48 protein-coding genes, 1 tRNA gene and 4 pseudogenes (1 of these 53 running past the window's edge) are annotated in these 57303 nt (G+C 67.1%); 20 read left to right on the plus strand and 33 right to left on the minus strand.

From position 1 onward, the window contains the following. Positions 1-76 (plus strand): annotated as a pseudogene (locus N4G47_RS14775) (copper resistance protein B) (it extends 904 nt beyond the left edge of the window). An 81-nt stretch (positions 77-157) separates the two neighbouring features. Next, entirely contained in the window at positions 158-670 is a 513-nt protein-coding gene (locus tag N4G47_RS14780) for an N-acetyltransferase family protein (protein WP_475288106.1), read from the plus strand. Positions 671-784: 114 nt separating this feature from the next. On the opposite strand, the gene N4G47_RS14785 is transcribed toward N4G47_RS14780, so the two are convergent. Then, positions 785-1153, minus strand: coding sequence for a TFIIB-type zinc ribbon-containing protein (locus N4G47_RS14785; RefSeq protein ID WP_475288107.1), 369 nt, complete (start codon positions 1151-1153; stop codon positions 785-787). Between the two features lie 150 nt (positions 1154-1303). Here N4G47_RS14785 and N4G47_RS14790 point away from each other — a divergent pair. Together N4G47_RS14790 and N4G47_RS14795 are read left to right on the plus strand one after the other, a co-directional pair. Then, positions 1304-2061, plus strand: a pseudogene (locus N4G47_RS14790) (CPBP family glutamic-type intramembrane protease). Between the two features lie 91 nt (positions 2062-2152). Next, positions 2153-2575, plus strand: a complete 423-nt coding sequence (locus N4G47_RS14795) for a response regulator (RefSeq protein ID WP_057496965.1) — start codon at positions 2153-2155, stop codon at positions 2573-2575. 37 nt (positions 2576-2612) lie between these two features. Here the strand turns inward: N4G47_RS14795 and N4G47_RS14800 are convergent, their stop codons facing one another. Together N4G47_RS14800 and N4G47_RS14805 are read right to left on the minus strand one after the other, a co-directional pair. Further along, positions 2613-3551, minus strand: coding sequence for an alpha/beta hydrolase (locus tag N4G47_RS14800; RefSeq protein ID WP_475288110.1), 939 nt, complete (start codon positions 3549-3551; stop codon positions 2613-2615). Between the two features lie 86 nt (positions 3552-3637). Further along, complete coding sequence (locus N4G47_RS14805; RefSeq protein ID WP_475288113.1) at positions 3638-4489, minus strand: alpha/beta hydrolase; 852 nt, start codon at positions 4487-4489, stop codon at positions 3638-3640. Between the two features lie 732 nt (positions 4490-5221). Here N4G47_RS14805 and N4G47_RS14810 point away from each other — a divergent pair. The 3 genes from N4G47_RS14810 (at position 5222) to N4G47_RS14820 (ending at position 6387) form a co-directional block, all read left to right on the plus strand. Then, the gene (locus N4G47_RS14810; protein WP_475288115.1) at positions 5222-5578 is read left to right on the plus strand and encodes a hypothetical protein; all 357 of its coding nucleotides are present in this window, start codon (positions 5222-5224) and stop codon (positions 5576-5578) included. Between the two features lie 120 nt (positions 5579-5698). After that, the gene (locus N4G47_RS14815; protein ID WP_475288117.1) at positions 5699-6040 is read left to right on the plus strand and encodes a type II toxin-antitoxin system RelE/ParE family toxin; all 342 of its coding nucleotides are present in this window, start codon (positions 5699-5701) and stop codon (positions 6038-6040) included. Beyond that, complete coding sequence (locus N4G47_RS14820) at positions 6037-6387, plus strand: helix-turn-helix domain-containing protein (protein WP_286069546.1); 351 nt, start codon at positions 6037-6039, stop codon at positions 6385-6387. The genes N4G47_RS14815 and N4G47_RS14820 overlap by 4 nt, the downstream gene beginning before the upstream one ends. Before the next feature lie 104 nt (positions 6388-6491). Here N4G47_RS14820 and N4G47_RS14825 read toward each other — a convergent pair. Beyond that, a tRNA-Lys gene (locus N4G47_RS14825) sits at positions 6492-6567 on the minus strand. 168 nt (positions 6568-6735) lie between these two features. Here N4G47_RS14825 and N4G47_RS14830 point away from each other — a divergent pair. Next, entirely contained in the window at positions 6736-7731 is a 996-nt protein-coding gene (locus N4G47_RS14830) for a DUF2268 domain-containing putative Zn-dependent protease (RefSeq protein WP_475288122.1), read from the plus strand. Positions 7732-7795: 64 nt separating this feature from the next. On the opposite strand, the gene queC is transcribed toward N4G47_RS14830, so the two are convergent. The 18 genes and pseudogenes from queC to aspS form a co-directional block, all read right to left on the minus strand. Beyond that, positions 7796-8461, minus strand: coding sequence for a 7-cyano-7-deazaguanine synthase QueC (gene queC / locus N4G47_RS14835; protein ID WP_475288126.1), 666 nt, complete (start codon positions 8459-8461; stop codon positions 7796-7798). Positions 8462-8539: 78 nt separating this feature from the next. Next, entirely contained in the window at positions 8540-9241 is a 702-nt protein-coding gene (gene queE, locus N4G47_RS14840) for a 7-carboxy-7-deazaguanine synthase QueE (protein WP_271262346.1), read from the minus strand. A 206-nt stretch (positions 9242-9447) separates the two neighbouring features. Then, positions 9448-10266: a tol-pal system protein YbgF gene (gene ybgF, locus N4G47_RS14845; RefSeq protein WP_107231783.1), complete on the minus strand. Its 819-nt coding sequence runs from the start codon at positions 10264-10266 to the stop codon at positions 9448-9450. A 3-nt stretch (positions 10267-10269) separates the two neighbouring features. After that, positions 10270-10788, minus strand: a complete 519-nt coding sequence (pal, locus tag N4G47_RS14850) for a peptidoglycan-associated lipoprotein Pal (RefSeq protein ID WP_006386160.1) — start codon at positions 10786-10788, stop codon at positions 10270-10272. A gap of 64 nt (positions 10789-10852) precedes the next feature. Continuing rightward, positions 10853-12172 carry a Tol-Pal system beta propeller repeat protein TolB gene (tolB, locus tag N4G47_RS14855; protein ID WP_475288129.1) on the minus strand — a complete coding sequence of 440 codons (1320 nt, stop codon included), beginning with the start codon at positions 12170-12172 and terminating at the stop codon, positions 10853-10855. Positions 12173-12361: 189 nt separating this feature from the next. After that, positions 12362-13414 (minus strand): cell envelope integrity protein TolA, encoded by a 1053-nt coding sequence (gene tolA / locus N4G47_RS14860; RefSeq protein WP_475288132.1) that lies wholly within the window; start codon positions 13412-13414, stop codon positions 12362-12364. Next, positions 13404-13832 carry a protein TolR gene (tolR, locus tag N4G47_RS14865; protein WP_006438804.1) on the minus strand — a complete coding sequence of 143 codons (429 nt, stop codon included), beginning with the start codon at positions 13830-13832 and terminating at the stop codon, positions 13404-13406. The genes tolA and tolR overlap by 11 nt, the downstream gene beginning before the upstream one ends. Positions 13833-13856: 24 nt before the next feature. Next, positions 13857-14636: a protein TolQ gene (gene tolQ / locus N4G47_RS14870; protein ID WP_006438802.1), complete on the minus strand. Its 780-nt coding sequence runs from the start codon at positions 14634-14636 to the stop codon at positions 13857-13859. Between the two features lie 10 nt (positions 14637-14646). Then, positions 14647-15078: a tol-pal system-associated acyl-CoA thioesterase gene (ybgC, locus tag N4G47_RS14875; protein WP_475288136.1), complete on the minus strand. Its 432-nt coding sequence runs from the start codon at positions 15076-15078 to the stop codon at positions 14647-14649. Then, positions 15068-16107, minus strand: a pseudogene (gene ruvB, locus N4G47_RS14880) (Holliday junction branch migration DNA helicase RuvB). Before ruvB ends, ybgC begins: the two are co-directional and overlap by 11 nt. A 126-nt stretch (positions 16108-16233) precedes the next feature. Beyond that, positions 16234-18153 (minus strand): potassium transporter Kup, encoded by a 1920-nt coding sequence (locus N4G47_RS14885; protein ID WP_107231779.1) that lies wholly within the window; start codon positions 18151-18153, stop codon positions 16234-16236. 49 nt (positions 18154-18202) lie between these two features. Beyond that, the gene (gene ruvA, locus N4G47_RS14890; protein ID WP_010481591.1) at positions 18203-18796 is read right to left on the minus strand and encodes a Holliday junction branch migration protein RuvA; all 594 of its coding nucleotides are present in this window, start codon (positions 18794-18796) and stop codon (positions 18203-18205) included. 13 nt (positions 18797-18809) lie between these two features. Then, positions 18810-19331 carry a crossover junction endodeoxyribonuclease RuvC gene (gene ruvC, locus N4G47_RS14895; protein ID WP_249843124.1) on the minus strand — a complete coding sequence of 174 codons (522 nt, stop codon included), beginning with the start codon at positions 19329-19331 and terminating at the stop codon, positions 18810-18812. 105 nt (positions 19332-19436) lie between these two features. Further along, positions 19437-20168: a YebC/PmpR family DNA-binding transcriptional regulator gene (locus N4G47_RS14900; RefSeq protein WP_475288140.1), complete on the minus strand. Its 732-nt coding sequence runs from the start codon at positions 20166-20168 to the stop codon at positions 19437-19439. A 139-nt stretch (positions 20169-20307) separates the two neighbouring features. Further along, positions 20308-20925 carry an esterase/lipase family protein gene (locus tag N4G47_RS14905; RefSeq protein WP_475289953.1) on the minus strand — a complete coding sequence of 206 codons (618 nt, stop codon included), beginning with the start codon at positions 20923-20925 and terminating at the stop codon, positions 20308-20310. A gap of 89 nt (positions 20926-21014) precedes the next feature. Further along, positions 21015-21536: an N-acetyltransferase family protein gene (locus tag N4G47_RS14910; protein ID WP_475288142.1), complete on the minus strand. Its 522-nt coding sequence runs from the start codon at positions 21534-21536 to the stop codon at positions 21015-21017. A gap of 31 nt (positions 21537-21567) precedes the next feature. Next, complete coding sequence (locus N4G47_RS14915; protein WP_475288145.1) at positions 21568-21891, minus strand: DNA primase; 324 nt, start codon at positions 21889-21891, stop codon at positions 21568-21570. A 16-nt stretch (positions 21892-21907) separates the two neighbouring features. Next, positions 21908-23659 (minus strand): aspartate--tRNA ligase, encoded by a 1752-nt coding sequence (gene aspS / locus N4G47_RS14920; protein ID WP_475288148.1) that lies wholly within the window; start codon positions 23657-23659, stop codon positions 21908-21910. Positions 23660-23816: 157 nt separating this feature from the next. Between aspS and N4G47_RS14925 the strand changes: the two genes are divergently transcribed. Further along, the gene (locus N4G47_RS14925) at positions 23817-24560 is read left to right on the plus strand and encodes a DUF3011 domain-containing protein (protein WP_475288151.1); all 744 of its coding nucleotides are present in this window, start codon (positions 23817-23819) and stop codon (positions 24558-24560) included. 134 nt (positions 24561-24694) lie between these two features. Here the strand turns inward: N4G47_RS14925 and N4G47_RS14930 are convergent, their stop codons facing one another. The 3 genes from N4G47_RS14930 to blaL2 form a co-directional block, all read right to left on the minus strand. Beyond that, complete coding sequence (locus N4G47_RS14930; RefSeq protein ID WP_475288154.1) at positions 24695-25336, minus strand: hypothetical protein; 642 nt, start codon at positions 25334-25336, stop codon at positions 24695-24697. A gap of 53 nt (positions 25337-25389) precedes the next feature. Continuing rightward, the gene (locus N4G47_RS14935; RefSeq protein WP_475288158.1) at positions 25390-26604 is read right to left on the minus strand and encodes a cation:proton antiporter; all 1215 of its coding nucleotides are present in this window, start codon (positions 26602-26604) and stop codon (positions 25390-25392) included. A gap of 85 nt (positions 26605-26689) precedes the next feature. Beyond that, positions 26690-27601, minus strand: coding sequence for a L2 family extended-spectrum class A beta-lactamase (gene blaL2 / locus N4G47_RS14940; protein WP_475288161.1), 912 nt, complete (start codon positions 27599-27601; stop codon positions 26690-26692). A gap of 175 nt (positions 27602-27776) precedes the next feature. Between blaL2 and ampR the strand changes: the two genes are divergently transcribed. Then, a complete protein-coding gene (gene ampR / locus N4G47_RS14945; protein WP_475288165.1) occupies positions 27777-28643 on the plus strand; it encodes a LysR family transcriptional regulator AmpR in 867 nt (288 codons plus the stop codon). Positions 28644-28698: 55 nt separating this feature from the next. On the opposite strand, the gene N4G47_RS14950 is transcribed toward ampR, so the two are convergent. Then, positions 28699-30564: an ABC-F family ATP-binding cassette domain-containing protein gene (locus N4G47_RS14950; protein ID WP_475288167.1), complete on the minus strand. Its 1866-nt coding sequence runs from the start codon at positions 30562-30564 to the stop codon at positions 28699-28701. A gap of 335 nt (positions 30565-30899) precedes the next feature. On the opposite strand from N4G47_RS14950, the gene N4G47_RS14955 reads away from it, so the two are divergent. Both N4G47_RS14955 and ybaL read left to right on the plus strand, forming a co-directional pair. Beyond that, positions 30900-33287, plus strand: a complete 2388-nt coding sequence (locus N4G47_RS14955) for a TonB-dependent receptor plug domain-containing protein (protein ID WP_475288170.1) — start codon at positions 30900-30902, stop codon at positions 33285-33287. Positions 33288-33524: 237 nt separating this feature from the next. After that, positions 33525-35222, plus strand: coding sequence for a YbaL family putative K(+) efflux transporter (ybaL, locus tag N4G47_RS14960; RefSeq protein ID WP_475288172.1), 1698 nt, complete (start codon positions 33525-33527; stop codon positions 35220-35222). Between the two features lie 644 nt (positions 35223-35866). On the opposite strand, the gene N4G47_RS14965 is transcribed toward ybaL, so the two are convergent. Further along, on the minus strand, positions 35867-37153 hold the full coding sequence (locus N4G47_RS14965) for an O-acetylhomoserine aminocarboxypropyltransferase/cysteine synthase family protein (protein ID WP_475288175.1): 1287 nt from the start codon (positions 37151-37153) through the stop codon (positions 35867-35869). A 180-nt stretch (positions 37154-37333) separates the two neighbouring features. On the opposite strand from N4G47_RS14965, the gene N4G47_RS14970 reads away from it, so the two are divergent. The 3 genes from N4G47_RS14970 to N4G47_RS14980 all read left to right on the plus strand — a co-directional run bounded on the left by N4G47_RS14970 (position 37334) and on the right by N4G47_RS14980 (position 40304). Further along, positions 37334-38071 (plus strand): winged helix-turn-helix domain-containing protein, encoded by a 738-nt coding sequence (locus tag N4G47_RS14970; RefSeq protein ID WP_475288177.1) that lies wholly within the window; start codon positions 37334-37336, stop codon positions 38069-38071. After that, the gene (locus N4G47_RS14975) at positions 38068-39363 is read left to right on the plus strand and encodes an ATP-binding protein (protein ID WP_475288179.1); all 1296 of its coding nucleotides are present in this window, start codon (positions 38068-38070) and stop codon (positions 39361-39363) included. The genes N4G47_RS14970 and N4G47_RS14975 overlap by 4 nt, the downstream gene beginning before the upstream one ends. A gap of 140 nt (positions 39364-39503) precedes the next feature. Further along, the gene (locus tag N4G47_RS14980; protein ID WP_475288181.1) at positions 39504-40304 is read left to right on the plus strand and encodes a MipA/OmpV family protein; all 801 of its coding nucleotides are present in this window, start codon (positions 39504-39506) and stop codon (positions 40302-40304) included. Between the two features lie 72 nt (positions 40305-40376). Here N4G47_RS14980 and clpB read toward each other — a convergent pair whose 3' ends face one another. After that, positions 40377-42962 (minus strand): ATP-dependent chaperone ClpB, encoded by a 2586-nt coding sequence (clpB, locus tag N4G47_RS14985; protein ID WP_475288183.1) that lies wholly within the window; start codon positions 42960-42962, stop codon positions 40377-40379. Between the two features lie 181 nt (positions 42963-43143). After that, the gene (locus tag N4G47_RS14990; protein WP_475288185.1) at positions 43144-43965 is read right to left on the minus strand and encodes a DUF3014 domain-containing protein; all 822 of its coding nucleotides are present in this window, start codon (positions 43963-43965) and stop codon (positions 43144-43146) included. Between the two features lie 162 nt (positions 43966-44127). Here N4G47_RS14990 and N4G47_RS14995 point away from each other — a divergent pair, with 162 nt between their 5' ends. Continuing rightward, positions 44128-44838 carry a glutathione S-transferase gene (locus tag N4G47_RS14995; RefSeq protein WP_475288187.1) on the plus strand — a complete coding sequence of 237 codons (711 nt, stop codon included), beginning with the start codon at positions 44128-44130 and terminating at the stop codon, positions 44836-44838. 120 nt (positions 44839-44958) lie between these two features. Here the strand turns inward: N4G47_RS14995 and N4G47_RS15000 are convergent, their stop codons facing one another. From N4G47_RS15000 to N4G47_RS15015, 4 genes are all read right to left on the minus strand, one after another. Then, positions 44959-46563: a SulP family inorganic anion transporter gene (locus N4G47_RS15000; protein ID WP_475288189.1), complete on the minus strand. Its 1605-nt coding sequence runs from the start codon at positions 46561-46563 to the stop codon at positions 44959-44961. Between the two features lie 729 nt (positions 46564-47292). Further along, entirely contained in the window at positions 47293-49011 is a 1719-nt protein-coding gene (locus N4G47_RS15005) for a thiamine pyrophosphate-dependent enzyme (RefSeq protein WP_475288192.1), read from the minus strand. A gap of 109 nt (positions 49012-49120) precedes the next feature. Next, positions 49121-49978, minus strand: coding sequence for an XAC2610-related protein (locus N4G47_RS15010; protein ID WP_475288196.1), 858 nt, complete (start codon positions 49976-49978; stop codon positions 49121-49123). A 36-nt stretch (positions 49979-50014) separates the two neighbouring features. Continuing rightward, positions 50015-50497, minus strand: coding sequence for a DUF3574 domain-containing protein (locus tag N4G47_RS15015; protein ID WP_475288197.1), 483 nt, complete (start codon positions 50495-50497; stop codon positions 50015-50017). 214 nt (positions 50498-50711) lie between these two features. On the opposite strand from N4G47_RS15015, the gene N4G47_RS15020 reads away from it, so the two are divergent. The 4 genes and pseudogenes from N4G47_RS15020 to otsA all read left to right on the plus strand — a co-directional run bounded on the left by N4G47_RS15020 (position 50712) and on the right by otsA (position 57254). Next, on the plus strand, positions 50712-53147 hold the full coding sequence (locus N4G47_RS15020) for a TonB-dependent receptor plug domain-containing protein (RefSeq protein ID WP_475288199.1): 2436 nt from the start codon (positions 50712-50714) through the stop codon (positions 53145-53147). Positions 53148-53330: 183 nt separating this feature from the next. Further along, on the plus strand, positions 53331-54071 hold the full coding sequence (gene otsB, locus N4G47_RS15025; protein ID WP_475289954.1) for a trehalose-phosphatase: 741 nt from the start codon (positions 53331-53333) through the stop codon (positions 54069-54071). Positions 54072-54112: 41 nt separating this feature from the next. Then, positions 54113-55893, plus strand: a pseudogene (locus N4G47_RS15030) (glycoside hydrolase family 15 protein). After that, positions 55890-57254: an alpha,alpha-trehalose-phosphate synthase (UDP-forming) gene (gene otsA / locus N4G47_RS15035; RefSeq protein WP_107231752.1), complete on the plus strand. Its 1365-nt coding sequence runs from the start codon at positions 55890-55892 to the stop codon at positions 57252-57254. The pseudogene N4G47_RS15030 and the gene otsA overlap by 4 nt, the downstream one beginning before the upstream one ends. The last annotated feature ends 49 nt before the right edge of the window (positions 57255-57303 follow it).

Raw genomic sequence — 57303 nt, forward strand, 5'->3', positions numbered from 1 at the left:
CGGCGACACCGCCGACTATGCCGGTGACCACGCCCGTGACACGCGCTGGGTGGCCGGCGTGCGGATGTGGTTCTGAGCAGCGGATCGTGAGCAACCGCCAGCCCCGGCAAACGCCGGGGCCGGCTACACTGCGCCTCGTTCCATTGCAGGCCCCGCCATGTCGCTGCAGATCCGCCGCGCCACCCTTGCCGACGTCGACGCACTGTCGGCCATTGCCATTACCACCTACAACGAAACCTGGGGCGACTCGTATCCGCCGCAGGAACTGCAGGATTTCCTGCAGGCGCACTACAGCCGCGAACCGCAGCGCGCCGAGCTGTCCGACCCGCGCAGTGCGATCTGGCTGCTGTTGGACGGCGACAACGTGGTCGGCTACCTGGCCGCCGGTGCCAACACCCTGCCGCATGCCGAGGCGCGCGAAGGCGATATCGAACTGAAGCGGTTCTACATCCTGGCCACACACCAGAGCGGCGGCCACGGCGCGCGCATGATGCAGGCGTTCATGGACTGGTTGGACCAGCCGCAGCGCCGCACCCTGTGGGTGGGCGTATGGGAAGAGAACTTCGGTGCGCAGCGCTTCTACGCGCGCTACGGCTGCAGCAAGGTAGGCGAGTACGACTTCATCGTCGGCGACACCCACGACCGTGAGTTCATACTGCGCCGCCCGTAACCGCGCCGTAGAGTCGAGCTTGCTCGACTGCTCTCCAGCCGTTGTAGAGTCGAGCCATGCTCGACTGCCTGTTACCAACAGTCGAGCAAGCTCGACTCTACAAAAGCGACGCGCCTAGAAATCAAACAGCTCCGACAGGAAGCTGTCCTTCTTCTTTTTCTTGTACCCATGGCCGTACTGCTGGCCACGGTTGTCCTCGTAGCGCTGTCCCAGGTGACGGGTATCGCGATGCATCACCGGCGGCGGCGCAGCGGCCGGCTGTGCCTGCACAGGGGCGGGCGGCGGCGGCGCAGCGGCCGGCTGTGCCTGCACAGGGGCGGGCGGCGGCACCGCAGCACCGGTGCCGGCACCCGCGCGTTCGATGATCTTGTCCAGCTCGCCACGGTCCAGCCACACGCCACGGCAGCCGGGGCAATAATCGATCTCGATGCCATGGCGCTCGGCCATCTGCAGGGTCTGGGTCTTGCACACGGGGCACAGCATGGGCATGGCTCCTGAAGGTCTGGCAACGACTCTACCTGCCCACGGATGACTGTGCGGCAACACATGACCGATGGCACAGGGACTTCCGGCGCGTGCCAGCGTCCCCGGCCGCCTTCCACACTGCACGCTGGTTCCGCAGGGAGTGCGTGCATGACCGTCCTGTCCCGCCTGCCCACCGCCGCGCGCCTGCTGCTGGTGCTGCTCGGCGTCGGCCTGGGCCTGAATCTGCGCGATGTCGCTGCGGCCGCAGGCGCGCCGATTCCCGCCTTGCCCATGCCCTACGGCGGCAGCCTGCTGGACAACGCACTGGCCGTGCTGCTGGCGCTGCTGCTGGCCGCACTGCTGCGCCCCCGTGGGATGGGCCTGATGGCCAGCCTGGGGCTGCGCGGAAACGGCTGGCGCGGCCCGATGTGGGTGCTGCTGGCCAGCCTGCCCTGCTGGCTGGGCCTGGCGGTGCTGGGCACGCCCAACACCGCACTGACCACCCTGGATGCAACGATGCTCGCCGTGCTGTTCCCGCTGGCCGAGGAAGTGCTGTTCCGCGGCCTCGGCTTCGTGCTGCTGGTGAAGCTCATGCGTGGCCCGTGGCCGCTGCTGGCGCTGCCGCAGGCGCTGCTGTTCGGCTGGGTGCACTGGCTGGGCTTCGGCGGCTTCGACGGCGGCGGTACCGCGCTGTTCGTCGGCGCGGTGATCGCGCTGGGGGATTCATCTTCGCCTGGCTCGACCACCTGGACGGCGACACCCTGTGGTGCGGCCTGGTGCTGCACGTATCGATGAACCTAGCGTGGAATGTATTCAGCCTCGATAACGCCGTCGCGCTCGGTTGGCAGGCCACCAGCCTGCGTATCGGCACTGCCCTGCTGGCAGTGGCGGTGCTGGCCTGGCAGGTACGCCAGCGCCCGCTGTAACGCCCACTTAGCCTGGCGTGCACGCCGGGCTCACCCCGGCTTGCGCATACTTGCGCGCCTTTTCATTGCTGCTTTCCGGAGCTGTAGCGTCATGTTGCTGTCCAAGCGCCACGTTGAACCCCGCGTCCTGCTGATCGAGGACGCCGAGGAAACCCGCGAGCTGAGCCGTCTTGCGCTGGAAAGCCAGGCCTGCCACGTGGTGGGCGTGAGCTCGGCCGAAGCGGCACTGGGCCTGCTGGCCGCCGGTGAGCGTTTCGACCTGCTGTTCACCGACGTCAATCTGGGCGCGATCAGTGGCATTGAAGCTGCCAACCAGGTGCGCGGGCTGTACCCGCACCTGCCGATCCTGGTGACCTCGGGCATGGACCAGCACCAGGTGCTGCCGCAGCTGCGCGATGGCATCCATTTCCTGCCCAAGCCGTACAACATGAGCGAACTGCTCGATGCCATCCGGCTGTGCTTCCGGCACGCCGATGTGGGCGTGTTGACCGGGCCGGACGCACAGGCGGCCTGAGGCCTTCATCCACGCATGGCGTGGATGGCACCCACGATCAACCGCTGCTGTACGGCCCGGTACCCGGAAACACCTTCAGCAGCGCGCGGGTGATCATGTCCGGGTAGACCGTGAAGTGATCCTCGTCATCGATCACCATGTTCTCCACCTTCAACGATCGCCCGCTGCTGCGCAGCTGCTCGGCGAATTCGGCGTTGTGGCGCAGCATGTCGTTGCGGGTGAAGTAACGCGGTTCGGGCTTGACCGTTTCAAAGCTGCCCACTGACAGCACCACCGTAATCGGCTGCGCCGGCGCCTTGGCCTCGGCCTGCATGCGCGGCACCCGATGGTCGTCGAACCACAGCGATGGACTGGACAGGATGTAGGTGCGGAACATGTCCGGGCGCGTGGTCAGCACATAGGCGCCGAACAGGCCGCCATACGAATGACCCGCATAGGCGCGCCGCGCCGGATCAGTGCGGTAACGCGCATCAATCATCGGCAGCACCTGTTCGGCGAGGAAATCGCGGTAATGCGCCGCGCCGCCGTAGCTGACGTCATCGCTGTAGTCACGCGGATCGGTACGCGCCGGGTCGCTGGGCGTGTAATCGCGTGAGCGGCTCTGCTTGGAGGTCAGGCCTTCCTGCGGCGGCAGCCCGACCAGGATGAAATCCTCCAGGTTGACGCCCTTCTGCCCCACCAGGTTGCGCACGCTGCGCACCAGCGGGAAGCTGTACAGCGCGTCGGTCACGTACAGCACCGGATAGTGCTTTTCCGGATGTGCGGCGTAGTCGGCCGGCAGTGCCACCCAGACCGGATAATCGCGGCCGACCGGATCGTGCACGCGCAGCGCTTCGGTATCCGGCAGCACCACGCCCGACACAGCGGCGGCCGGGCTCTCCTTCGCTTCACTCTGCGCTGCCGGTGGCGCCACCGACATCGCACAGCCACTCACGGCCAGGCAGGCCGCCACGCTCCATCCACGCACACGCTGCATCCACACGCTCCCGTTACGGGCGGCGCACCGGATGGCGCCGCTGCCGCATCCTCACATGGCATGCGGCTGCACGCCAATCCCTCGGCTTACGGCGAGGCCGGCGGCGGCGCCGGGAACAGCGTGCGCAGCGCCTGCAACGCGGCCGGGTGATAGATCGTGGCGTGGGTTTCCTCCGGCAGCGGCAGGTATTTCACCAGCGGCGACGGCGACGCCTGTTGCAGCACGGCCGCCAGCTGCGCGGCAGAAGCAGCCAGCTGTGGCTGCCCGCTGCTGGCCAGGAACACGCGCGGCTGCGCACGCGTCACCGCCGGCAGCTGCTTGGCCGCAGCGCCCAGCATCGTGCCCCGGTTCCACCACAGGCTCGGGTCCAGCGCGATGTAACTGTTGAACAGCGTCGGCTCCTGCAGCAGCGTTTCCACCACGAACAGGCCGGCCAGCGATTCACCGATCAGCGCGCGCTCGTCGGTAGTCGGGTAGCGCTGGCGCACCTGCGGCATCAGTTCATCGCGCAGGAAGGTGCGGTAAGCCGCCGAACCACCGATGCGCGGCGCGATCTTCTGGTCCTGCGGGTCCTTGCTGGGGCCGGTCATGTCGCGGCGGCGCTCGGTGTTTTCGATGCCGACCAGCAGGAACGGGCGCATGCTGCCATTGCCACTCAGCACCTGCACCAGCCCGGCCACGTGCAGGAAGTCCTCGCCGATGCCGCCGTCGGGCATGTAGAGCACCGGCAGCGGCGCCTTCGGGTCCAGGCCCCACGGCTGCGGGCGGTAGACATTGATGCGGCGGGTCTCGCCCAGCGCCTTCGATTCGAGGGTGAAGGTTTCGCCGATCACCAGCGGGGTTGCGGCCGCTGATTGTGCGGACGGCGCCGGTTCGGCGGCCATCAACGGCGTAGCGGAGACGGCGGACAACAACAGCGACAGCACGATGAGGCGCATGGGAAAACCCATCCTGGGAAAGATGCCGAGGATACCGCCCTGCCGCAGGCATTGGCGGCTTCGGCACGCTCACCACCCCTGCGAAATGCGTAGATCCACGCCAAGCGCGGATGGATCACGGTAGAGCCGAGTCCACGCGCGGCTTGGACGACCGCGCAAATCGCAGCCGAGCAGCGCTCGGCTCTACAACACCTCCGCTGTCGCAAATTCACCGATTTTTTAGCGCATGAACCGCTGTTCCGAGCCACCTCGACTGAAGAAAGTGGAGCCCATTTCCCACATGCCACATCACGGCAAACTCACCATCGCCAGCAGTTTCCGACATTCTCCAACGCGATTGACTAAGCGCATGAGCACATGCGTCGCGCACTGTCGCTTGCTACGCCAGCGAGGCCTGCGCCACCCTTTTCGCGTGTCTGGATTCCGGATCGTTCTTCGGAAAATCCTCATTGAGCTCCAGGCGCAGGCGTAATCACCATGCAGCGCCACCGACAACGGGTGGCAGCGGGCCTGCAAGCCTGTGAAGACTGTAAGCATGTTGTTTGCGCTTACCCGTCGGCATTGTCTCTGGACCATGCCGGCGGGTGATCCGTCGGCCTTCATGGCGGGCGGTGCGTGGGGATCTTCGGATCCGCCGGTTAACTGCTTACTGTCTTCCCGGCTTGCAGCCACGCATCGCCCGCCACCCGCCCTGCGCGGTGGCACACCCACTCCAGAGCCGAGGAAGCCGAGATGACCGACCGTCCGCCCTATGCTTTATACGCCGCCAGCATCCACGATGACGACGACAACCCTTCGCCCGAACTGAGCACCTTTCTGGGCTGCCTCAAACGCATCCGCGCGGGCGAAGGGGCCGATGGCCTGCCCTGGCCTGAAACCAGCGTTTCCGCAGGGCGCGGCGTTGCCCTGTCGCGGGTGGAACGGGCCGCCATCGGCATGCTGACCGTGGCGGAAATGCTGCACGCCGCCGACCGCTGCCGGGCAATGGCCACACCGGACCGGCATCTGGATGCCGGCGTGGTTGAAGGGCTGTTCTTCGCCTGCCGCGGGCTGGCGGAACTGGTGTGCCGGGATGTCCGGCCGGAGTAAGTGCACCGGCAGTGGCGCCAGCCCCAGTGGATTGCCCGGGATATGTACAAATTTATGTACACATTGGTACACTCATTCCGTTGCTGCCAAGCCAGCAACGCGAGGTCCACAGGTATGCGCATGGAAGCGATCCTGAATGTGAAGTTCTACCGGTCATCCGCGGCCGATGAGCCGGTCCGGGTCTGGCTGAAGGAGGAGGTTTCCGCCGACGCCCGCAAAGCTATCGGCGGAGACATCAAGACCGTTCAGCTGGGTTGGCCCTTGGGTATGCCACTGGTGCGAAAGATGGATGACCGGTTGTGGGAGATTCGAAGTTCAATCCCTGAGGGCATCGCACGCGTCATGTTCACGACCGTACAGCGGGACATGGTGCTGTTGCACGGGTTCGTGAAGAAATCACAGAAGACGCCCACGTCAGACCTGGAACTGGCCAGGAAGCGCCGGAATGAGGTAATCAGATGAGCAAGAACAAACACGTTGGATCAAGCTTTGATGACTTCCTTGAGTCTGAAGGCCTGCTGCAGGAGTCGGCATCATTGGCGGTCAAGCGCGTGATTGCCTGGCAGGTGGCCGAGGCGATGAAGGCCGTCAACATCAGCAAGGCAACATTGGCCAAGCGCATGCATACCAGTCGCTCGCAGCTGGATCGAGTATTGGATGAAGCCGATACCGGTCTCACGCTCGATACGCTCAGCCGGACGGCTACGGCGTTGGGTTATCGAATCAAGGTGGATCTGGTGGCGCCCAAGGCCGCAGGGCCCTCGACGCGAAAGAAGAAGAGCGCCGGGCCAAAGAACCACGTGGCGTGAATGCTGCGCCCCTGCGGTTCACCCGGTTGCGTTGCATTGCGCAGCAACCGGTGTTCTGCGGAGCAAAAAAAGCGCCCAATGGGCGCTGGTGTCCTTGAGTGCAATGGTGGGCCGTGAAGGATTCGAACCTTCGACCAAAAGATTAAAAGTCTTCTGCTCTACCGACTGAGCTAACGGCCCATTGCACTGCCCCAGCCTTTCGGCGGGGTGGGCATTCTACCCTACTTTGGCCGGTCGCGTGAAACCCCGGTGTGTCGAGGATGCCGGCCAGCGGCCGGCACGACCAGCGGGCTTAAACCTTTCGGGCCACTGGTGCATCCCATCTGTGATCCTTCCCCGGAGCCATGGATGCGTCTGATCGTCAGCCTGCTTGCCGCCCTACTGCCCTGTGCGGCCCTGGCCGCCCCGTCCCAGGTCGTCACCGACGACATTGCCCGCTTCTGGGCCACCTTTGACGCGGTGCGCGCCGAGCCTGATGCCGAGCGCCGGGTGGCGCTGGTCCAGCAGCGCTACATCGATCCGGGCAGCCCCGGCCTGCATGCACTGATGCAGGTGCGCCGCTACACCGCCCGCGAGTACGCCGAGGCCATGCAGGCCTGGCCGCGCTTCTGGACCTCGGTACGACCGCTCACCGCCAACGCGCAGCAGGCCAGCGCGTCACTGGAGCGCGATCTGTCTGCCTTCCGCGCGCTCTACCCTGCCCTGCGCCCGGCCACCATCACCTATGCGGTGGGCGTGCTGCGCACCGGTGGCACCACGCTGGGCGACAAGGTGCTGATTGGCGCGGAGATGGCGCTGGGCGACGAGCGCGTGGACGTGAGCGAGCTGCCGGAGAAGATGCGCGACCGCCTGCGGATCTTCTACGACAGCCGGCCGGGTGCGAACAACGCGCAGAACAACCTGCACGAGTACGTGCACACGCAGCAGCGCGAGACCACCGGCAGCCTGGCGCAGTACGTGGTGCGCGAGGGTGTGGCCGAGTTTGTGGCCGAGCGGTTGAGCGGGCGTCGGCCGGCGTTGCCGCTTTATGTCTACGGGCCGGCGCACGAGGCGGAAATCCGCACGCGCTTCATTGCCGAGATGGACGGGGACAACCTCGACAACTGGCTGTACAACAGCGCCCGCAATCCGTTCGGGGTGAGTGATGTGGGGTACTACGCCGGGTATCGCATCGCGCAGGAGTACATGCGGCGGCAGAAGGATGAAAAGGCGGGGATCGCGCGGATGATCGAGTTGGACTATGCCGATCCGAAGTCGGTGCGGGCCTTCATCGAGGCGTCGGGGTGGTTGCCTGATGAGGCTGCCGGCCAGCGGCCGGCACTACCAGACTCCATCCGCCGGTAACGCCGGGACAGAGAGTGCGAACCAACGGTTCGCACCCACCATCGGGGGCATCAGCCCCATCACCTCAGGCGTACAGCGTGGGGTCCGGCACGCCGGCTTCGGTGAAGCCCTGCGCGCGCAGGCGGCAGGCATCGCAGTGGCCGCAGGCGGCGCCGTTGGCGTCGGCGTTGTAGCAGGACACGGTCAGGCCGAAGTTCACGCCCAGGCGCACGCCTTCGCTGACGATCTGGCCCTTGCTGAGGAACTGCAGCGGGGCATGCACCTTGATGCCCGCCCCTTCCACGCCGGATTTGGTGGCCAGGTTGGCCAGCGCCTGGAACGCGGCCACGAACTCGGGGCGGCAGTCCGGGTAGCCGGAGTAATCCACGGCGTTGACGCCGCAGAAGATGTCGTTGGCACCGAGCACTTCGGCCCAGCCCAGCGCCAGCGACAGCATGATGGTGTTGCGCGCCGGCACGTAGGTGACCGGGATGCCGGCACCGCCGGCCTCGGGCACGTCGATGTCGTCGGTCAGCGCCGAGCCGCCGATGCTGCGCAGGTCCACGTCCACGGTCTTGTGCGCGACCACGCCCTGGGCCTTGGCCACGCGGGCGGCGGCATCCAGTTCGGAGGTGTGGCGCTGGCCATAGCGCACGCTCAGGGCATGCACGGCGAAGCCCTGTTCCTGGGCCATGGCGATGACGGCGGCTGAATCCATGCCGCCGGAGAGAAGCACAACTGCCTTCTTCATGGGTAAAACATCCGGTTGGGAGGGGAAAGCCAGCACGCTGTCCCGCGCCGGAGTTACATCAGGGAACGTTGCCTGGGCTCATCGGCCCGGCTCGTCGTTCCACAGGATTTTATGCAACTGCATCTGGAAGCGCACCGGCAGGCGGTCTTCGACGATCCAGTCGGCCAGCTGGCGCGCGGTGATCTCGCCCTTGCTGGGCGAGAAGAACACCGTGCAGCGCTTGACCAGATCGTGCTCGGCCAGCAGGGCCTTGGCCCAGTCGTAATCTTCGCGGCTGCAGATGACGAACTTGATCTGGTCGCGGGCGGTCAGCAGCGGCAGGTTGTCCCAGCGGTTGCGCGCCACTTCGGCCGAACCCGGGGTCTTGATGTCGACCACGCGCGATACGCGCGGATCGACCGCGCTGACGTCCAGTGCGCCGGAGGTCTCCAGCGAGACGTCCATGCCGGCATCGCACAGCTTCTGCAGCAGCACCAGGCAGCGCTTCTGCGCCAGCGGCTCGCCGCCGGTCACGCAGACGTGGCGCACGCCCTGGGCCAGCACCTCGGCCACGATGTCGTCGATATCCCACCAGGTGCCGCCGTGGAAGGCATAGGCGGTGTCGCAGTACTGGCAGCGCAGCGGGCAGCCGGTCAGGCGCACGAACACGGTCGGCCAGCCGGCGGTATCGGCTTCGCCCTGCAGCGAGGTGAAGATCTCGGTGATCTTCAGGCGCGGCAGCGGCGATTGCACGATGTCGCTGGGGGTGGCGACGGCGTTGGACGGGGTAACGGCGGTCATGGCGGGCACTTCTTGATGGGACACGTGGCAGGTGGGCTACCGTGGCCGGTAACGAACGCAGCCGAGCATGGCTCGGCTCTACAGCAGCAGGCGGACGGGCATGGCCCGGCGCTGCCGGATCCGGGCGGGTTTGCCGTTCCGGAAACGAAAGCAGCCGAGCGTGGGCTCGGCTCTACAGGACACGTATTGTACGCCGGGTCAGCGGATCAGCGGATCTGCTTGCCCAACCGGATCGACTGCAGGCGGTCCTGCGCGGTGCGCGCGGCGTCCGAGCCCGGGTACTGCGCCACGACGGTCTCCAGCGTCTGCTGGGCCTGGTCGACCTTGCCCTCGCCATACTGCGACAGGCCGATCTTGAGCAGGCCGCCAGCGGCCTTGTCGTGGGTCGGATAGCGCGAGAGCAGTTCACGGAACTGGGTCTCGGCCATCGGGAAATTGCGGGTGGCGTAGTAGCTCTCGCCCAGCCAGTACAGCGCGTTCGGCGCGTACACGCCGTTCGGGTACAGCTGCAGGAAGCTCAGGAACAGCTGCGCCGAATCATCGTACTTGCCGGCCTTCAGCGAATCGAAGGCGACGTTGTAGGAGGTGCGCTCGTCGCCGGTGGCGGCCAGGCTGCCGGCATCGCCATGGACCGAAGGCGGCCGCTCGGAAGTGGCCGCCGCTGCGGGTTTTGCCGGGGCCGGGGCGGCCTTCGGCGCGCTCGCCGGAACGGGCGGCAGGGCCGGGGCGGCATTGCCCCCTTCCAACCGGTTCAGGCGGCTGTCCAGATCCAGGTACTGGTCCTGGGCGGACTGTTTGAGCTGGGCGTTGTCGTGCTGCAACTGCTCGATCGAGGCCTGCAGGCTGGTGACCTGCTGCCGCAGCTGGTTGATCTGGTTCAACAGGTCCTGGTTGGCACTGTTGTTGTACATCTGCTGCTCGAGCGCGCCGACACGATCGGCCAGGCTCTGTCGCTGTGCATGCGCCGGTGCGGCAGCCACGAGGGCTGCCGCAACGACCAGCATCAATGTGATGCCAATGCGCATGGATTACTGCGCGGTGTAGACGATTTCGACGCGACGGTTCTGCGACCAGCAGGACTCGTTCGACTCGGTGCAGACCGGACGCTCTTCACCGTAGGACACGACGGTCAGCTGCGAAGCCGAGCCACCGTTGGCCTGCAGGGCCGAGTTGACGCCGTTGCCACGACGCTCACCCAGGGCCTGGTTGTACGCGCGCGAACCGCGCTCGTCGGTGTGGCCCTGCAGGGTGATGCGCGAGGACGGACGGTCACGCAGGTACTTGGCGTGGCAAGCCATGATGGCCTGGAATTCCGGCTTCACGTCTTCCTTGTCCAGGTCGAAGTAGACAACGCGCTGGCGCAGGCAGGCGTCGGTGTCCAGGTCGCCCGGGCCGTACAGGCCGGAGGTCGACGGACCGGTCGGGGTGGTGGTCGAGGTGCCGGTGTCGACCGGAGCCTGCGGCTCTTCCTTCACCTTCTTCGAGCAACCGGCCAGGACGGCCACAGACAGCAGGGAAACAAGCAGAACGCGGGTGGACTTGTTCATGGCGATACCTTTGTGGCTCCTAGGCCGATGAGGGGTTCAAGACAGCGAAAATGTTAACACTCTTTTAGCGCTGAGTACGGTATGGGGACCATGCCGGCTCGCGCACATCACCATCGGCCAGGACCAGGCGCTGGCGAACCCGCGCATCGGCCGAAACGGCATACAACACACCACGGCCACCTTCGCGGGCGGCGTACAGCACCATGCTTGCGTTGGGCGCGAAGCTGGGCGATTCATCCAGCGAACCCGGGGACAGCGTGCTCCAGCGCGGCGAGCCCAGCGAGCTGTCCATCATCGCGATCTTGTAGCTGTTGCCCGAGCCCTGTGCCACGGCGATCTTCTTGCCGTCGTAGGACACCGAGGGCTTGGCGTTGTAGTTGCCCTGGAAGGTCACGCGCTCGGCGCTGCCGCCGCCGGCCCCGACCTTGTAGACCTGCGGACGGCCGCCGCGGTCGGAGGTGAAGTACACCGCGCTGCCGTCCGGCGCCCAGGTCGGCTCGGTATCGATGGCGAAGTGGTTGGTCAGCTGGGTCAGCTGCTTGCTGCCCAGGTCCATCACGTAGATTTCCGGGTTGCCCGAACGCGACAGGGTCAGGGCGAGCTTGCGGCCATCGGGCGAGAACGCCGGCGCGCTGTTGATGCCACGGAAGCTGGTGACCAGCTCACGCGCGCCGGTGGCGATGTTCTGGATGTAGATGGCCGAATTGCCACGCTCGAAGCTGACATAGGCCAGCTTGCCGCCATCCGGGCTCCACGACGGCGACAGCAGCGGCTCGGCCGAACGCACGATGGTCTGCGGGTTGTAGCCATCGGAGTCGGCCACCATCAGCGCATAGCGCATGGCGTCGCCCTTACCGCTGGCGGTCACGTAGGCGATGCGGGTCCAGAAGGCGCCGCGCACACCGGTGATCTTCTCGTAGATGGCGTCGGCCATCTGGTGGGCAACGTCGCGCATGGCGTTGCCACGGGCGGTCATCGCCAGGCCCAGCAGGCGCTCACCCTTGGGCACGTCGAACAGTTCGTACTCGACGCGGTAGGCGCCGGCACCGGCGTCGAGCACGCGGCCGACCACGATGTAGTTCTGCTTCAGCGCACGCCAGGTGGCGAACTGGATGTCGCCGCCGCGCACCGGCTTTTCGACGATCTGCGCTTCGGGCAGCGTACGGAACTGGCCCGAACGCTCCAGGTCGGCGCGGACCACGCCGGCGACGTCGGTCTGCGGTGCAGCCGCCGAACCCTGGTAGGGCATCGGCACGATGGTGATCGGCAGCGCGGAGGCATTGCCGCCGATGATGTCGATATCCAGCCCCTTCTGCTGCGCGACGGCAGCAAAGGGCAGCAACAGGGCCGCAAACACGGCAAGCCAGCGAGGCATCTTTTTCATGGAGCGCTCAATAGGGGAAACCGGAACGAGGGATAGCAAAGCGGGAGTGAACCGCTTCGCAATCATGAACCAAGGGTACGTGAATTCCGGGTCAGTTCCAGCCCAGGCTCTCACGCACCGTTAACGTCGCGGCCACCTTGCCGGTGGCCTGGGCGGCGGGCGACCGGATGGCCGCCCTGCCCGGCCCGATCAATCCTGCGCAGTGAAGGTCAGGTTGAGCGTGCGATTGAACACCGACTCGAAGCCGCGGTACGGCAACGGCTGCGCATTGAGCACCGCCGCCTCGATCGAGCGCTTGCCCGCCTCGTCGTACGGGCAGTTGGCGCCGACCTTGGCCTGCAGCACCTGCCCACCCGGGATCTGGGTGATGGTCACCTGGCACTTCTGGCCCAGCGGCACACTGTCCGGCCGGGTCCAGGTGTCACGCACCTTGGCCTGGATCGCCGCGGCGTACTTGGCCGTCAGATCATCGCTGTTGCCACCGCCACCGGCGGCCGGCTGTGCGGCACCACTGGCACCTGCGGCGGCGGTACCGGCGGCATTACGCGCGGCAGCCACCTGGCGCAGTTTCTGCTCGGCCAACGTGGCTTCCTTCAGCGCCTGCTCGCGGCGGGCACGGATCTCGGCGATCTTCTTCTGCTTCTCGGCCTCGGCCTTGTCTGCGGCCTGACGGGCCTGGTCGGCCAGCTTCTTCTTGGCGTCCTCTTCCTGCTGCTTGGCCAGGCGCAGCTTCTGCTCCGCTTCTTCCTGGCGCTTGCGTTCGGTCAGGTCGATCTGCTCCTGGCGGCGCTTGGCTTCCTGCTCCTGCTTGGCCTTCTCCTGCGAGATGGCCAGCGCGTTGGCCGCTTCCTGGTCCTTGGTATCCGGCTGCGCGACACGCTCCTGCGCCTGTTGCTGCTGCGGCGTGGGGGCGTCCTGCGGGCGCGGTTCGGGAATCGGCTGTGGCGGCGGCACGGTGTCTTCCGGCACCGGGATCGGCTCGGCCACCGGCGGCGGCAGGTCTTCCAGCTTTTCCGACTGGCGCAGGGCCTGGCGCGCGGCGGACGCCTCGGACGCGGACAGCGCCAGGCTGGCCTCGACCGAGGGATCGCCGGAGGCGGCATCGGTGTTGCGTTCGGGCGACCACAGCCAGGCGCCGATGAAGATCAGCGCGACCAGCAGATGCACCAGCACGGCCAGCGCCAGGGGCAGGCCCCAGCCGGGTTCGCGCTGCTGCGGGGGTGGCAGGGCGTCAGCGTGCATCGGTGGCCAGGCCTACCTTGTCTACCTTGGCGCGCTTGATCACATCCATCGCGGCGATGACCTTTTCATAGGCCACGGCACGGTCGGCGGCGACGATCACGCGCACGCCCTTGTCCTGGGCGGCGATGCCGGCCAGACGGCCTTCCAGTTCCTCGGCCGAGACCGCGGCCGGTTCCTTGGCGTCGGGCAGCTTCAGGCTCAGCTGACCGTCCTGGCGCACCGAGACGATCACCGGGTCCTGCTTGCTTTCCAGCGCCTTGGCGTTGGACTGCGGCAGATCGACGTCGAAACTCAGGGTGAGCAGCGGCGCGGTGACCATGAAGATGATCAGCAGCACCAGCATGACGTCGATGTAGGGAACGACGTTGATTTCCGATTTCAGCTTGCGGCGCTTGCGGCGACCGATGGCAGCGGACATGGCTTGGACTCCCGGGTCAGGCGCTTACTCGTCGCCAGCGCTCTGGCGCTGCAGGATGGAGCTGAATTCTTCGGCGAAGGTCTCGAAGCGGACCGACATGCGCTCCACGCGGGTGGTGAAGCGGTTGTAGGCCCACACCGCCGGAATGGCCACGAACAGGCCGATGGCGGTGGCGAACAGCGCTTCGGAGATACCCGGCGCGACGGCGGCGATACCGGCCTGCGCACCGCTGCTGATCATGTCGTGCATGGTCACCATGATGCCGAACACGGTACCGACCAGGCCCACGTACGGCGCGGTGGAGCCGATGTTGGCCAGCAGTTCCAGGTTGCGCTCCAGCTGGTCCACTTCGCGGGTGTAGGTGGTGCGCATGGCACGCTGGGCGCCTTCGAGCTGCGCGCGGCCGTCCAGCCGGCGCTTGTCGCGCAGGCGGGTGTACTCACGGAAGCCGGCTTCGAAGATCGCTTCCAGGCCGCCGACATTGCGGCTGCGGTCGGTGGCCGAGCTGTACAGCTTGCCCAGGTCGGCGCCGGACCAGAAGCGGTTCTCGAACTCGTCGGCTTCACGGGTGGCCTGCTTGAACACGCGGGCCTTGCGGAAAATGATCACCCAGCTGACGAACGAGCCGACCAGCAGCAGCAGCACGATGATCTTCACCGGCAGGCTGGCCTTGGCCATCAGTTCGAGGTAGTTGATGCCGCCGCCGGTGGTGGCCTGGGCAAGGGTCTGGGTCGCGGCGTTGCTGACATCGGCCGGCAGTGCCTCGGTGACCGTGGCCTGCAGGGCCAGGAGCGTTGCGATCATCCGTTGTTCCTCAAAGTTCGGATTCGGGGTGGAGGTGGGGTTGCAGCACGGCAAGGACGGCGTCGTCCATGCCACGCGGGCGGAAACTGGCCGCTTCCAGTGCGGCGATGCGGACCTGCGCGGACAGCAGCAGCTCGCCGTCGCGCAGGATCTGCTGGCTGAAGACCATGCTGGCCTTCTTCAGCTGGACCAGGCGGGCGGTCACCTGCAGGGTGTCATCCAGCCGTGCCGGCCTGATGAAATCCATCTGCATCGAGCGCACCGCGAAGATCATCCCGTGCTCGGCGCGCATGCGCTCCTGGCCGTAGCCCAGCGCACGCATCCATTCGGTCCGGGCCCGTTCCATGAAGGCCACGTAGCGGGCGTGGTAGACCACGCCACCTGCGTCGGTATCTTCCCAGTAAATGCGTGTCGGCCAACTGAATCGCGGCTCAACCGACATCGGGAACCTCCGCGAACAGGTCCTGCGGCGGGTTCTTCGGCTTCAGGCCCATGTGCCGGTAGGCCTTGTGGGTGGCCATGCGGCCGCGCGCGGTGCGCACCAGGAAGCCCTGCTGGATCAGGTAGGGTTCGACCACGTCTTCGAGCGTGCCGCGCTCTTCGGACAGCGCGGCGGCCAGCGATTCGATGCCGACCGGGCCACCGTCGAAGTAGTCCACCATCGTTTTCAGCAGGCGCCGGTCAAGCTCGTCGAAGCCTTCCGGGTCGACCTTGAGCATCTTCATCGCTGCCTGGGCCACGGGCTCGTCGATGTGGCCACCGGCCTTGACCTGGGCGTAGTCGCGCACGCGGCGCAGCAGGCGGTTGGCGATACGCGGGGTACCCGCGCGCGGCGCGCGATCTCGCCGGCGCCATCGGCGGTGCAGTCGATGCCGAGGATGGCGGCCGAGCGGCGCACGATCCGGGTCAGCTCCTCGACGCTGTAGAACTCCAGGCGCTGGACGATGCCGAAGCGGTCGCGCAGCGGCGCGGTCAGCAGGCCGGCGCGGGTGGTGGCGCCGATCAGGGTGAACGGCGGCAGGTCGATCTTGATCGAGCGCGCCGCGGGGCCCTCGCCGATCATGATGTCGATCTGGAAGTCTTCCATCGCCGGGTACAGCACTTCTTCCACCACCGGCGACAGGCGATGGATCTCGTCGATGAACAGCACATCGTGCGGCTGCAGGTTGGTCAGCAGCGCGGCCAGATCGCCGGCCTTCTCGATCACCGGGCCGGAGGTCACCCGCAGGGCCACGCCCAGCTCGTTGGCGATCACGTGGCTGAGGGTGGTCTTGCCCAGGCCCGGTGGGCCGAAGATCAGCACATGGTCGAGCGCATCGCTGCGGGCCTTGGCCGCTTCGATGTAGATCTCCAGCTGCTCGCGCACCGGGGCCTGGCCAAGGTAGTCGGCCAGGCGTTTGGGGCGGATGCTGGCGTCGGCGGCGTCATCCTCGCGGGTGGCGCCGGCGCCGATGATGCGGTCGTCGGTCATGCCGTGATTATGCGGTAAATGGGTGCATTCCGGGGCCGAAAGCGCGGTAGTGCCGGCCGCTGGCCGGCAACCCCATGGACACCGGCGGTGTGGCGGATGCCGGCCAGCGGACGGCACTACCAGACGTCAGATTTCGACCTGGGCGCCGAGCTCTACCAAGCGGTTGCCGGGAATCCGGAAGAATCCGGTCGCGGGCGCGGCGTTGCGGTGCATCAGCGCGAACAGCTTGTCGCGCCAGATCGGCATGCCACGGTTGGCGGTGGCCACGATGGTTTCGCGGCTGGCGAAGAAGGTGGTGTCCATCGGGTCGAAGTAGATGCCGCCGTGATCACACGAGCGCATCAGCGCCAGCGGCACGTCCGGGGTTTCCATGAAGCCGAAGCGCACGTAGACCCGGTAGAACTCGTCGCCCACCGATTCGATCTTCAGCCGCTGACCTTCCGGTGCATACGGCACCGGCAGCGTGACCACGTGCAGGAACACGTTGCGCTCGTGCAGCACCTTGTTGTGCTTGAGGTTGTGCATCAGCGCATGCGGGGCCACGGTCGGGTCGGCGGTGAGGAACACGGCGGTGCCCGGCACGCGTACCGGCGGTGCCAGCATCAGGCCCGGCAGGAAGGTATCCAGGCGGATGCCGTCCTTGCGGATCTCATCACGCAGCAGCTCGCGGCCACGGCGCCAGGTGCGCATCATGGTGAACAGGAAGATGCCCAGCACCACCGGGAACCAGGCACCCTGCAACAGCTTGGCGCCATTGGCGATGACAAAGCCCAGATCGATGATGAAGAACACTACGCACAGCGGCAGCAGCCAGGCGCGGGCCTTCGGCCACAGCGAGCGCGCCACCAGGGCCAGCAGCAGGGTGTCGATCAGCATGGTGGCCGACACCGAGATACCGTAGGCCACGGCCAGGTTGGACGAGCTGCGGAAGGCCAGCACCAGCCCGATCACCATCACCGCGATGCCCCAGTTGATGCCCGGGATGTAGATCTGGCCGATGGTGTCATGCGAGGTGTGCTTGATGCGCATGCGCGGGATGTAGCCCAGCTGCATGGCCTGGCGCGAGACCGAGAACGCGCCGGTGATGACCGACTGCGAGGCGATCACCGCCGCCATCGTGGCCAGGATGATCATCGGGTACAGCGCCCACGACGGCACTGCTTCGAAGAACGGGTTCTTCAGCGCCTCGGGGTGGTTGAGCACCAGTGCGCCCTGCCCCAGGTAGTTCAGCACCAGGCACGGCAGCACGAAGAAGTACCAGGCGTGGCGGATGGGCTTGGCGCCGAAATGGCCCATGTCGGCGTACAGCGCCTCGCCGCCGGTCACCGCCAGCACCACCGCGCCGAGGATGAAGATGCCGTGCCAGCTGTGCTCCATGAAGAAGCGGATCGCCCACCACGGGTTGAAGGCCTTGAGCACTTCCGGCGCATCGACGATGTTGTAGATGCCGATCGCCGCCAGCGAGATGAACCACACCGAGGTGATCGGGCCGAAGGCCTTGCCGATCTTCTCGGTGCCGAAGCGCTGCGCGGCGAACACCATCAGCAGCACCACCACGGTGATCGGCACGATGAACGCATGCAGGCCGGGGGCCGCCACCTCCAGGCCTTCGACCGCGCCCAGCACCGAAATGGCCGGGGTGATCACGCCGTCGCCGAAGAACAGCGAGGCGCCGAAGATGCCCAGGATGCCCACCACATACGCCGAGCGCGAGCCGTTGCGCAGGGTGCGCTGGGTCAACGCCATCAGCGCCATGATGCCGCCTTCGCCATCGTTGTCGGCGCGCATGATGATGGTCACGTACTTCAGGGTGACCACGATGTTCAGCGCCCAGAACGCCAGCGACAGCACGCCCAGCACGGTGTCATGGTCGCTGTTGAGCCCGTAGTGCGGCGAGAACGCTTCCTTCAGGGTGTACAGCGGGCTGGTACCGATATCGCCGAAGACCACGCCGATCGCACCGATGATCAGCGCCATGCCTCCGGCCGGAGGGGCGTGACCGTGGCCGCCGGGGGCGGTTGCGTGCGGGGTTTGACTGCTGGACATGGGACTCCTGGCGAAGCTCAGGCGGTTCGTTGAAGGAAAGGAAAGCGGGTCAGCGCAGCGCCGACTGCAGCGCCTTGCGGATCACGGTGGCCACTTCATCACCTTCATTGAAGGCGTCGCGGGCCATGCGCGCCGCTTCGGCCGGCTTGTAGCCCAGCTGCTGCAGCGCCACGGTGGCGTCGGACAGCGGGTCGGCCGGAGCCGGGCCACTGCCGGTGGGCAATGCGCCGCCGGCACCGAACTGGGCCGCACGGTCGCGCAGCTCCAGCACCATGCGCTCGGCGGTCTTCTTGCCGATGCCCGGGATGCGGGTCAGCGCGGTGATGTCACCGGCCTGGACCATGCGCGCGAACTCTTCGACGGTGACGCCGGACAGCACGGCCAGTGCGATCTTGGCGCCGATGCCGCTGACCTTCTGCACATCGCGGAACAGGCGGCGCTCGCCCTCGCGCAGGAAGCCGTACAGCGAGACGCTGTCTTCCTTCTGCGCGTAATGGGTGTACAGGGTGACCTCGCGGCCGAGCTCGGGCAGGTCGTAGAAGGTGCTCATCGGCGCCTCCAGTTCGTAGCCCACGCCATTCACATCCACCACCAGCCACGGCGGCGCCTTGTAGGCGACGATGCCGCGCAGTCGACCGATCATTGCGTGCAGCTCCTCATTTGCGGCCCCACGCCTGGCGGGCACTGAGCCCCAGGCGGTTGGCCGTTGCCCTTACGTGGGCATGGGTGATCGCCACCGCCAACGCGTCGGCCGCGTCGGCCTGCAGCTTGGTTTTCAGGTTGAGCATGAGCCCAACCATGTGTTGAACCTGTTGCTTTTCGGCGCCACCGCGGCCCACCACCGCCAGCTTGATCTCGCTGGCGGCGTATTCGTGCACCGGCAGGTCGCGCAGCACCACGGCCGAGATCGCCGCGCCACGGGCCTGGCCCAGCTTCAGTGCCGAATCGGGGTTGCGCGCCATGAAGACCTTTTCGATGGCCACTTCCTGCGGCTGGTACTCGCGGCACAGGTCGGCCAGGCCCAGCACCAGCAGCTTCATGCGCTGCGGGAAATCGTCCGCCCCCAGCAGCACCAGCGGCTGGTGGTGCACGTGGCTGACGCGGCCGGCGGCATCGACATCGATGATGCCGACCCCGGTCCGCTGCGAACCGGGATCGATGCCCAGGATGCGGGTCATGCCGCACTCCTGGCGGGGCGGAACGGGAGGCGCTGGCAGGCGTTTGGGCTCATGACTGTCCGCGATGACCGTTCAACGGCCCGCGCCCAGACCGTCGAGGACGGCTCAGGCGTAGGCGTCGGCGCCGAGTTCGGCGTTGGAATACACGTCCTGCACGTCGTCCAGGTCTTCGAGCATGTCCAGCAGCTTCTTCACCTGCTGGGCAACCTCGCCTTCGACCTTGATGTCGTTGTCCGCGCGGAAGGTGATCTCGGCGTGGTCGGCAACGTGCCCGGCGGCAGTCATCGCATCCTTGACCGTGTTGAACGCGTCAGGACTGGTGACCACATCGATCGAGCCGTCGTCCGGATAGACCACGATGTCGTCGGCGCCGGCCTCGATGGCCGCTTCGGTGATGGCATTTTCGTCGGCACCCGGGGCGAAGCTGAGCACGCCCAGGCGCTTGAACATGAAAGCCACCGAACCTTCGGTGCCCATGTTGCCGCCGCACTTGCTGAACGCGTGGCGGACATCGGCCACGGTGCGCACGCGGTTGTCGGTGAGGCAGTCGACGATCACGGCCACGCCGCCCGGGGCGTAGCCCTCGTAGCGGATTTCCTCGTAATCGACGCCTTCCAGTTCACCGGTGGCCTTCTTGATGGCGCGCTCGATCACGTCCTTGGACATGTTCACGGCCAGGCCCTTGTCCATCGCCACGCGCAGGCGCGGGTTGTTGTTGGGGTCGCCTCCACCGCCGCGCGCGGCCACGCCGATCTCGCGGATGATCTTGGTGAAAATCTTGCCACGCTTCGCGTCGGACGCGTTCTTGCGGGCTTCGATGGAGGGGCCTCTACCCATGGGTGCTACCGTCTGGCTGCTTCAGGATCAAGGCGCGGATTCTACCTGATCGGGGGCGGCAACCGTGTCTAGGGCGGAGAGATGCCGCCGGGCATGGCCCGGCGAAGAGCGTGCGAACCAACGGTTCGCACCCACCAAATTACGCGGCGGCGGCGTCGCGGCTGTGGTCGAACTGGCCGTGGCGCAGGAAATGCGCGGTCTGCCGCGCGGCATCGGGCGATACCACCAGACCGCTGTGGCTGGTACGCACCACGCAATGGTCGGCCAGCCCCGGCAGGCGGGTCTCGGCCAGCGCCACGGTGCCATCGGAGGCATCATCGATCGCGCCCAGCAGGCTGCCCAGCCCATGCGGCACCGAGCCGGCGATCAGCCCGACCTCGGCCCTGCCCTTCCAGTCCGGCAGGCCATCAAGCAGCAGTTCGCTGCTGCGACCCAGCGCCAGGCCCCAGCCGTGCTCGGACAGCGAGCGTGCGGTGCCACTGCCACGCAGCGGCGAGCCCAGGCAGACCACGCGCTGCACCGGCAGCTGTGGAGTGCGGCGCAGGGCCTCCAGCGCCAGCAGCCCGCCCAGGCTGTGCCCCACCAGCGACAACGGGCCGGCGTCGGCCAGCCGCTCCAGCAACTGCGGCACGGCCACCTCCGGCCCTCCGAACACCGAGGAATAACCGAAGGTATGCACCTGGAAGCCGCGCGCGCGCAGGCGCCAGGCCAGCGGCCCGACCCACGCGCGGGCGTTCCAGATGCCATGCAGCAGCAGTACGGGGGAGTCATGCAGACAGCCTGGCAGTCAGCGGGGCAGGAACGTAGGACGATTGAACACGCGTGCGTGGCAAGCGACGGTGAACGTCAGGACGCGCGCGGTGCGCGGCGCAGGATGAACTCGAGATCGTGGGTGTCACCCACCGGGAACAGATACTCGCCCGCCTTCTGAAAGCCATAACGGGCGTAGAAACGCTGCGCGCCGAAGTTCTCCGACCACACGCCCAGCCACAGCGTGCGCGGGCCGTCGTGTTCCAGCCAGGCCAGTGCGGTTTCCAGCAGGCGGCTGCCCCAGCCACAGCTCTGCTGGGTCTTGATCAGGTACAGGCGCTTGAGCTCGCCATCACCGGGTTTCACCTCCGGATGCGGCAGTCCGCAGGGGCCGGCGGCGGCATGGCCGACCGCCTCCCCGTCCAGTTCCAGCAGCCACACCGCGTAATCGGGGTGGGCCAGGATCGTGCGCTGGCGCTCGACCGTGTAGGCCTCCTCAAGGAAGGCCTGCAGGTCCTGCGGCGGATACAGATGGCCGAAGGTTTCAGTGAACGTGCGCGCGGCCAGCGCCGACAGTGTCGGCGCGTCGTCCACGGTGGCGCGGCGGATCGAATACATGCAGGAAGTTGACGTCAGCGCGGAGGGCCGGTCAAGCCTTTTCCGGGGTTTCGGCGGCTTCGTCTTCCTCTTCCTCGTATTCCTCTTCGTCCTCGTCCTCTTCTTCGCCGTCCTCGTCCTCGTCCTCGTCGTACTCTTCCTCCTCTTCGTCGTCCTCGTAATCCTCGACGCCGAAGTCTTCCCCGTCCCAACGGCCTTCGCCGTCGGCGACGAAGGTCAGGGCCATCGCCGCCGGGTTGGTACCGACGCGGACCAGCCAACCACCGAACACGCGTGCACGCTCGGTGACCAGGGTGGCCTCGGAGCCTTCATTGCCCAGCTTTTCCCACTCCAGCGAAAACGCAAACTCGGTCATTGCCTGGATCTCCTGATCAGTTGGTCTTGGGGCGAACCTGGATGTGCACTTCGGCCAGCTGCGTGTCGACGATCGGCGACGGCGCGTCGGTCATCAGATCCTGCGCACCAGTGGTCTTCGGGAACGGGATGACGTCGCGGATGGACTCGGTGCCGGCCATCAGCGCGGCGATGCGGTCGATGCCGAAGGCGATGCCACCGTGCGGCGGCGCGCCGTAGTTCAGCGCGTCGAGCAGGAAGCCGAACTTGGCGCGGGCTTCTTCGGCGCCGATGCCGAGCAGTTCGAACACCGCGCTCTGCATGTCCGGGCGGTGGATACGGATCGAGCCGCCGCCGATTTCATTGCCGTTGAGCACCATGTCGTAACCGCGCGAGACGGCGGTACGGGCGTTGGCGCGCAGGTCGGCGATATCGTCCACGGCCGGCGCGGTGAAGGGGTGATGCAGGGCGACGTAGCGCTGTTCTTCCTCATCCCACTCGAACATCGGGAAGTCGGTGACCCACAGCGGCGCCCAGCCGTCGGCGACCAGGCCGAAGTCCTTGCCGGCCTTCAGGCGCAGCGCGCCCATGAAGTCGGAGACCTTGTTGTAGCCACCGGCACCGAAGAACACGATGTCGCCGTTGCCGGCGCCGACGTGGGCCACCAGCTCAGCGAAACGCGCTTCGCTGAAGAACTTCTGGATCGGCGAGCTGACTTCGCCGTTGTCGCCGATCTTGATGTAGGCCAGGCCCTTGGCGCCGTACTTGGCGGCGTGCGCGGCGTACTCGTCGATCTGCTTGCGCGACAGGGTGGCGCCGCCCGGAATGCGCAGCGCGGCCACACGGCCCTCGGCATCATTGGCCGGGCCGGTGAACACGGCGAACTCGCTGTCCTTGACCAGCTCGGCCACGTCCACCAGTTCCAGCGCGATGCGCAGGTCCGGCTTGTCCGAACCATAGCGGCGCATGGCCTCGGCCCAGGTCATGCGCGGGAAGCTGGCCGCCAGCTGCACGTCCACCACCTCATTGAAGATGGCGCGGATCATGTCCTCGACGAAATCCTGCACGTCGCGCTCGCGCACGAAGGCGAATTCCATGTCCAGCTGGGTGAATTCCAGCTGGCGGTCGGCACGCAGGGCTTCGTCGCGGAAGCAGCGCGCGATCTGGTAGTAGCGGTCGAAGCCGGCCACCATCAGGATCTGCTTGAACAGCTGCGGGCTCTGCGGCAGGGCGTAGAACTCGCCCGGGTGCATGCGTGCCGGTACCAGGAAGTCGCGGGCGCCTTCCGGGGTGGCCTTGGTCAGGATCGGGGTTTCGATGTCCTGGAAGCCGCGCGCATCCAGGTGACGGCGCAGGGCCTGCACCAGCTTGATGCGGGTGCGCTGCATGCGCTGCATTTCCGGACGGCGCAGGTCCAGGTAGCGGTACTTCAGGCGGGTGTCTTCGCCCGGGTTCTCATGGGCGTGGAACGGCAGCGGCGCGGCCTTGTTCAGCACGGTGATGGCGGTGGCGATCACTTCCACCTTGCCGGTGGCGATCTTGTCGTTCACCGCGTGGCGCGCGCGCACCACACCTTCCACCTGCAGCACGTCCTCATAACCCAGCGAGGCCGCCACCGCGAACACCTCGGCGTTGTCCACCTCCACCGTCACCTGCACGATGCCTTCATGATCGCGAAGATCGATGAAGCAGACGCCGCCCTGGTTACGGGCCACGTCGGTCCAGCCGGCGAGGGTGACAGTCTGGCCAATCAGGGTCTCGTCGACCAGGCCGCAGAAGTGGGTACGCATGGGGGAAAGCTCCGCTGGAGAACGCCGGCACCGAAGGGGACCGGAAAGCCCCGTATTCTGCGGCCGAGGCCCCGGCCGGGGCAAATGTGCACAGTCACACCGGCTTTATCCGTCTGGTCCTTATAGTCGCCCACCACCTACCGTATGGGGATTTGCCATGAACCTGCCATCCCTGGCCAGCCTGGCCGTGACCCTCAGCCTGGGCTGCCTTGCCAGCGCCGCCCTGCCCGCGCCCGCCGCACACGCGCAGAACGGCGTGGTCCGCTGCGAGAGCCAGAGCAACCGCGAACGGGTCTGCAGCACCGGCTGGCGCAATGCGCAGCTGGTCCGCCAGCTGTCCGGCTCGGCCTGCGAGGAAGGCCGCACCTGGGGCAGCCGCAACGGCAGCATCTGGGTCACCAATGGCTGCCGGGCCGAGTTCGTCGAGGCCCGTGGCGGCTGGGGCGGTGGCAACGGCGGCGGCTGGGGCGGCAACAACGGCGGTTCGGGCCAGACGATCCGCTGCGAGAGCCAGAACAACCGCGAGCGCAGCTGCCCGGTCGGCTGGCGCAATGCGCGCCTGGTGCGCCAGCTGTCCGGCAGCCCCTGCGACGAGGGCCGCACCTGGGGCGTGCGCAACGGCGCGGTCTGGGTCAGCAATGGTTGCCGCGCCGAGTTCACCGAAGCCCGCGGCTGGGGCGGCGGCGGTGGCGGCTGGGGCGGTGGCAACAGCAATTACTCGATCACCTGCAGCAGCAACAACAACCGCACGCAGAACTGCGACTGGGATGAGCGCCAGGGCCGCCCGGTGCTGCAGCAGCAGCTGTCCGGCAGCGCCTGCCAGGAAGGCCGCAGCTGGGGCTATTCACGCGGCCAGGTGTGGGTCAGCAACGGCTGCCGCGCGCGCTTCGGTACGCGTTGAGTTGCGGGGTCGGGTCCCTGGCCAGCGGCCAGGGCTCTGACCCCGATCAAGCATCCCGCATCCACGCATGGCGTGGATCTACTGGCGATCTTTGCGGGGTCAGAGCGCTCCACAGGAGGGATCCGACCCCGGGATCACGGCGCGGGTGGTTTGTCGTCGCCCCAGGGCGGGGGCGGCAGGGCGACCGGCTTGGCCAGGTCGAACTGCACCCGGAAACGGCGGCCGTCCGGTCGGGTCAGCTCGTAGACGAACGTCTGGTCCGGATCGATCTCCATCGCCCAGGTATTGTGGGTCGAGGCCAGCATGTCGGCCCTGCGGAACATCGCCACCGAATCGGCATCGGCCGGGAACTGCTGGCGCCCGGCGGTCCCCGGTGGCGTGCTGTCGCCGCCATACAGGGTGATCGCATCGGCACTGCCATCCTGGTGGCGATGGTCGTGCTTCAGTCGCAGCCCGGCCGGGGTGCGGGTCAGCACCCAGGTCCGCGAGTGGTCATCGCCCACATGGAAGGGGATGCGCAGCTCGTGGGCCGGGTCTGCGCAGCCGCGCACGTGCATGACCAGACGCTGGCCGGCGAAGGGGTCCTTGCCGGTCGGCGCGGGCGTGTCCTGCGCCACCTTGCCTTCATAGGCCTGCCCGCAGTGGGCGGCGATCGCCGCCAGGAAGGCATCGGCCGGCGCGGTGGCCAGATCATGGGTGACCGTCTCGGCAGGCTGCGAACAGGCCGCAAGGCCGAGCAGGAGGACAGCGGTGGTGGCAACGGCATTGAGTCTCATGCCCCAACCCTAACGGCCATGGCCGATGGGCGCAAACCGCGCGCCTGCCCCGATCAACGGTCGGCAGACGGCGCTGCCGGCAGCGCTTCGGTGGCCGCTACCGGTGCAGTCTCGCCCTCGCCCGCTGGCTCCTGTTCCACCGGATCGACATCGAACGGAGTACGGAACACCAGCGACGGCAGCAGTGTGGTCAGCGCGGCATACAGCAGCAGCGCGCCGAACAGCACCGCCGGAATCTGGAAGCGCTCACGCATGATCGCCGCCAGCACCAGGGTGAAGATCAGCGTTGGCGCCAGCGCCAGCGAAACCCGCAGGCTGCTGCGGAAGCTTTCGCCGAACATCACCCGGCGCTGCAGCCAGACCACGCCGATGCGCAGCGGCAGCACCACCAGGGTGATCACGATGCCCAGCCCCAGCGCCTCGAAGCTGAGCGCTTCGCTGGGCACCTTGGTGCCGGCGTTGAAGAAGTAGAACGGCACGAAGAACGAGGCGAACAGGCGCAGCGCATGCAGGTTCTCGTGCGAGGCCAGCAGCGGCATGCGCTGATGCAGCAGACGCGCGACCAGCCCGGCGATGAACGCGCCGACCAGGTAATACACGCCCAGCAGGTAGGTGATGTAGGCCGCCACCATGCCCACCATCACCAGCAGCGAGAACTCCGAACCGGGCGCGTGCGGCGCCACCCAGCGGCCCAACGCGATGAACAGCAGCGGCAGGCCGATCATCATCGCCAGCAGGGCCAGGCTGGACAGCGCCATGTGGCCCGGATCGCCGGCCTGCAGCACGATGAACAACGCCGCCAGCGCCAGCAGTTCGCCGGCAATGGCCTTGCTGGTGACCCAGAACCGCTCGTCCTCGCTCAGGCCCAGCCGCGACAGCGAATCCATGATGAAGCCGGTGGAGGGCGTCAACAGCGCCAACGCCAGCAACCCGGCGGCCTGCCACGGCAATCCCGCGTAGCGCCAGGCCAGCCAGCCCACCCCGAACAGGGTGCCGGTGCGGATCACCAGATGCGCCAGCAGCGGCCACATGCCCCGGCGCAGCGCCTGCAGGTCCACTTCAAGGCCGGCGAACAGGAACAGCGAGGAAATGCCCAGCGTGGCCAGCAGTCCGATCACCGCATCATGGGCCTGATCACCCAGCCAGAGCATGCCGATGATGCCGAACAACAGGCAGGTCAACGGGGCAGGCAGGCTGAAACGCTGCAGCGCGCGTGGAATCACCAGCAGCGCGAAAATCAGCAGCAGGTAGATCAGTTCATGGCTCATGGGGTCTTCCGTGGGGTTGGAACGCGCGCAGGATGCGCGTCCATGACCGATCCGGCAAGCCGCCGCTGAATGGCTCCCGGTTACCTCATCCGATCAGCCGATCGGCGATGCGCCCCACCTGGGCCAGTACCGCGGCCTGCTGCTCGTAGCTGATCTTTCCGGCGCGCAGATACGCGGTCAGCACCCAGGGCGCACCACCGGCACGCGGCCACAGCACGGCGATGTCGTTGCGCGCGTCTTCGCCATTGCTGCCGGTCTTGTCACCCACCCGCCAGCGCTTGCCCAGGCCGGCGCGCAGGCACGCATCGCCGGTTTCGTTGTCGATCAACCAGTCGGCCAGCTGCTGGCGCGAGGATGGCTGCAACACCTGCCCCAGCACCACACGCTGCAGCGAACCGGCCATCGCCGCCGGCGTAGTGGTGTCGCGCGGATCGCCTTCGGCGAAGCGGTTCATTTCCGGCTCAAACCGGTCGCTGCGGCTGACCGTATCGCCGCTGGCACGCAGGAACGCCGTGACCGCCGGCGGGCCGCCGACCACGCCGAACAGCAGATTGGCGGCGGTGTTGTCGCTGGTGATGATCGTGGCCCGGCACAGATCGCGCACGGTCATGTCCTTGCCGACGTGGCGCCGGGTGACCGGTGCGTGCGAGAGCAGGTCGGCCTCGCGCACCGGCACGCGCCGGTCGAGCAGCGCCGGCGCGCGCTCGGCCTGGCTGAGCACGGTGGCCGCCAGCATGCTCTTGAAGGTGCTGCACATCGGGAAACGCTCGTCCTGGCGATGGCCGACGCGGCGGCCGCTGGTGGTATCGAGCAGGGTCACGCCCAGACGGCCGGCGCAGGCCTTTTCCAGCGCGGCGAAATCGCGGGCGGCACCGATGGCGGCATCGGTCGGGGCGGCGGTGGTCGTCGCGCCTGCCGCGCGTGCCAGCAACGGCAGGGCGAGCGAGGAAGCAACGGCGGCACCACTGAACTGCAGGAATCGTCGACGGGCGAGCATAGGGGTTCTCCTGGGGACCGACCGATTATTGGCGCCACCCTCCGGGGACGACCAGCGCAAAAAATCAGCGCCAGACATCAGCTGAATTCATGCCTATCGCATTCAACCTCTTACTTTTCCGGAATTTCCGGTTGTCGCGTTACGATCAGCCATCACTCCAGCTCACGACTGCGCCATGCTGCACCCTACCCTGCCGCTGAACGCCCTGCGCGCCTTCGAGGCCGCCGCGCGCCACCAGAATTTCACCCGCGCCGCGCTGGAGCTGTGCGTCAGCCAGGCGGCACTGAGCCATCAGATCCGTGGCCTGGAGGATCGTCTCGGCATCCGCCTGTTTCATCGCCTGCCGCGCGGTGTCGCCCTCACCGATGAAGGCGCCGCGCTGTATCCGGTGCTCAACGAATCGTTCGAGCGCATCTCGGCCAGCATCGCGCGCTACACCGGCGGGCCGGCGCGTGAGGTGCTGACCCTGGGCGTGGTCGGCACCTTCGCCACCGGCTGGCTGTTGCCACGGCTGGCCGCGTTCGAGGCCGCGCACCCGGACATCGAACTGCGCCTGCAGACCCACAACAACCGCATCGACCTGGCCGGCGAAGGGCTGGATCTGGCCATCCGCTTCGGTGATGGCGACTGGCAGGGCCAGGCCTGCACCGCGATCCTCGATGCGCCGTTCGCGCCACTGTGCGCACCGGCACTGGCGCGACGACTGAAACAGCCGCGCGACCTGGGCTCGGTGCCACTGCTGCGCTCCTATCGCAGCGACGAATGGCCGCGCTGGTTGCAGGCGGCGGGTGTCAGCGGCGTGGAAGCGCGCGGGCCGGTGTTCGATTCGTCGTTGACGGTGGCGATGGCCGCTGCCGGCGGTGCCGGCGTGGCGTTGCTGCCGTTGCGCATGTTCGAGCAGGAACTGGCCGAGGGCCGTCTGCTGCAGCCGTTCAGCACCACGCTGGAGCTGGGCCGCTACTGGCTGACCCGGCTGCGCTCGCGCGCCGAGCGCGAGCCGGCCAGGCGCTTCCGCGAATGGTTGCAGGCGCAGGGCGCGTAGGTAGTGCCGGCCGCTGGCCGGCAACCCCTTGCCGGCCAGCGGCCGGCACTACCGGTCAGGATTCCAGCAGTTCCATCCACGCCGCTTCGGCTTTTTCCAGCTGCGCGGTAGCAGCTTCGCGGTCACGGCCAAGCACGGCCATGCGGGTGGCATCGGCGTAGTTGGCCGGGTCGGCCAGCTGTCGGTCCAGTTCGGCCAGGGCGCCTTCCAGCTCGGCCACCTTGGCTTCGGCGGCGGCCAGCTTGTGCGGGTTCACCGGCTTCTTCTGCACCACTTGCGCCACCGGCGCGGTCTTGACCACCACCGGCTCTTCCACCTGTTCCATGCGCGCCTTGGTGCCCTGCGCCTGCGGACGGGTGCGCAGCCATGCGGCGTATGCATCCAGGTCACCGTCGAACGGCTCGACCACGCCATCGGCCACGCGCCAGTAGGTATCGCAGACCAGGCCGATCAGGTGGCGGTCATGCGAGACCATCACGATCGCGCCTTCAAAGGTGGCCAGTGCTTCGGCCAACGCTTCGCGCATTTCCAGGTCAAGGTGGTTGGTCGGTTCGTCCAGCAGCAGCACGTTCGGCTGCTGCCAGGCGATCAGCGCCAGCGCCAGGCGTGCGCGCTCGCCACCGGAGAAGCCATCGACCGGTTCGAACGCGCGGTCACCGGGGAAATTCCACTTGCCGAGGAAATCGCGGAACGACTGGTTCGGCGCGTCCGGGGCGATCTCGCGGAAGTGCTCCATCGGCGACTGGCCCTCGTGCAGCGACTCCACCGTGTGCTGGGCGAAGTAGCCGATCTTCAGGTCCGGGTGCGCCATGCGCTCGCCGACAATCGGTGCCAGTTCGCCCACCAGGGTCTTCACCAGGGTGGTCTTACCCGCACCGTTCGGGCCGAGCAGGCCAATGCGCTGGCCCGCTTCCAGGCCGAAGCCGACGTTGTGCAGGATCACCGCGTCCTTGCCGTAGCCGGCCTCGACGTGGTTCAGGCGGATCAGCGAGAACGGCAGCTTGGCCGGCGGCGCGAACTCGATGCGGAACTCGCGCTCGGCGCGCACCGCTTCGGTGCCGGCCAGCTTGGCCAGGCGCTTCATGCGGCTCTGCGCCTGCGCGGCCTTGCTGGCCTGCGCCTTGAAGCGGTCGATGAAACTCTGCAGATGGGCGCGCTCGGCCTGTTCCTTCTCGTGCGCGATCTGCTGCTGGCGCAGCTGTTCGGCGCGCTGGCGCTCGAAATCGGTGTAGCCACCCGGGTACAGCTTGGCGCCACCACCGTGCAGGTGCAGGGTGTGGGTGGCGACGTTGTCGAGGAACTCGCGGTCATGCGAGATCAGCAGCAGCGTACCCGGATACTTCAGCAGCCACTGTTCCAGCCAGTACACCGCATCCAGATCCAGGTGGTTGGTCGGTTCGTCCAGCAGCAGCAGGTCGCTGGGCATCATCAGCGCGCGGGCCAGGTTCAGGCGCACGCGCCAACCGCCGGAGAACGAGGACACCGCGCGGTGGTGGGTCTCGGCCGGGAAACCGAGGCCGTGCAGCAGCTTGCCGGCGCGCGCTTCGGCGTCGTAGGCGTTCAGCTCGGCCATCTTCGTGTGGGCTTCGGCCACCGCTTCCCAATCTTCACGGGCGGTGGCGTCGGCCTCGGCGGCCAGCACCGCGGCCACTTCGATGTCACCGCCCAGCACGAAGCTCAGCGCCGGGTCGGGCAGCGACGGGGTTTCCTGGGCCACGCTGGCGATACGGACCTTGCCGGGCAGATCGACATCGCCCTTGTCCGCCTCCAGCTCGCCCTTCACCGCCGCGAACAGGCTGGACTTGCCAGCACCGTTGCGGCCGACCACACCCACCCGGTAACCGGCGTGCAGGGTCAGGTCGACATTGGACAACAGCAGCCGCTCGCCGCGGCGCAAGGCGAAATTACGAAGGGAGATCATCGGGGGTGGGGTCCATATAACCGGATGGAATGTGCTGGTGAGCACTGTTCCTGCGACGCAATTCTAGCGTTAACGAATACTTGACGCGCCCCGGGATGCGCGGCGGCCGGCGTTCCTCTCTCCCACGTCCTCGCCGCGCGCGTCCCGGGCCCCTCCCCGGTCAGTGCCGGTCACGGCTAAATGGTTGCTGCTGCAACGTTTTTTCCGATGACCGGCATTTGACAGGCACTGAATATCCCGTTAATTCCTGCTTTGCGCACCGCAACAACCGCCGTCCGCCTCACCCCCGTGATGTCGATTCCGGTGCCACCCCCGCCAACCGGAGCCCCATCCCGATGACCCGCAAGACCAGCCTGATCGCCGCCGCCGTCGCTGTCGCACTCGGTGGCTCCCCGTTCGTTGCCGCCGCCCAGCAGGCCGGCACCGCCGCCAATACCCTGGACACGGTGATCGTCACCGGCACCCGCGTGGCCGACCGCACGGTCGCCGAATCGCAGTCGCCGATCGACATCATCACCCCCGAAGCCCTGCAGTCCACCGGCACCAGCGAGCTGGCCACCGCGCTGTCGCGCGCCCTGCCCTCGCTGAACTTCCCGCGCCCGGCCCTGACCGACGGCACCAGCGGCGTGCGCCCGGCGCAGCTGCGCGGCCTGTCGCCGGACCAGGTGCTGGTGCTGGTCAACGGCAAGCGCCGCCACACCTCGGCGATGATCAACGTCAACGGCAGCATCGGCCGTGGCTCGTCGGCGGTGGACATCAACGCGATCCCGATCGCCGCCATCGAGCGCGTGGAAGTGCTGCGCGACGGTGCCTCGGCGCAGTACGGCTCGGATGCCATCGCCGGCGTCATCAACATCGTGCTCAAGGGCAGCGGCAGCGGTGGCAGCCTGGCGGTGGACTACGGCCAGTACTCGGCCGGTGACGGCAACAAGTACCAGCTCTCCGGCGATACCGGCGTCGAGTTCGGCAACGGTCGCGGCCGCGTGCACGTGGCCGGCCAGATCAGCCAGCAGGACGAGAGCAACCGCGCCGGCCCGTACCGCGGCACCACGCCGAACACCGGCAATTTCCCCAGCATCGGCCAGACCACCTTCATCGTTGGCGATCCGCGCGTGGATGCCACGGCGGCGTCGGCCAATGCCAGCTTCGATTTCAGCGACCACGTGACCGGCTATGCCAGCGCGCTGCTGAGCAACCGCGACATCACCTCGTTCGCGTTCTACCGCTCGCGCAACCACAACGGCCAGAGCGCACTGCTGGCGCAGACCTACCCGGACGGCTTCGTGCCGGAGATCAACCAGTACTCCAAGGACCGCTCGCTGGTGGCCGGGGTCAAGGGCAACACCGACAACGGCTGGACCTGGGACCTGAGCCTGAACCACGGCGAGAACACCCTGGACTTCCACACCCGCAACAGCATCAACTACAGCCTGGGCGCGACCAGCCCGCGTTCGTTCTACGACGGCACGCTGAAGTACCAGCAGGACATCTTCAACGCCGACCTCACCAAGTCGCTGGACTGGGGCCTGGCCTATCCGGTCACGCTGTCCTTCGGTGGTGAGTACCGCAAGGAAAAGTGGGACCAGAACCCGGGCGAGCTGAACTCGTACACCGGCAGTGGCGCGCAGGGGTTCGGGGGCTTCACCCCGACCAATGAAGTGCATGCCGACCGCCACAACTACGCGGTCTATGCGGGCCTGGAAGCGGACCTGACCGAGAAGTTCTCGGCCGGCATCACCGGCCGCTACGAGGACTACTCGGACTTCGGCGACCGCTTCTCGGGCAAGCTGTCGGCGCGCTATGCGTTCACCGACAAGGTCGCACTGCGCGCGACCGCCTCCAGCGGCTTCCGCGCGCCGTCGCTGGCGCAGCAGGGCTACCAGGCGGTCACCAGCCAGTTCACCAACGGCGTGTTCGTCGAGCGTGGCACCTTCCCCACCACCAGCCAGGCCGCGCAGGCACTGGGCGCTTCGCCGCTGAAGGCCGAGACCTCCACGTCCTACAGCGTTGGCCTGGTGCTGCAGCCGGTGGACCGCCTGTACATCACCGTCGACGCTTACCAGATCGACATCGATGACCGCATCGCGCTGTCGTCCAGCATCACCACCAACGCTGCCACCAGCGCGCTGTTGGGCACCCTGGGCCTGCCACAGGTGACGGCGTTCTCGTACTTCACCAACGGCCTGGATACGCGTACCCGGGGCGTCGACTTCGTCTCCAGCTACACGGTGCCGTTCAGCGCCAGCAGCCTGGAACTGACCGCCGCCTACAGCTACAACGACACCGAAGTGCGCCGCGTCGGCGGCACCCCGGCGGTGTTCGGCACGCTGGGCCTGAACCAGTCGCTGATCGGCCGCGATGAAATCGGCCGCATCGAGGACAGCTACCCGCGCGACAAGGCGATCCTGAGCGGCACCTGGCGTTCGGATCACTGGGAACTGGGCCTGGCCGCAACCCGCTACGGCAAGTTCACCGTGCGCAACTCGGCCACCGCGCTGCGCGACCAGACCTACGGCGACGCCTGGGTGGTGGATGCCTCGGCCAGCTACAAGCCGAGCAGCAACTGGACCCTGACCGTGGGCGCCGACAACCTGCTGGACAAGTATCCGGACCGCACCGAAGACCTGCAGAACTCCACCTTCGGCATGCTGCCGTACAGCAACTACTCGCCGTTCGGCTTCAACGGCGCCTATGTGTACGGGCGGATCAAGTACACCTGGTAAGCGGTAACGATAGCGCCGGGCCCTGCCCGGCGCCGCTCTGGTAGTGCCGGTCGCTGGCCGGCATTCCCTCGCCGCGTCTGGAGGAGAGCCCCTTCCTGTTGAAGGGGCGCGCCGAAGGCGGGGGTAGAGGAGAAATGCGTGGGCAAACCCGCCGGCCACGGCACGTGACCGGCGGGTTTGCCGTATCTGGCCTCATCGGTGAAAATCGGGGCATCCCCCGATTTCCTGCGAGTGCCGATGCACCATGACACCGACCTGATCAACATCGTGGCCGTTGGCCTGGGGCTCGCCTTCATCTTCGGCGCGCTGGCCAACAAGCTGCGCTTGTCTCCTCTGGTCGGGTATCTGGTTGCTGGCATCTGCGTCGGCCCGTTCACCCCCGGCTTCGTCGCCGACCAGGCGCTGGCCAACCAGCTGGCCGAGCTGGGCGTGATGCTGCTGATGTTCGGCGTCGGCCTGCACTTCTCGCTGAAGGACCTGATGGCGGTCAAGGCCATCGCCATTCCCGGTGCCATTGGCCAGATCGCCGTGGCCACCCTGCTCGGCTGGGGCGTGGCCTCACTGATGGGCTGGCCGGCCCTGCATGGCGTGATCTTCGGTTTCTCGCTGGCCACCGCCAGTACCGTGGTGCTGCTGCGGGCGATGGAAGAACGGCGCCTGCTGGAAACCATGCGCGGCAAGATCGCCGTCGGCTGGCTGATCGTGGAAGACCTGGCCTGCGTACTGGCACTGGTGATGATGCCGGTGCTGGCCGGTGTGTTCGGCCCCGATGCGGCCAAGGAATCGCATTCGCTGGGCAGCGTGCTGGCCGACATCGGCTGGACCTTCGTGCAGCTGGGCCTGTTCGTGGCGGTGATGCTGGTGGTCGGCCGCCGGGTCATCCCGTGGATCCTGGAGCGCATCGCCGGTACCGGTTCGCGCGAACTGTTCACCCTGTCGGTGCTGGCGATCGCGCTGGGGGTGGCGTTCGGTTCGGCGATGCTGTTCGGTGTGTCTTTCGCACTGGGCGCGTTCTTCGCCGGCATGCTGCTCAACGAATCGGAGCTGAGCCACAAGGCCGCGCACGATTCGCTGCCGTTGCGTGATGCGTTCGCGGTGCTGTTCTTCGTCTCGGTCGGCATGCTGTTCGACCCCAACATCCTCGTCCAGCATCCCTGGCAGGTGCTGGCCACGGTACTGATCATCATGTTCGGCAAGTCGGCCGCCGCGTTCTTCATCGTGCGCGCGTTCGGCCACCCGACCAGCACCGCGCTGACCATCTCGGCCAGCCTGGCGCAGATCGGCGAGTTCGCCTTCATCATCGCCGGCCTTGGCGTGGCGCTGCAGATCCTGCCGAAGGAAGGGCAATCGCTGGTGCTCGCTGGCGCGCTGGTCTCGATCATGCTCAACCCGCTGGTGTTCGGCCTGCTCGACCGTTGGCAGGCCAAGCAGGAGCAGTCGCCCCAGACCGCCGAGCCCGAAGAGGCGACCGGCCCCTCGCGCGACCTGCATGACCATGCCATCGTGATCGGTTACGGCCGCGTCGGCAGCGAGCTGGCGCAGGTGCTGCGTGATCGCGGCGTGCCGGTGCTGGTGATCGATGACAACAAGGAACACGTCGAGCAGGCGCACGCCAGGGGTCTGGCTGCGATCCGCGGCAGTGCTGCCGCCGACCGGGTGCTGGCCGAGGCCCACCCGGAGCGCGCCAAGATCGCAGTGCTGGCCATTCCGCAGCCGCTGGAGGCCGGTGAGGCGCTGGCCAAGCTGCGCGCGATCAATCCGGACCTGACCCTGCTGGCGCGCGCGCACAGCGATGCCGAAGTGAAGCATCTGCTGGAGCACGGCGCCGATGGCACGGTGATGGCCGAGCGCGAACTGGCCTATTCGCTGGCGGAGATGATCATGTCCACGCCGCCGTACCGGAATCTGGGGCAGCACAGCATCCCGGTGGTGTGAGGGGTGCGGCAGGGCTGCGCCCTGCACCCTGCCGAAACAACGGCAACGGCAACGGCAACGGCAAAAGCAAAAGCTGGCATTCCGTGGGATGGCGCGGCGGGTCCGGTAGCGGGAGACGCCGTAAACCCGTCCCTGGGGGCTTGGCCGCGGCATCCATGCCGCGGACACTCCCGCAACCGGACCCACCCCGCCTTCGACAGATTCCTGCGATCTGCAGTAGATCCACGCCATGCGTGGATGCTGTTTGATGAACTGTCGGAATGTTCGATTCGGTCGCCGCATCCATGCGGCTCACGCCCCCGCAACCGGAGCCACCCCGCCTTCGACAATTTCCCGCGATCTGCAGTAGATCCACGCCATGCGTGGATGCTGTTTGAAGAACTGTCGGAATGTTCGATTCCGATGGTGATCCATCCACGCATGGCGTGGATCTACCAGGATTGATGCCGACCGTCGGCACATGGGGTCAGATCCGTTCTCCACAGGAGAACGGATCTGACCCCGAAACAAAAATCCCCGGTCGACCCGCATCGACCGGGGATCTGGATCGCCACGTTGCCACGCCTTGGAGAGGCAGTTCCACCGTAGCGCATCGCGTGGCCGGTGGTGATCGCCTGTAGCGATATGCACCAAGCGCGCGGCTATCAGGCGCGGGCCAGCGCCTGCTCCAGGTCCGCGCGCAGGTCGCCGATGTGCTCGATGCCGATCGACAGCCGCACGGTGTCCTCGCTGACGCCGGCCTTGGCCAGCTCGGCCGCGTCCAGCTGGCGGTGGGTGGTGGACGCCGGGTGGGTGGCCAGCGATTTGGCATCGCCCAGGTTCACCAGCCGGGTGAACAGCTTCAGCGCATCCAGGAAGCGTGCGCCGGCCTCGCGCCCACCCGGCAGGCCGAAGGTCAGCACGCCCGAGCCGTGGCCACCGAGGTAGCGCTGCGCGGCGGCATGCTCGGGGTCATCGGCCAACCCGGCGTAACGCACCCATGCCACCTTGGCGTGCGCCTTCAGGAATTGCGCCACCGCCAGCGCATTGGCATTGATCCGCTCCATGCGCAGTGCCAGCGTCTCGATGCCCTGCAGGATCAGGAACGCGTTGAACGGCGACAGCGCCGCACCGGTATTGCGCAGCGGCACCACCCGCGCGCGACCGATGTAGGCCGCCGGCCCCAGCGCTTCGGTGTAGACCACGCCGTGGTAGCTGGGGTCGGGCTGGTTGAGGCGGGCGAAGCGCTGGGGCTGCGCCGCCCAGTCGAAACGCCCCGAATCGATGATCGCACCGCCGAGGCTGTTGCCGTGCCCACCCAGGTACTTGGTCAACGAATGCACCACGATGTCGGCGCCGTGCTCGAACGGGCGCAGCAGGAACGGCGTGGCCACGGTGTTGTCGACGATCAGCGGCACGCCCGCAGCATGCGCGACCTCGGCGATCGCGGCGATGTCGGTGACGTTGCCGCGCGGATTGCCGATCGATTCGACAAACACCGCCTTGGTGCGCGCGTCGATCAGCGCGGCGAACGCGGACGGATCGGACGGATCAGCGAAGCGCGCCTGGATGCCGTACTGCGGCAGCGTGTGCGCCAGCAGGTTGAGGCTGCCCCCATACAACGCACTGGAGGCGACGATGTTGTCACCGGCTTCGGCGATGGTCTGGATGGCGTAGGTGATCGCCGCCTGCCCCGAGGCCAGCGCCAACGCGCCGATGCCACCTTCCAGCGCGGCCAGGCGCTGCTCCAGCACGTCGGTGGTGGGGTTCATGATGCGCGTGTAGATGTTGCCCGGCACCTTCAGGTCGAACAGGTCGGCGCCATGCTGGGTGTCGTCGAACGCGTACGCCACCGTCTGGTAGATCGGCACCGCCACCGCGCGGGTGGTCGGGTCGGGACGGTAGCCGCCGTGCACGGCCAGGGTTTCCAGTTGCCACTGCGGGTCGCTCATTGCACCGGGCTCCATCCGGGGAAACCGCCACCATAGGCCAGCCGCAGCCTGGCACTGAGAGCCACTGGCGATGACGTGCATACCGCCGGTTATCAGGTTGGCCACGATTCAGGCAGCCGTCATGGGCCGTTGCTAGGCTGCGCCGCCGGGCGCTCCTGCCCGGGCACGGAAGCCCTACTCATGCAGCCATCGCCTTGGACCACCCCCACCCACAATTCGCCAACCTCGGTGCTGCTTGTCGAGGACGACCGTCGCCTGGCTGAGCTGGTCAGCGACTACCTGGGCGAACATGGCTTTGCGGTGCAGCACGTGGCCCGTGGCGACCACGCCAGCGCGGCCTGCCGCCAGCAGGCGCCGGAGCTGGTGGTGCTGGACCTGATGCTGCCCGGCCTGGGTGGCATCGACGTGTGCAGGCAGATCCGCAGCTTCTCCGATGTGCCGATCCTGATGCTGACCGCCTGCGAGGACGATATCGAGCAGGTGCTGGGCCTGGAATCGGGCGCCGATGACTACGTGCACAAGCCGATCGAGCCGCGCCTGCTGCTGGCCCGCCTGCGCGCCCTGCTGCGCCGCCGCCACGGCAGCAGCAACACCGGCACGCCGTGCCGGCTGATGCATGGGCAACTGCTGATCGACCGCATGCAACGCGAAGTACAGCTGCATGGCCAACCGGTCGAGCTGGGCACCACCGAATTCGAGATCCTGTGGCTGCTGGCCAGCCAGCCCGGGCAGATCCTGTCGCGCGACCAGATCCTGCAGGCGGTGCGCGGCATCGGCTTCGATGGCCTGGACCGCAGCGTCGACGTCTGCATCGGCAAGCTGCGCCGCAAGCTCGGTGACGACGCACGCGAACCACGTCGGATCAAGACCGTGTGGGGCCGTGGCTACCAGTTCAATCCTTCGGCCTGGTCGGCGTGAAGCGGCTGTTCCTGCGCCTGTGGCTGCTGGTCGGCGCCAGCTTCCTGATCACCCTGCTGCTGATCAACCTGATCTTCGACCGCATCTATCTGCCCACCCAGCAGCGGATCTTTTCAGAACAGGTGCGCGGCCAGCTCTACGCGCTCCGCCAGGGCCTGCAGGGCAAGGATGAAGCCGCACAACAGCAGCAGTTGGCACAGTGGCAACCGCACTACGGTATCGCGCTGACGTTGTTGTCGGCACCGCCACCGATCTCTGCGGAAGAACAGCAACAGCTGCAACGCAACGGGATGATCGCCCGGCAGAAATTCGAGATCGTCTGGGCACCGTTGGAACCTGCACAGCCCGACGGCCGCTGGCTGCAGCTGCATCTGCCCGGTGAACCGCCCACCTCGCTGTACCTGACGCTGGTCGCATATTCGCTGATGCTGGCGCTGTTCGGACTGTGCCTGTATGCGTGGTCGCGCGTGCTCTGGCGCGATCTGGACGCCTTACGCGTGCATGCCGACCGCATCGGCGCCGGCGACCTGCAGGCGCGCGCACAGGTGTCGCCGCGCTCGCAGATCCGGGTCATCGTCGAGCACTCCAACCGCATGGCAGCGCGCGTAGCCGAACTGGTGCAGCGCCAGCGCGACCTGACCCATGCGATCTCGCACGAACTGCGCACGCCGATCGCACGCGTGGCCTTCGGCCTGGACCTGATGCAGGACAGCGATGACCGCGAACGCCGTGAACGACTGGCGCAGGGCCTGCACGGCGACCTGGCAGAGCTCAACCGGCTGGTCAGTGAACTGCTGGCCTACGAGCGGCTGGAACACCCCAGCGAAGGTGAGCCACTGCAGCGCATCGAAGCCAACGACTGGCTGCAGGCCTGCCTGGCCGACGCACGCCGCGATGCCGAACGGGCCGATCTGGTGCTGCGTGTGCAACCCAGTACCCTGCCGCGGGTGGATGCCGAGCCACGCCTGCTGCAGCTGGCGTTGAGCAACCTGGTCGGCAACGCGTTGCGCCATGCACGTTCGCAGATCGAGGTTTCGCTGGTCGGCGTCGATGGTCGCGCCTGCCTGCGCGTGGACGACGACGGCCCCGGCATCGCCGAGGCCGATCGCGAGAAGGTGGTACGGCCCTTCACCCGCCTCGATGACAGCCGCAGCCGCGATACCGGCGGCTTCGGCCTGGGCCTGGCCATCGTCAGCCGCATCGCGCTGCGACATCACGGTGAGCTGCGCATCGGCCGCGCCTCGCTGGGTGGCGCACGCCTGGAAATGCACTGGCCGCTGGCTGCCAGCTGAACGCCCCAGGGCGCGATTACAGTTGCTTACAACTCCCGCACAACTGCGGACGGATCGGTCGCCGGCGTATCGCCACGCTGGCGACCCTGCAGCACACGCCGGATGCGCGTGCTGCTTTCCTCCCATTGCCGAGAGTTTCCATGTCCCAGCGTCACCGTTCTCCCACCCTGCTCTGCCTGGCCCTGTTGCCGCTGTTTGTCACCCCGATTGCCCACGCCAAGGATGACCACTGGACCTTCGAAGTCGCCGCCGGCGGTGGCGTGACACCACGCTACAGCGGCAGCAAGGAGTACCGCGCGGCGCCGTCGCTGTCCTTCGATGTCACCTCGCCGGGTGGATGGTTTCTGGGCACCAGTGGCATCGGCTGGGGCACCGCCATCGGCGAACACACCCGCGTGCGCGCGTATGTCGGCGCCAGTGGCATCCGCAAGGACAAGGACTCGCTGCTTGGCGGTTCGGACTTCCTGCGCGGCATGGGCGATATCGATACCCGTCCCTTGGTCGGTATCTCGGCTGGTTATACGCTGGGCGAAGCCGTGCTGAGCGGTTCCTGGCAGTTCACCCGCAAGGATGAGGACAAGGCCGAGAACGGCCTAGCCACCCAGCAGGTGCACCTGAACCTGACGATGCCGCTGTTCGACCTCGCCGGTGGCGTGGTCAGCGGCAGCGTCTCCACCGACTACGGCAACCGCGGGTATGTGCAGACCTGGTACGGGGTCAGCCCGGAACAGGCGGCGCGCACCGGCTTTGCCGAACATAAACCGAAGGCCGGCCTGGTCAGCGCCGGTGTCGGCCTGAAGTGGAGCCACCGCGTGGGGCGCAACGGCAACTGGTACATCGCGGCCGAGGGCACGCGCCTGCTCGGTGACGCCGCCGACAGCCCGATCGTGCAGAAGCCGAACCAGTTCGGATTGATGAGCGGCTACACGCACCGCTTCTGAGGGGACGCCGGGCATGGCCCGGTGTACTTCGCAGGAAACGGGGCGCTGCGGTCAGGCAGCGCCCCACGTGACTCAGGCCTTGGCGAATACCAGGTGGCCACCGTCGTTGCCGACTTCGATCACGTCGCCGTTGACGAAGGCGCCGGACAGGATCTTCTGCGCCAGCGGGTTCTCCAGCTGCGCCTGGATCGCCCGCTTCAACGGGCGCGCGCCATACACCGGATCGAAGCCGACGTTGCCAAGCAGGTCGAACGCTGCATCGGACACCGCCAGCTTCAGCCCGCGCTCGGCCAGGCGCTTCTCCAGACCACGCATCTGGATGCGGGCGATCTGCTTGATCTGCTGCTTGTCCAGCGGATGGAACACCACGATGTCGTCCAGGCGGTTGATGAACTCCGGACGGAAGTGCGCCTGCACCACGCCCATCACCGCCGCCTTCATCTGCGTGTAGGCCTCCGGGCTGTCATCGGCACTCATGTCCTGGATCTGGTGCGAGCCCAGGTTCGAGGTCATCACGATGACGGTGTTGCGGAAGTCCACGGTGCGGCCCTGGCCATCGGTCAGGCGGCCATCGTCCAGCACCTGCAGCAGGATGTTGAACACATCCGGATGCGCCTTCTCCACCTCGTCGAGCAGGATCAGCGAATACGGACGGCGGCGTACCGCCTCGGTCAGGTAGCCACCTTCCTCGTAGCCGACGTAGCCCGGAGGTGCGCCGATCAGGCGGGCGACGCTGTGCTTCTCCATGAACTCGCTCATGTCGATGCGGATCATCGCGTCGGCACTGTCGAACAGGAATTCGGCCAGCGACTTGCACAGCTCGGTCTTGCCGACGCCGGTCGGGCCGAGGAACAGGAACGAGCCGGCCGGGCGATTCGGGTCGGACAGGCCGGCACGCGAGCGGCGCACTGCATCGGAGACGACCTTGATCGCTTCCTCCTGGCCGACCACACGGTTGTGCAGCACCTCTTCCATGCGCAGCAGCTTGTCACGCTCGCCTTCGAGCATCTTGTTGACCGGAATGCCGGTCCAGCGCGACACGACCTCGGCGATCTCTTCGTCGGTCACCCGGTCCTGCACCAGCTTGAAGTCCTTGTGCTCGGCTTCCTGGGCGGCGGCCAGCTGCTTTTCCAGCTGCGGCAGCAGGCCGTACTGGATCTCGCTCATGCGCGCGAAATCCTGACGGCGCTGCGCGGCTTCCAGTTCCAGCTTGGCCTGCTCGACCTGTTCCTTGATCTTGGTGGCACCTTGCAGCGCGGCCTTCTCTGACTTCCAGATTTCATTGAGATCGGAGAACTCGCGCTCCAGCGCTTCGATCTCGTTCTCCAGGTCGGCCAGACGCTGGCGCGAGGCTTCGTCCTTCTCCTTCTTCAGCATCTCGCGCTGGATCTTCAGCTGGATCACACGTCGTTCCAGGCGATCCAGTTCTTCCGGCTTGGAGTCGATTTCCATGCGCAGGCGCGAGGCCGCCTCGTCCATCAGGTCGATGGCCTTGTCCGGAAGCTGGCGGTCGGTGATGTAGCGGTTGGACAGCGTCGCAGCAGCCACGATGGCCGGATCGGTGATCTCCACGCCGTGGTGCACCGCATACTTTTCCTTCAGGCCGCGCAGGATCGCGATGGTGTCCTCCACCGACGGCTCGCCGACGAACACCTTCTGGAAGCGGCGCTCCAGCGCGGCATCCTTCTCGATGTACTTGCGGTACTCGTCCAGCGTGGTGGCACCCACGCAATGCAGTTCGCCGCGTGCCAGCGCCGGCTTCAGCATGTTGCCGGCGTCCATCGCGCCGTCGGCCTTGCCGGCACCGACCATGGTGTGCAGCTCGTCGATGAACAGGATGATCTGCCCTTCGCTCTTGGCGAGGTCGTTGAGCACACCCTTCAGGCGCTCCTCGAACTCACCACGGAACTTGGCACCGGCGATCAACGCGCCCATGTCCAATGACAGCACGCGCTTGCCGCGCAGGCCTTCAGGCACTTCGTCGTTGATGATGCGCTGGGCCAGCCCTTCGACGATCGCCGTCTTGCCCACGCCAGGCTCGCCGATCAGCACCGGGTTGTTCTTGGTCCGACGCTGCAGCACCTGGATGGTGCGACGGATCTCCTCATCGCGGCCGATCACCGGATCAAGCTTGCCGCTCTCGGCGCGCGCGGTCAGGTCGATGGTGTACTTCTCCAGCGCCTGCCGCTGCTCTTCGGCATTCTCCGACTGCACGTTCTCGCCGCCGCGCAGCTTGTCGATCGCAGCCTGCAGGCGGGTCCTGTCGGCGCCGGCGGCGCGCAGCGCCATGCCCAGCGTACCGCCATCGTCCAGCGCCGCCAGCACGAACCACTCGCTGGCAATGAAGGCATCGCCGTGCTGCTGGGCCAGCTTGTCGGTCTGGTTCAGCAGGCGGCCGAGGTCGTTGCCCATCGAGACGTTGCCTGCCTGGCCCGAGACCTTGGGCAGTGCGTCCAACGCTTCGGTCAGGCGCTCGCGCAGCACCGGCACGTTCACGCCGGCCTGGGCCAGCAACGGGCGCGTGCTGCCGCCCTGCTGGTCCAACAGCGCGCTGAACAGGTGAACCGGTTCGATGATGCTGTTGTCGCGGCCCACGGCCAGCGACTGTGCGTCTGCCAGCGCCTGCTGGAAACGCGAGGTGAGCTTGTCCATCCGCATTGCGAAACCTCATCGGTCATCAGGGCCGGCCCGCGCCGGCGATGCTGGAAAGATGCGGTTGCCCCACCCCGTTTCAAGGGTGACTGCGACTGCACCCCGAGGCCAGTCAGCCTGCGGCCAGCATGCCGCAACGGGTGTGGTCGGCGCGTTGATCCCGATCAGATCGGCCGGGCGGTGGGGCTCAACGGCTGATCGCGCTGCGGATCGCCCGCAGCTGCTGCTTGACCACACGGGCCTGCGCCGGGTCCATGCGCAGCAGGGCCTTCTGGCCGATCGAACGCGACTGCAGGGTGGCATCGACGAAGCGATAGCGGCCGCGCTCATCGCGCTGGACCGCCGGCGCCTGGGCCAGGTCCGGGGTGTCCAGCAGATGGTCGATCACTGCAACAAGACGATCGTTGAAATAGCCCTCGGGCCGGCCGAGCTCGACGAAGGCCTGCTGGATCAGCGGATAGAAGCGCTTGTACGCCGTGGCCGTCGCCGCCGGGTCGAGCGCAGTGAAGGCCTGCACGTAGGGCGCATAGCGCGCCGCGTTGCTGGCGGCGATGCGTTCCCCGCCCTCGCCGGGCTCGACCTGCAGGTTGCCCGGCAGCGGCCGCCCGGCCAGCGCGGTCGGCGCCACGCTGGGCTTGTCCAGGTTGTCGATCTGGGTGACCAGGCGCTGGATCAGGTGGTCGCGCAGCAGCAGGGTCAGCGGGCCCTCGCCCTGGAACAGCTGGCTCAGTGCGCCCCAGGCAGCGGCATCGCTGTCAGCCAGCTTCGGCAGCGCCGGGTCGGCGGCGGCCTCGGTATCCAGCGGATGCCGGATCGGCGGTGGTGCTGGCGTGGTCTCTGTGGCCGCCGTCGGTTGCGACGGTGCGCTGGTAGAGGCAGGCGTCGATTGCACCGGCACCGGGACACCGTCTGCCAGGCTTTTCAGCTGATCGCGGAACAGCCAGCCACCCGCGCCACCGATCACCACCACACCCAGCACCCAGGGCCAGATCGCCTTTCCATTCTGCATGATGCAGTCCCTCGTTTTTCACCTGCATGGACAGGGTGTGACCCTGCCGATGGCAGCCGGTTCCCCGCGTGTTCCGCTGGCGTTCGGGTTCAGCCCGCGCACTCACGCCTGCTTTGCACCGGCTGCGCGAGGCTGTGGATCTCATCGTGTGGAGACGCTGCCATGCAGTACGCGCTGTACTACTGGACCGGCATCCAGGGCCGTGGCGAGTTCGTGCGCCTGGCATTGGAAGACGCAGGCGCCAACTACGTGGACATGGCGCGGGTCCACGGCGATGCGGTCATGCAGCCGTTCCTGGACGGTGGCGGCGAAGGCGCACAACCGTTCGCGCCGCCGTTCCTCAAGGCGGGACGACAGGTGATCGCGCAGGTCGCGGCCATCCTCGATTTCCTCGGCCCGACGCTGGATCTGGTACCGCAGGCAGCCTCGCGGCGGATGCAGGCGTTGCAGTTGCAGCTGACCATCGCCGACCTAGTGGCCGAAGTGCACGACACCCATCACCCGATCGCCGCCTCGAAGTACTACGAGGATCAGAAGAGCGAGGCGCTGGCGCGGGCCGCATCGCTGCGCAGCGAACGGCTTCCGAAGTATCTGGGCTATTTCGAGCAGGTGCTGGCCGCCAATGGCGGCCGCCATGCACTGCGCGAGCATTCCTACGTGGATCTGTCGCTGTTCCAGCTGCTGAGCGGGCTGGACTACATGTTCCCGCGCCGCATGCAGGTGTTGGCACCCACCCTGCCCCTGCTGCGTGCCGTGCAGGAGCGGGTGGCGAAACGACCGAACATCGCCGCCTACCTGGGCTCGGAACGGCGGCTGCCGTTCAACACCCACGGCATTTTCCGCCACTACCCGGAGCTGGATGCCGAACGCTGATACCGCCGCCTGCAACGCACCCGAAGCGGAAGGAGCGGTAGTGCCGGCCGCTGGCCGGCAACCGCACGATGCGTCCGAGGTCCGTGAGCATGCCGGCCAGCGGCCGGCACTACCGTGGGGTCAGCTGTTCTCACCCAGCGGCTGCACCGGCTGCTTCTGCAACGACAGCAGCCCCAGCAGCATCGCCAGCGCCACATAGGCGCCGGCAAACTGCCAGCTGATGATGCGCGCCAGCCCTTCCAGGTCCCACGGCAGGTAGATGCCGCCGCGCGGGTCCACCGAATGGATCAGACCGAACAGAGTCAGCAGCGCCGCCACCAGCAGGAAGCCGCAGGCCCGGCGCAGGCGGCCGTCCACCATCGCCGCCACCGCCGAGATCCACAGCATCGAGGTGATGATGAAGCCGTTGCCCAGGGTGAAGATCACCGCCAGTTCCGGCAGGCCATGCCCATCGAGCTTGGTCAGCAGCTGCGGCAACTGGTCCGGTGCGATCCAGCCCGGCGCCTTGATCGCCAGCAGGTAGGCCACCGACGGCAGGAAACCAAACACCATCGCACCGGCGTGCTGGCGCGGCGTGGCCTGGAAGGCCTGCGTGGTGATATCGATGGCCACGTACACGATGATCGGCGCCAGCACGGCCAATGGCAGCCACTGCACCAGCCCGGAAATGATGCCCAGCATGCCGCCGATGCCGACGAACAGGCCGGTCAGCAGCGTGTATCCGCTGCGCGCGCCCATGTGCTTGTACGCCGGCTGGCCGATGTACGGCGTGGTCTGCGCCACGCCGCCACAGACGCCTGCCACCAGCGTCGCCACCGCTTCCACCAGCAGGATGTCGCGGGTGCGGTAGTCATCACCCGCCGCGCGTGCGCTTTCAGACACGTTGATGCCGCCGACCACCATCAGCAGCCCGAACGGCAGCAACAGCGGCAGGTAGGTCATCGCGGTGGGCAGGCCGTCGAGGAAACCCAGCGTCGGCAGCGGCAGCACCACCTGCGGCGGCACCCAGGCCGGCACATGGAAGCCCGGTGCCCCCAGCCCGGCCAGGCCGAGGCCGTAATACAGCACGGTGCCGAACACGAAGGCCAGCAGCACGCCCGGGCCACGCACCGGCAGCCGGCCCTTGGCGATCAGCACGTACAGCAGCAGGCCCAGCGTGGTGAAGCCGACCAGCGGCGAACGCAGGGTTTCCAGCAGCGGCAGCAGGCCCATCAGCACCAGCGCGATGCCCGCGATCGATCCCAGCAGCGCGGCACGCGGCAGCGCGCGGGTGACCGCTTCGCCGAAGAACGACAGCACCAGCTTGAGCAGGCCCATGATGACCAGCGCGGCCATGCCCAGCTGCCAGGTGGCGATGCCGGCCGCGTGCGGGTCCATGCCCTGCTGTTTGAAGGCGATGAAGGCCGGGCCGAGCACCAGCAGGGCCATGCCGATGCTGGTCGGCGCGTCCAGGCCCAGCGGCATGGCGGTGACGTCGTCGCGGCCGGTGCGTGCGGCCAGGCGCCGCGCCATCAGGGTGTACAGCAGGTTGCCGACCAGCACGCCGAAGGCGGTACCGGGGAACATGCGGCCGAATACCACGTCCGCGGGGAACTGGAAGATACCGACCAGGGCCATGGCGATGAAGCCAAGGATGGAGAGGTTGTCGACGACCAGGCCGAAGAAGCCATTGAAGTCGCCGGCGACGAACCAGCGACGCGGTGCGGCGGAAGCGGGAGCGGACATGGAAGGGGCGATGGGGGTGGGGACCGCCGATGGTAGGCCCAGCGGGGCCCGGGCGCCAATTCCGCGGTGGAATGATGGGTTCCAGCCAACGGCGGGGCCCCTCGTGGCTGGGCGCGGGTGGAGTCGACTGTTGGTCGACTGGCATTGCGTGTTGGGCCGGTCGGGCAGGCAGCGCAGGGGACGCTGCAAGTACGTCCATGTAAGCTCGGTCGCCGCATCCATGCGGCTCACGCCCCTGCGCAGCCTGCCCGCCCGGCCTCTGACGGTTTCCTGCGGGCGCCAGCCGCGGAAGAGAATCAAAAGATCAAAAGCAAAGGCAGGCTCTCGTTGTAGCGCCGAGTCCATGCTCGGCTACTGTACGCGAGGCCTCTGAGCCGAGCATGGCTCGGCTCTACAGAAGATCATTCCGATCATTCTTTCGTTCATCCACGCATGGCGTGGATCTACCGTGTCGACCAAGGTCGACACCCACCAGGCACCCGCCATGCCATTCCGACAGATCGCAGGAATCTGTCGAAGGCGGGGTGGATCCGGTTGCGGGGGTGTCCGCGGCATGGATGCCGCGGCCAAGCCCCAAGGACGGGTTTACGGCGTCCCCGCAGCCGGACCCACCCCGCCATCCCACGGAATGCCCGCTGTTGCTGTTGCTTCGGCTGTTGCTTCGGCTGTTGCTTTGGCTGTTACTTTGGCCTCTGCGGGTGCAGGGCGCAGCCCTGCATCGACTACCCCCTACTTCTTCAGGAAGTTGTCCACCAGCAGATGCTTCACGTCGTCGAAGCGGCCGTTCAACACCGCCTTGGCGGCATACAGCGCGGTACCGGCCACCTGCTTGGCCTCGATCTGCGGTGGCATCACCAGCTCGGCGCGGCTGGTGTGCACATCCAGCAATGCCGGGCCGCGCTGTGCCAGGAAATCCTGCACCGCGTCCTCCAGATCCTCGCTGCGGGTCACGGTGCGGCCGTGGAAACCGATCACCTCGGCCAGGCGACCGAAATCCGGGTTCTTCAGATCGGTGTAGTTGTCCAGCAGGCCTTCCACCTTCTGTTCCAGCTCGACGAAGTTCAGCGAGCCGTTGTTGAACACCACCACCTTGATCGGCAGGTTCTCCTGCACCGCAGTCAGCAGGTCGCCCAGCAGCATTGCCAGGCCGCCATCGCCGGACAGCGAGATCACCTGCCGGCCCGGGAACGCCTTCTGCAGACCCAGCGCCTGCGGCATCGCGTTGGCCATCGTGCCATGCAGCAGGCTGGTCAGCGTGCGGCGGCGGCCGTTGACGCGGATATGCCGCAGCACCCACACCATCGGCGAGCCGCCGTCGGCGGTGAACAGCGCATCGTCTGCGGCGTACTTCGACAGCAGCGCAGTCAGGTGCTGCGGGTGGATCAGCTCGCCTTCGCCCGGCTGTTCTTCCTGCTCGCGCTTCTTCAGCGCCTTGTCGCGGCGCTCGATGCATTCGTCCAGGAACGTGCTGTCCTCGCGCGGCGGCAACATCGGCAGCAGCGCGTCCAGCGTCGGTGCGATATCGCCGACCACGCCCAGGGTCACCGGATGCCGGCGGCCGAGGTGGCTGCCATCGCGGTCGACCTGGATGATCGTCGCCTTGTCCGGGTAGAACTGGCCCCACGCGAAATCGGCGCCGAGCAGCAGCAGCGTGTCGCACGCCATCAATGTGTGGAAGCCGGATTCGATGCCGAAGATGCCGGTCATGCCCATGTTGTACGGGTTGTCCGGCTCGACGAAATCCTTGGCGCGCGAGGTGTGCGCGATCGGGGCCTGCAGGCGCCGGGCCAGCTCCAGCAGCTGCGCGTGCGCGCCCTGGCAACCTGCACCTGCATAGACGCCGATGCGCTTACCCTGCCCCAGCAGCTCGGCGATGCGCTGCAGCTCGGCGTCGGCCGGGCGCAACACCGGCTGGGTGTAATGCACCGAGAACGGCACATCGTGTTTCACCTCGGCTTGGCTGATGTCGGCCGGCAGGATCACCACCGCGACGCCACGGCGACTGATCGCCGCCTGGCAGGCCAACGTGACCACGCGGCGCGCCTGTTCGGCGCTGTGCACCTGCTCGCAGAACACCGAACAACTGGCATACACCGCCTTGAAGTCCACCTCCTGCGGGAATTCCATGCCCAGTTCGCTGGTCACCACCTGGCTGGCGATCAGCACCATCGGCGCGCGGTTGCGGTTGCTCTCGAACACGCCATTGATGAAATGCAGGCTGCCGGGCCCGCAGGAACCGGCGCAGGCAGTCAGTTCTTCGCTGACCAGCGAATCGGCGCCGGCAGCAAACGCAGCCACTTCTTCGTGGCGCACGTGCACCCACGCGATCTCGCTGCCATGCATCGCATCGGTCACATGGTTGAGCGTATCGCCCACGATGCCGTAGCAACGGCGGACACCGGCCTGCTGCAGGGCGTCCACCACGATTTCGGCCACGCGCTTGCTCATCGGATACATCCTCGAACGGGGGAACGTCCGAGGCTAGACCCGGTGAAGTGATGCCTCCGTGGGCAAGTTGCGCATCGCCTCGATGTGCAAACTGCGGGTAGACGTCTCGTCAATCATTGACGTTGATCCAGCCCTCCACCACGCCCTGCTTCGGGTTGCGGTAGCGCAGCTTCATCCAACCGTCCTGTTCATCCAGCATTTCCACGCGATCGCCCTCCACCAGGTAACGCTTGGTGCTGGATGCACCGGGGCGGTCGAACAGGAACACGCGCGCCGCCAGCACGGAGGCCTGCTGACCACGCAGCGGTCCCTCGGATGGCGCGCCCAGGCCATCGGCAATCGCGCTGTCCAGCACGCGTCCGTCGTCAGCATAGGTCCGCCAGACGGCCAACGGCCCCTGATCGTCGGTCTGCACCCAATGCAGGGCCGCGTTCAGCGTATCGCCCAACATCAGAAGGCGCTCGCTGCGGTGCAGATAGAGCTTCGCACCCGCGAACCGGTACTGGTCGGCGTACCACATCGGGCCGCTGCGACAGCTGCTGGTCAGGGTGCGGGTCTTTGCGTCGACGCTCAGCCCCATCAGGTCACCGCAGCTGTCGTTGCCGTGCGTTTCGGCCTGCAGCGCGCGATACGAGGCACTGGCCGGATCGAACCGGTACACCGCCACCGCTTCGTTGACCATGCCCACCGATGCGCGTGCGACCAGTTCCGGGTAACCATCGAAATCGACGTCTTCAAGGGACCACCGCGAATTGCCGTCGGCATCCGCTGCGCCCGCCAGCGTCTGGCGCTTGCCCGACGGCGACAGCTGCACGGCGATGCTGCCATCCTGCTGGGAATCGGCGTGCGCCTGCACGTGCGCGGCCACCTGGAACCGTAGCGTTTCGCCGTCGCCGCCACGGGCCTGCGCCAACGGTGCCAGCAGTCCTGCCAGCACCACGCCCAACACGCATTCCCTGTGTTTCATCATCGCTCCCTGCAGCGCCACGGCGGCACCTTCAACTCAGAACGATACCTCGACCGGCTGCCGCGACCACAGCACCGACTGATGCTGGGTCTGCTGCTTCCACGCCAGACGGATCGCTTCGATATCGGCGCGACGCTGCGGGGTGTCCTCGTGCAGCACCACCAGCACCTTGGTGCGCAGGCGATTGGGCGAGGCATCGCCACGGAACAGCCACTGGCCATAGGCATCGAACACGGTCAGGCCATCCGGGAAGCGGGGAGTCACCTGCTTGTCCAGGAACGCGCGCCACTGCGCCTCGCTGATGGTGTCGGCCTGCGGACGGTTGCCCGCGCCCTGCTCCTCGCCCACGCCGAAGTACAGCTCGCTGCGCACCCAGCCGTGGCCGGCCGACGGGCGCGCGGCATCGCCCTTCATTTCGGCGGTGGTGGCCGTGGCATAGGCGCTGGGCGCCTGCGAAGAGAGGCTGGCGCAGCCGCTGGTGGCCAGCAGCACGGCGAAGACGAGGCCAAGGTGTTTCATCGATACAGCTCCGGGGAAGGGGGACAGGGCGAGCCGGCAGCGTACAGCGCCGCCGGCCCGGCGTGCTGATGCCTGCAGGGCATCAGCTCATGCCGGACCGGCAGGGGCTTGCATCGGCACCAGTCATCACGCGAAGATAATATATCGCTTCATCCGGATGGATGTAAGTGAAACTATCTCCCCCTTCCCCGTCGTCGTTGTTGCTGGAGCCCCCATGTCCGTCCGCCTGCCCGCGTCGCCGCTCGGCCTCGCCATCGCCCTCGCACTTTCCTCCGCTGCTGCCCCGGCCCTGGCCCAGGACGCCACCAACCTGGACACGGTGATCGTCACCGGCACCCGCGCCGCCGACCGCACCGTGCTTGAATCCACCTCGCCGGTGGACGTGCTCACCGCCGAGGACATCCGCAAGGCCGGCGTGGTCAACGGGGAACTGGGCAGCGCGCTGCAGGCGCTGCTGCCGTCGTTCAACTTCCCGCGCCAGTCCAACTCCGGCGGCGCCGACCACGTGCGCGCCGCGCAGCTGCGTGGCCTGTCGCCGGACCAGGTGCTGGTACTGGTGAACGGCAAGCGCCGCCACCACACCGCGCTGGTCAACACCGACAGCAAGATCGGCAAGGGCACCACGCCGGTCGATTTCAATTCGATCCCGGTCAGCGCAATCAAGCGCATCGAAGTGCTGCGCGACGGCGCCGGCGCGCTGTACGGCTCCGATGCAGTGGCCGGTGTGATCAACGTGATCCTCGACAATGGCGGCGACGGTGGCGAAATCGAGGCCAGTTACGGTGCCAACCACACCGACCTCAAGCCGATCGGGCGCACCCTCACCGACGGCCAGACCGGCAACATCAGCGCCAAGGTCGGCACCTCGCTGGGCGAAGACGGTGGCTTCCTGCGCGTCGGCCTGGAGTACAAGCACCGCAACGGCACCAACCGCGCCGGCTTCGACCAGATTCCGCCGTGGGACCAGACCCCGGACAACCTGGCGCTGCAGGGCAAGCGCAATTACGTGCTGGGCGATGGCAAGAGCAAGGACATCAATCTGTGGCTGAACACCGAGATCCCGGTCGGCCAGACCTCCACCTTCTATGCCTTCGGCACCTTCAACCAACGGGACACCGAAGGCGCGAACTATTTCCGCTACCCCGATGGCGATGCGAACTGGAAGCAGGTCTATCCGAACGGCTACCGGCCGATCTCCGAAGGCGAGAACCGCGATGTGCAGGCCGTGGCCGGCGTGCGTGGCCAGTGGGGTGAATGGAGCTACGACGGCAGCGTCGATTACGGCCAGAACGACTTCACCTACCGCCTGCGCGATTCGCTCAATGCCTCGCTGGGCCCGACCAGCCCGACCCGCTTCAAGACCGCCGATTACGAGTACGCGCAGACCGTGGGCAACCTCGACCTGAGCCGCGTGTTCACCCAGAGCGACAGCATCAGCCACACGCTCGGCCTGGGCGTGGAAGCGCGCCACGAGCGTTACCAGACCCGCCCGGGTGACCCGGCCAGCTACGCCGCCGGCCCGTACACCGATCGCCCGACCGGCTCGCAGGCCGGCGGCGGCCTGACCCCGCAGGATGCGGCGCGCCTGTCGCGCGATGTCGCCAGTGCCTATGCCAGCCTGTCCAGCCAGTTCGGCGAGAAGTTCTCCACCGATCTGGCTGCACGCTACGAGCACAACGACGATTTCGGCGGCGAGCTGACCGGCAAGCTCGGCCTGCGCTACGAATTCACCCCGGCCTTCGCGCTGCGTGGTGCCATCTCCAACAACTTCCGCGCGCCGTCGCTGGCGCAGATCGGCTACGAATCCACCTCCACCGGTTACAACGCCGGCGGCCAGCTGGTGCAGGGCCGCCTGCTCTCGGTCAACAATCCGATCGCGCGTGGCCTGGGCGCACGTGACCTGAAGCCGGAGAAATCGCTCAACACCTCGCTGGGCTTCACCAGCCGCATCGGCGAGCACTTCGACCTGTCGCTGGACTTCTTCCAGATCGACATCGATGACCGCATCGCATTGTCGGAAAGCATCACCGGCGACGCACTGACCGACTACGTGGCCGCCAACTACGGCGTCAGCGGCCTGCAGAGCGCCAGCTTCTTCGTCAACGCCGCCGACACCCGCACCCGCGGTGCCGAGCTGGTGAGCAACTGGCGCCAGTCGCTGGGCGATGGCCAGCTGCTGCTGACCGGCACCTACGCCTATACCAAGACCACGCTGAAGAACGTGCTGGCCACGCCGGCGCAGCTGCAGGCGCTGAGCCCGGACTACGTGTTGTTCGGCATTGAAGAGACCAACACGCTGACCGACGCCACGCCGCGTACGCGTGGCAGTTTCTCGGCCGCATGGAGCAACGACCGCTGGTCGCTGAGCACGCGGGTGAACCGCTATGGCAGCGTCACCCGCGTGTTCAACTTCGGTGACGGCTACATTCCGCGCCAGACCTACCAGGCCGAATGGCAGCTGGACGCGGAAGTGGAGTACCGCATCACCCCGCGTTGGAGCGTGGCCATCGGCGGGCAGAACCTGACCGACAACTATCCGGATCGATCCAACAGCGATATCCACTACTTCGGCAACCTGCCGTATGACGTGCTGTCGCCGATCGGCAGCAACGGCGCGTACTACTACGGCCGCGTCCGCTATACGTTCTGATTGCTCGGGGTGTGATTGCCTTGGGTGGGTGCGGGCCGTTGGCCCGCACTGCCTGGGCCCGATGCAGGCTGACCCTTCGTGCCGACCAACGGTCGGCACCCACCGAAGCAGGGCCGTAGCCCGCCCTCGACCCCACGTACACGCACACGCTGGCAAGCTGGGCGCCATGGCTGAACCGCTCCCCTGCGTCCGCCACCGCCCTTGCTGGACGACGCCTGCGCGTTGTTCCTCGATGTCGATGGCACCCTGATCGAATTCGCTGCACGCCCGGATGCCGTGCAGCTGCTGCCTGATGTACGTGAAGCCATCGGCCGCATCAGCGACCGCCTGGAAGGTGCCGTGGCACTGGTCAGTGGGCGGCCGCTGGAACAGCTGGACCGGCTGTTCGCTCCCCTGCAACTGCCCGCCGCCGGCCTGCATGGCCACGAGCTGCGCGGCCAGGATGGGCACGTACTGCGCGATGACCACGACGAAGACACAGCCGAATGGCTGCACGCCCTGCACCAGCAGGCGATGCGTTTCGCGCATGGCCATCCCGGCGTGCTGGTGGAGGACAAGGGCGTCGGCCTTGCCCTGCACTGGCGCGGCGCACCCCATGCGGCCAACGAAGTCCGCGCCTTCGCCGATCGCCATGCGCGCGGCCGCGCCGGCTATCGCCTGCAACCGGGCGACCACGTGGTCGAGTTCGTGCCAGTGGGCACCGACAAGGGCCGGGCGGTGCGCCGGATGATGCAGTACCTGCCTTTCCGTGGACGCCTGCCGGTGTTCCTCGGCGATGACCTTACCGACGAATTCGGCTTCGCCGCCGCCAACGGCCAGCATGGCTGGAGCGTGCTGGTGGGTGAACGCGAATCCAGCGCGGCGGTGTTCGCGCTGCCTGACATACGCAGCGTGCACGCCTGGCTGCGTGAGAATGCCTATTGACCCGGCCATCCCCCACGGCCGCAACCGAGATGTACCGCGTGATGACCCAACCCGATCTTGATCTGGGCGTGGTCGGCAACGGCAGCTTCGGCGCCCTGGTCGACAAACATGCCCGCGTTGTCTGGAGCTGCCTGCCCACCTTCGACGGCGACCCGACCTTCTGTGCCCTGCTCGGCCCCAACCAGCAGAGCGGTGGCGACTTCGCCATCGAGCTGGAGGACTTCGCCGACAGCGAACAGGAATACCTCACCAATACCGCGATCCTGCGCACGGTGCTGCGCGACCAGCATGGCGGCGCACTGGAGATCCTCGACTTCGCCCCCGCTGGCGGCAGAACGACCGCTTCTATCGCCCGGTCAGCCTGATCCGCCAGGTGCGTCCGCTGGCCGGCAGCCCACGCATCACGGTACGCGCGCGTCCGCTGGCCGACTGGGGCGCACGCGTGCCCGAGTCCACCTGGGGCAGCAACCACGTGCGCTGGATCCTGCCCGAGCACGTGCTGCGGCTGACCACCGACGTGCCGGTGCGCATGGTGCGCGACGGCCTGCCGTTCGTGCTCAACCATCCCGTGCACCTGATCCTGGGCGTGGACGAATCGCTGGACCGCTCGATCAGCGGTTACGTGCAGGAGGCCTTCCAGCGCACTCGCGACTACTGGCGCGAATGGGTGCGTTACCTGTCCATTCCACTGGAATGGCAGGACGCGGTGATCCGTAGTGCGATCACCCTGAAGCTGTGCCAGTACGAAGACAGCGGCGCGATCATCGCGGCCATGACCACCTCCATTCCCGAAGCGCCCGGCAGCGTGCGCAACTGGGATTACCGCTACTGCTGGCTGCGCGATGCAGCGTTCGTGGTGCGCGCGCTGAACCGCCTCGGCGCAACGCGCACGATGGAGCAGTTCCTCGGCTACATCTTCAACCTGGCCACCACCGACGGTACGCTGCAGCCGCTGTATGGCATCGGCTTCGAAGCCAAACTGGATGAGGACGAAGTACCCAGCCTGTCCGGCTACCGCGGCATGGGCCCGGTACGTCGCGGCAACCTGGCCTGGGTGCAGCGCCAGCACGACGTCTACGGCAGCGTGGTACTGGCCTCCACCCAGCTGTTCTTCGACCGTCGCCTGCAGGACCCGGGCGACGCGCACACCTTCGCCCGCCTCGAACCGCTCGGCGAGCAGGCCTTCGCGCTGCACGACGTACCCGATGCCGGGCTGTGGGAGTTCCGCGGCCGCACCGAGGTGCACACCTACACCAGTGCAATGTGCTGGGCCGCCTGCGATCGGTTGTGCAAGATCGCCGTACGCCTCAAGCGCGACGACCGCGCGCGCTACTGGCGCGAGCGTGCCGATACCATCCACGCGCGGATCATGGCCGAAGCCTGGAGTGACCAGCTCGGTCACTTCACCGATACCTTTGGCGGCCACCGCCTGGACGCTTCGCTGCTGCTGCTGGCCGACATCGGCTTCATCGACGCAATGGACGCCCGCTTCATCGCCACCGTCGATGCGATCGGCCGCGACCTCAAGCATGGCAATTCGCTGTACCGCTATGTCGCGCCGGATGATTTCGGCGAACCGGAAACCAGCTTCACCATCTGCACGTTCTGGTACATCGATGCGCTGGCGGCGATCGGGCGCATGGACGAGGCACGCGAGATGTTCGAGCTGCTGCTGAAGCAGCGCAACCACCTGGGTCTGCTGTCGGAGGATCTGGCCTTCGACAACGGCGAGGCCTGGGGTAATTTCCCGCAGACCTATTCGCACGTCGGCCTGATCACCGCCGCGATGCGCCTGTCGCGGTCCTGGCAGGAGGCCTCGTGAGTCGTCTGGTGGTGGTTTCAAACCGCGTGGCCGTGCCCGGCGAGAACCGTGCCGGCGGCCTGGCCGTGGGCCTGCTGGCTGCACTGAAGGAACGCGGCGGAATGTGGTTCGGCTGGAGCGGCAAGAGCGTGCGCGATGGCAGTGGCACGCTGCACCGGCAGACCGACGGCGACATCGAGTTCGTCACTCTGGACCTGAGCAAGCGCGAGGTGGACGGCTACTACAACGGCTTTGCCAACCGCACGCTGTGGCCGCTGCTGCACTTCCGCCTGGATCTGGTCGACTACGACCGCGGCACCCGCGAGACCTACCACAAGGTCAACGCGCTGTTTGCCGACAAACTCGCGCCGCTGCTGCGCGAGGACGACATCGTCTGGATCCACGATTACCACCTGATTCCGCTGGGCGCGCTGCTGCGCGAACGTGGCATCGGCTGCCGCATCGGCTTCTTCCTGCACATTCCGATGCCCTCGGCCGACCTGCTGCAGGCCATGCCCGATCATCTGCGCCTGTTCTCCGCGCTGTACGCCTACGATCTGGTCGGCTTCCAGACCCAGCGCGACGCTGACCGCTTCCAGACCTACCTGCGCCTGTTCGGTGGCGGTCGCGTGCTCGACAACGGCGAACTGGAAGCCCCCGGCGGACGCCGTTTCCGCGCGGCCGCGTTCCCGATCGGCATCGACACCGACCTGATCGCACGCCAGGCCGGTACCGCAGCGACCAAGGCGGCAGTGAAGAAGCTGCGTGGCAGCCTGCGTGACCGCCAGCTGGCGATCGGCGTGGACCGGCTGGATTATTCCAAGGGCCTTCCGGAGCGTTTCCGTGGCTTCGAACGCTACCTGCAACGCCATCCCGACCAGCGCGGTTCGCTCACCTACCTGCAGATCGCGCCGGTCTCGCGGGGCGACGTCAGCGAGTACCGGCAGCTGCGCAGCACGCTGGAGCAGATTGCCGGCCACATCAACGGCGGCCATGCCGAGCCGGACTGGACACCGCTGCGCTACGTCAACCAGAACTTCACCCATGCCACGCTGACCGGCTTCTACCGGGCCGCGGCGGTCGGGCTGGTGACGCCGTTGCGCGATGGCATGAACCTGGTGGCCAAGGAATACGTGGCTTCGCAGGATCCGGACGATCCCGGTGTACTGGTGCTGTCGCTGCTGGCCGGCGCCGCCGACGAGCTGAAGCAGGCGCTGCTGGTCAATCCCTACGATCTGGACGGCATGGCCGATGCCATTGCCACCGCCGCCACGATGTCGCTGCGCAGGCGCAAGGAGCGCTGGCACGCGATGATGGAGCACCTGCGGACCTACGACATCAACCACTGGCGACGCAGTTACCTGGAGGCGCTGGAGGGCTGAGCCGCCATCACCACTGATCGTCCGGACGCGACGCCACCACGTCGATGAC

This window comes from Stenotrophomonas sp. GSD10 (genome assembly GCF_056172695.1).

Coding starts and splice junctions, on each gene's coding strand:
- N4G47_RS14780 (WP_475288106.1), top strand. CDS start 158: ATGTCGCTGCAGATCCGCCGCGCCACCCTTGCCGACGTCGACGCACTG.
- N4G47_RS14785 (WP_475288107.1), bottom strand. CDS start 1,153: ATGCTGTGCCCCGTGTGCAAGACCCAGACCCTGCAGATGGCCGAGCGC.
- N4G47_RS14795 (WP_057496965.1), top strand. CDS start 2,153: ATGTTGCTGTCCAAGCGCCACGTTGAACCCCGCGTCCTGCTGATCGAG.
- N4G47_RS14800 (WP_475288110.1), bottom strand. CDS start 3,551: ATGCAGCGTGTGCGTGGATGGAGCGTGGCGGCCTGCCTGGCCGTGAGT.
- N4G47_RS14805 (WP_475288113.1), bottom strand. CDS start 4,489: ATGCGCCTCATCGTGCTGTCGCTGTTGTTGTCCGCCGTCTCCGCTACG.
- N4G47_RS14810 (WP_475288115.1), top strand. CDS start 5,222: ATGACCGACCGTCCGCCCTATGCTTTATACGCCGCCAGCATCCACGAT.
- N4G47_RS14815 (WP_475288117.1), top strand. CDS start 5,699: ATGGAAGCGATCCTGAATGTGAAGTTCTACCGGTCATCCGCGGCCGAT.
- N4G47_RS14820 (WP_286069546.1), top strand. CDS start 6,037: ATGAGCAAGAACAAACACGTTGGATCAAGCTTTGATGACTTCCTTGAG.
- N4G47_RS14830 (WP_475288122.1), top strand. CDS start 6,736: ATGCGTCTGATCGTCAGCCTGCTTGCCGCCCTACTGCCCTGTGCGGCC.
- queC (WP_475288126.1), bottom strand. CDS start 8,461: ATGAAGAAGGCAGTTGTGCTTCTCTCCGGCGGCATGGATTCAGCCGCC.
- queE (WP_271262346.1), bottom strand. CDS start 9,241: ATGACCGCCGTTACCCCGTCCAACGCCGTCGCCACCCCCAGCGACATC.
- ybgF (WP_107231783.1), bottom strand. CDS start 10,266: ATGCGCATTGGCATCACATTGATGCTGGTCGTTGCGGCAGCCCTCGTG.
- pal (WP_006386160.1), bottom strand. CDS start 10,788: ATGAACAAGTCCACCCGCGTTCTGCTTGTTTCCCTGCTGTCTGTGGCC.
- tolB (WP_475288129.1), bottom strand. CDS start 12,172: ATGAAAAAGATGCCTCGCTGGCTTGCCGTGTTTGCGGCCCTGTTGCTG.
- tolA (WP_475288132.1), bottom strand. CDS start 13,414: ATGCACGCTGACGCCCTGCCACCCCCGCAGCAGCGCGAACCCGGCTGG.
- tolR (WP_006438804.1), bottom strand. CDS start 13,832: ATGTCCGCTGCCATCGGTCGCCGCAAGCGCCGCAAGCTGAAATCGGAA.
- tolQ (WP_006438802.1), bottom strand. CDS start 14,636: ATGATCGCAACGCTCCTGGCCCTGCAGGCCACGGTCACCGAGGCACTG.
- ybgC (WP_475288136.1), bottom strand. CDS start 15,078: ATGTCGGTTGAGCCGCGATTCAGTTGGCCGACACGCATTTACTGGGAA.
- N4G47_RS14885 (WP_107231779.1), bottom strand. CDS start 18,153: ATGTCCAGCAGTCAAACCCCGCACGCAACCGCCCCCGGCGGCCACGGT.
- ruvA (WP_010481591.1), bottom strand. CDS start 18,796: ATGATCGGTCGACTGCGCGGCATCGTCGCCTACAAGGCGCCGCCGTGG.
- ruvC (WP_249843124.1), bottom strand. CDS start 19,331: ATGACCCGCATCCTGGGCATCGATCCCGGTTCGCAGCGGACCGGGGTC.
- N4G47_RS14900 (WP_475288140.1), bottom strand. CDS start 20,168: ATGGGTAGAGGCCCCTCCATCGAAGCCCGCAAGAACGCGTCCGACGCG.
- N4G47_RS14910 (WP_475288142.1), bottom strand. CDS start 21,536: ATGTATTCGATCCGCCGCGCCACCGTGGACGACGCGCCGACACTGTCG.
- N4G47_RS14915 (WP_475288145.1), bottom strand. CDS start 21,891: ATGACCGAGTTTGCGTTTTCGCTGGAGTGGGAAAAGCTGGGCAATGAA.
- aspS (WP_475288148.1), bottom strand. CDS start 23,659: ATGCGTACCCACTTCTGCGGCCTGGTCGACGAGACCCTGATTGGCCAG.
- N4G47_RS14925 (WP_475288151.1), top strand. CDS start 23,817: ATGAACCTGCCATCCCTGGCCAGCCTGGCCGTGACCCTCAGCCTGGGC.
- N4G47_RS14930 (WP_475288154.1), bottom strand. CDS start 25,336: ATGAGACTCAATGCCGTTGCCACCACCGCTGTCCTCCTGCTCGGCCTT.
- N4G47_RS14935 (WP_475288158.1), bottom strand. CDS start 26,604: ATGAGCCATGAACTGATCTACCTGCTGCTGATTTTCGCGCTGCTGGTG.
- blaL2 (WP_475288161.1), bottom strand. CDS start 27,601: ATGCTCGCCCGTCGACGATTCCTGCAGTTCAGTGGTGCCGCCGTTGCT.
- ampR (WP_475288165.1), top strand. CDS start 27,777: ATGCTGCACCCTACCCTGCCGCTGAACGCCCTGCGCGCCTTCGAGGCC.
- N4G47_RS14950 (WP_475288167.1), bottom strand. CDS start 30,564: ATGATCTCCCTTCGTAATTTCGCCTTGCGCCGCGGCGAGCGGCTGCTG.
- N4G47_RS14955 (WP_475288170.1), top strand. CDS start 30,900: ATGACCCGCAAGACCAGCCTGATCGCCGCCGCCGTCGCTGTCGCACTC.
- ybaL (WP_475288172.1), top strand. CDS start 33,525: ATGCACCATGACACCGACCTGATCAACATCGTGGCCGTTGGCCTGGGG.
- N4G47_RS14965 (WP_475288175.1), bottom strand. CDS start 37,153: ATGAGCGACCCGCAGTGGCAACTGGAAACCCTGGCCGTGCACGGCGGC.
- N4G47_RS14970 (WP_475288177.1), top strand. CDS start 37,334: ATGCAGCCATCGCCTTGGACCACCCCCACCCACAATTCGCCAACCTCG.
- N4G47_RS14980 (WP_475288181.1), top strand. CDS start 39,504: ATGTCCCAGCGTCACCGTTCTCCCACCCTGCTCTGCCTGGCCCTGTTG.
- clpB (WP_475288183.1), bottom strand. CDS start 42,962: ATGCGGATGGACAAGCTCACCTCGCGTTTCCAGCAGGCGCTGGCAGAC.
- N4G47_RS14990 (WP_475288185.1), bottom strand. CDS start 43,965: ATGCAGAATGGAAAGGCGATCTGGCCCTGGGTGCTGGGTGTGGTGGTG.
- N4G47_RS14995 (WP_475288187.1), top strand. CDS start 44,128: ATGCAGTACGCGCTGTACTACTGGACCGGCATCCAGGGCCGTGGCGAG.
- N4G47_RS15000 (WP_475288189.1), bottom strand. CDS start 46,563: ATGTCCGCTCCCGCTTCCGCCGCACCGCGTCGCTGGTTCGTCGCCGGC.
- N4G47_RS15005 (WP_475288192.1), bottom strand. CDS start 49,011: ATGAGCAAGCGCGTGGCCGAAATCGTGGTGGACGCCCTGCAGCAGGCC.
- N4G47_RS15010 (WP_475288196.1), bottom strand. CDS start 49,978: ATGAAACACAGGGAATGCGTGTTGGGCGTGGTGCTGGCAGGACTGCTG.
- N4G47_RS15015 (WP_475288197.1), bottom strand. CDS start 50,497: ATGAAACACCTTGGCCTCGTCTTCGCCGTGCTGCTGGCCACCAGCGGC.
- N4G47_RS15020 (WP_475288199.1), top strand. CDS start 50,712: ATGTCCGTCCGCCTGCCCGCGTCGCCGCTCGGCCTCGCCATCGCCCTC.